The sequence below is a fragment of the Curtobacterium sp. MCLR17_042 genome (assembly GCF_003234695.1).
Taxonomy (GTDB): domain Bacteria; phylum Actinomycetota; class Actinomycetes; order Actinomycetales; family Microbacteriaceae; genus Curtobacterium; species Curtobacterium flaccumfaciens.
Genome location: NZ_QKTD01000003.1, coordinates 222,456 through 267,739, shown reverse-complemented (window position 1 = coordinate 267,739; position 45,284 = coordinate 222,456). Strand labels below are relative to the sequence as shown.

At 70.1% G+C, this 45,284-nt stretch carries 43 protein-coding genes (1 of these 43 only partly in view); 14 read left to right on the top strand and 29 right to left on the bottom strand.

Annotated features, from left to right (window positions below):
* The 7 genes from DEJ02_RS05690 to DEJ02_RS05655 form a co-directional block, all read left to right on the top strand.
* Positions 1 to 695 (top strand): hypothetical protein (locus tag DEJ02_RS05690; RefSeq protein WP_111032282.1); only part of this gene is annotated, 695 nt, incomplete at its 5' end.
* Positions 696 to 705: 10 nt separating this feature from the next.
* Positions 706 to 1,221 carry a hypothetical protein gene (locus DEJ02_RS05685; protein WP_146249226.1) on the top strand — a complete coding sequence of 172 codons (516 nt, stop codon included), beginning with the start codon at positions 706 to 708 and terminating at the stop codon, positions 1,219 to 1,221.
* The gene (locus DEJ02_RS05680) at positions 1,214 to 1,681 is read left to right on the top strand and encodes a hypothetical protein (RefSeq protein WP_111032280.1); all 468 of its coding nucleotides are present in this window, start codon (positions 1,214 to 1,216) and stop codon (positions 1,679 to 1,681) included. Before DEJ02_RS05685 ends, DEJ02_RS05680 begins: the two co-directional genes overlap by 8 nt.
* Before the next feature lie 301 nt (positions 1,682 to 1,982).
* A complete protein-coding gene (locus DEJ02_RS18275; RefSeq protein ID WP_146249225.1) occupies positions 1,983 to 2,645 on the top strand; it encodes a hypothetical protein in 663 nt (220 codons plus the stop codon).
* 51 nt (positions 2,646 to 2,696) lie between these two features.
* A complete protein-coding gene (locus DEJ02_RS05670; RefSeq protein ID WP_146249224.1) occupies positions 2,697 to 3,281 on the top strand; it encodes a hypothetical protein in 585 nt (194 codons plus the stop codon).
* A 228-nt stretch (positions 3,282 to 3,509) separates the two neighbouring features.
* Complete coding sequence (locus DEJ02_RS05660; protein ID WP_146249223.1) at positions 3,510 to 4,253, top strand: hypothetical protein; 744 nt, start codon at positions 3,510 to 3,512, stop codon at positions 4,251 to 4,253.
* A 161-nt stretch (positions 4,254 to 4,414) separates the two neighbouring features.
* Positions 4,415 to 5,053 carry a pyridoxal 5'-phosphate synthase gene (locus DEJ02_RS05655; RefSeq protein WP_111032275.1) on the top strand — a complete coding sequence of 213 codons (639 nt, stop codon included), beginning with the start codon at positions 4,415 to 4,417 and terminating at the stop codon, positions 5,051 to 5,053.
* A 16-nt stretch (positions 5,054 to 5,069) separates the two neighbouring features.
* Here the strand turns inward: DEJ02_RS05655 and DEJ02_RS05650 are convergent, their stop codons facing one another.
* The 6 genes from DEJ02_RS05650 to DEJ02_RS05625 all read right to left on the bottom strand — a co-directional run bounded on the left by DEJ02_RS05650 (position 5,070) and on the right by DEJ02_RS05625 (position 15,563).
* A complete protein-coding gene (locus DEJ02_RS05650) occupies positions 5,070 to 5,660 on the bottom strand; it encodes a hypothetical protein (protein WP_146249222.1) in 591 nt (196 codons plus the stop codon).
* A gap of 11 nt (positions 5,661 to 5,671) precedes the next feature.
* Positions 5,672 to 8,065, bottom strand: a complete 2,394-nt coding sequence (locus DEJ02_RS05645; RefSeq protein ID WP_111032273.1) for a GNAT family N-acetyltransferase — start codon at positions 8,063 to 8,065, stop codon at positions 5,672 to 5,674.
* Positions 8,062 to 9,474, bottom strand: coding sequence for a lysine N(6)-hydroxylase/L-ornithine N(5)-oxygenase family protein (locus DEJ02_RS05640; protein WP_111032272.1), 1,413 nt, complete (start codon positions 9,472 to 9,474; stop codon positions 8,062 to 8,064). The genes DEJ02_RS05645 and DEJ02_RS05640 overlap by 4 nt, the downstream gene beginning before the upstream one ends.
* Positions 9,471 to 10,895 (bottom strand): pyridoxal-dependent decarboxylase, encoded by a 1,425-nt coding sequence (locus DEJ02_RS05635; RefSeq protein ID WP_111032271.1) that lies wholly within the window; start codon positions 10,893 to 10,895, stop codon positions 9,471 to 9,473. The genes DEJ02_RS05640 and DEJ02_RS05635 overlap by 4 nt, the downstream gene beginning before the upstream one ends.
* Positions 10,896 to 11,036: 141 nt before the next feature.
* The gene (locus tag DEJ02_RS05630) at positions 11,037 to 13,016 is read right to left on the bottom strand and encodes a LamG-like jellyroll fold domain-containing protein (RefSeq protein WP_111032270.1); all 1,980 of its coding nucleotides are present in this window, start codon (positions 13,014 to 13,016) and stop codon (positions 11,037 to 11,039) included.
* Between the two features lie 99 nt (positions 13,017 to 13,115).
* Complete coding sequence (locus DEJ02_RS05625; RefSeq protein WP_111032269.1) at positions 13,116 to 15,563, bottom strand: ATP-dependent helicase; 2,448 nt, start codon at positions 15,561 to 15,563, stop codon at positions 13,116 to 13,118.
* A 57-nt stretch (positions 15,564 to 15,620) separates the two neighbouring features.
* On the opposite strand from DEJ02_RS05625, the gene DEJ02_RS05620 reads away from it, so the two are divergent.
* Positions 15,621 to 16,292 (top strand): hypothetical protein, encoded by a 672-nt coding sequence (locus tag DEJ02_RS05620; RefSeq protein WP_111032268.1) that lies wholly within the window; start codon positions 15,621 to 15,623, stop codon positions 16,290 to 16,292.
* Here the strand turns inward: DEJ02_RS05620 and DEJ02_RS05615 are convergent.
* The gene (locus tag DEJ02_RS05615) at positions 16,257 to 17,279 is read right to left on the bottom strand and encodes a glycerophosphodiester phosphodiesterase family protein (protein ID WP_111028994.1); all 1,023 of its coding nucleotides are present in this window, start codon (positions 17,277 to 17,279) and stop codon (positions 16,257 to 16,259) included. The genes DEJ02_RS05620 and DEJ02_RS05615 overlap by 36 nt on opposite strands.
* Before the next feature lie 106 nt (positions 17,280 to 17,385).
* On the opposite strand from DEJ02_RS05615, the gene DEJ02_RS05610 reads away from it, so the two are divergent.
* Together DEJ02_RS05610 and DEJ02_RS05605 are read left to right on the top strand one after the other, a co-directional pair.
* Positions 17,386 to 18,399 (top strand): DUF817 domain-containing protein, encoded by a 1,014-nt coding sequence (locus tag DEJ02_RS05610; protein WP_111032267.1) that lies wholly within the window; start codon positions 17,386 to 17,388, stop codon positions 18,397 to 18,399.
* Between the two features lie 31 nt (positions 18,400 to 18,430).
* On the top strand, positions 18,431 to 19,303 hold the full coding sequence (locus tag DEJ02_RS05605; protein WP_042539759.1) for a Bax inhibitor-1/YccA family protein: 873 nt from the start codon (positions 18,431 to 18,433) through the stop codon (positions 19,301 to 19,303).
* A gap of 415 nt (positions 19,304 to 19,718) precedes the next feature.
* On the opposite strand, the gene guaA is transcribed toward DEJ02_RS05605, so the two are convergent.
* From guaA to DEJ02_RS05580, 5 genes are read right to left on the bottom strand one after another with little or no spacing between them, the layout of a single operon-like run.
* The gene (guaA, locus tag DEJ02_RS05600; RefSeq protein WP_110863189.1) at positions 19,719 to 21,299 is read right to left on the bottom strand and encodes a glutamine-hydrolyzing GMP synthase; all 1,581 of its coding nucleotides are present in this window, start codon (positions 21,297 to 21,299) and stop codon (positions 19,719 to 19,721) included.
* Positions 21,296 to 21,742, bottom strand: a complete 447-nt coding sequence (locus DEJ02_RS05595) for a DUF3817 domain-containing protein (RefSeq protein WP_017885467.1) — start codon at positions 21,740 to 21,742, stop codon at positions 21,296 to 21,298. The genes guaA and DEJ02_RS05595 overlap by 4 nt, the downstream gene beginning before the upstream one ends.
* A 10-nt stretch (positions 21,743 to 21,752) precedes the next feature.
* Positions 21,753 to 22,487 carry an SURF1 family cytochrome oxidase biogenesis protein gene (locus DEJ02_RS05590; RefSeq protein ID WP_181242997.1) on the bottom strand — a complete coding sequence of 245 codons (735 nt, stop codon included), beginning with the start codon at positions 22,485 to 22,487 and terminating at the stop codon, positions 21,753 to 21,755.
* Positions 22,488 to 22,534: 47 nt separating this feature from the next.
* Positions 22,535 to 23,986, bottom strand: coding sequence for a cation:proton antiporter (locus tag DEJ02_RS05585; RefSeq protein WP_111032266.1), 1,452 nt, complete (start codon positions 23,984 to 23,986; stop codon positions 22,535 to 22,537).
* Between the two features lie 3 nt (positions 23,987 to 23,989).
* Positions 23,990 to 24,520: a cation:proton antiporter regulatory subunit gene (locus tag DEJ02_RS05580; RefSeq protein ID WP_017885470.1), complete on the bottom strand. Its 531-nt coding sequence runs from the start codon at positions 24,518 to 24,520 to the stop codon at positions 23,990 to 23,992.
* Between the two features lie 75 nt (positions 24,521 to 24,595).
* On the opposite strand from DEJ02_RS05580, the gene DEJ02_RS05575 reads away from it, so the two are divergent.
* Positions 24,596 to 25,099: a hypothetical protein gene (locus tag DEJ02_RS05575; RefSeq protein ID WP_146249221.1), complete on the top strand. Its 504-nt coding sequence runs from the start codon at positions 24,596 to 24,598 to the stop codon at positions 25,097 to 25,099.
* Between the two features lie 70 nt (positions 25,100 to 25,169).
* Here DEJ02_RS05575 and DEJ02_RS05570 read toward each other — a convergent pair whose 3' ends face one another.
* The 7 genes from DEJ02_RS05570 to DEJ02_RS05545 all read right to left on the bottom strand — a co-directional run bounded on the left by DEJ02_RS05570 (position 25,170) and on the right by DEJ02_RS05545 (position 32,959).
* The gene (locus DEJ02_RS05570) at positions 25,170 to 27,056 is read right to left on the bottom strand and encodes a glycerol-3-phosphate dehydrogenase/oxidase (RefSeq protein WP_071404640.1); all 1,887 of its coding nucleotides are present in this window, start codon (positions 27,054 to 27,056) and stop codon (positions 25,170 to 25,172) included.
* 62 nt (positions 27,057 to 27,118) lie between these two features.
* The gene (locus DEJ02_RS05565) at positions 27,119 to 28,237 is read right to left on the bottom strand and encodes a GuaB3 family IMP dehydrogenase-related protein (protein ID WP_027466694.1); all 1,119 of its coding nucleotides are present in this window, start codon (positions 28,235 to 28,237) and stop codon (positions 27,119 to 27,121) included.
* Positions 28,238 to 28,415: 178 nt separating this feature from the next.
* Complete coding sequence (locus tag DEJ02_RS18270; RefSeq protein WP_146249220.1) at positions 28,416 to 28,607, bottom strand: hypothetical protein; 192 nt, start codon at positions 28,605 to 28,607, stop codon at positions 28,416 to 28,418.
* A 356-nt stretch (positions 28,608 to 28,963) separates the two neighbouring features.
* Positions 28,964 to 29,770 carry an ABC transporter ATP-binding protein gene (locus DEJ02_RS05560; protein WP_258378667.1) on the bottom strand — a complete coding sequence of 269 codons (807 nt, stop codon included), beginning with the start codon at positions 29,768 to 29,770 and terminating at the stop codon, positions 28,964 to 28,966.
* On the bottom strand, positions 29,767 to 30,657 hold the full coding sequence (locus DEJ02_RS05555) for an ABC transporter ATP-binding protein (protein WP_027466697.1): 891 nt from the start codon (positions 30,655 to 30,657) through the stop codon (positions 29,767 to 29,769). The genes DEJ02_RS05560 and DEJ02_RS05555 overlap by 4 nt, the downstream gene beginning before the upstream one ends.
* Entirely contained in the window at positions 30,650 to 31,636 is a 987-nt protein-coding gene (locus DEJ02_RS05550; RefSeq protein WP_027466698.1) for a branched-chain amino acid ABC transporter permease, read from the bottom strand. Before DEJ02_RS05550 ends, DEJ02_RS05555 begins: the two co-directional genes overlap by 8 nt.
* A 12-nt stretch (positions 31,637 to 31,648) precedes the next feature.
* The gene (locus DEJ02_RS05545) at positions 31,649 to 32,959 is read right to left on the bottom strand and encodes a branched-chain amino acid ABC transporter permease (protein WP_084740736.1); all 1,311 of its coding nucleotides are present in this window, start codon (positions 32,957 to 32,959) and stop codon (positions 31,649 to 31,651) included.
* Between the two features lie 326 nt (positions 32,960 to 33,285).
* Between DEJ02_RS05545 and guaB the strand changes: the two genes are divergently transcribed.
* Entirely contained in the window at positions 33,286 to 34,788 is a 1,503-nt protein-coding gene (guaB, locus tag DEJ02_RS05540) for an IMP dehydrogenase (protein WP_071404638.1), read from the top strand.
* A 69-nt stretch (positions 34,789 to 34,857) separates the two neighbouring features.
* Here the strand turns inward: guaB and DEJ02_RS05535 are convergent, their stop codons facing one another.
* Positions 34,858 to 35,658, bottom strand: coding sequence for an SDR family oxidoreductase (locus DEJ02_RS05535; RefSeq protein ID WP_111032295.1), 801 nt, complete (start codon positions 35,656 to 35,658; stop codon positions 34,858 to 34,860).
* A 262-nt stretch (positions 35,659 to 35,920) separates the two neighbouring features.
* Here DEJ02_RS05535 and DEJ02_RS05530 point away from each other — a divergent pair, with 262 nt between their 5' ends.
* The gene (locus DEJ02_RS05530) at positions 35,921 to 37,249 is read left to right on the top strand and encodes an ABC transporter substrate-binding protein (RefSeq protein ID WP_071404636.1); all 1,329 of its coding nucleotides are present in this window, start codon (positions 35,921 to 35,923) and stop codon (positions 37,247 to 37,249) included.
* 99 nt (positions 37,250 to 37,348) lie between these two features.
* Here DEJ02_RS05530 and rarD read toward each other — a convergent pair whose 3' ends face one another.
* The gene (gene rarD, locus DEJ02_RS05525; protein ID WP_181440279.1) at positions 37,349 to 38,311 is read right to left on the bottom strand and encodes an EamA family transporter RarD; all 963 of its coding nucleotides are present in this window, start codon (positions 38,309 to 38,311) and stop codon (positions 37,349 to 37,351) included.
* Positions 38,312 to 38,475: 164 nt separating this feature from the next.
* Positions 38,476 to 38,772: a co-chaperone GroES gene (gene groES / locus DEJ02_RS05520; protein ID WP_017885484.1), complete on the bottom strand. Its 297-nt coding sequence runs from the start codon at positions 38,770 to 38,772 to the stop codon at positions 38,476 to 38,478.
* A gap of 160 nt (positions 38,773 to 38,932) precedes the next feature.
* On the opposite strand from groES, the gene DEJ02_RS05515 reads away from it, so the two are divergent.
* On the top strand, positions 38,933 to 40,135 hold the full coding sequence (locus tag DEJ02_RS05515; RefSeq protein WP_111032264.1) for a class I SAM-dependent methyltransferase: 1,203 nt from the start codon (positions 38,933 to 38,935) through the stop codon (positions 40,133 to 40,135).
* A gap of 51 nt (positions 40,136 to 40,186) precedes the next feature.
* Here the strand turns inward: DEJ02_RS05515 and DEJ02_RS18265 are convergent, their stop codons facing one another.
* The 7 genes from DEJ02_RS18265 to DEJ02_RS05475 all read right to left on the bottom strand — a co-directional run.
* Positions 40,187 to 40,972 carry a DUF4190 domain-containing protein gene (locus tag DEJ02_RS18265; protein ID WP_146249219.1) on the bottom strand — a complete coding sequence of 262 codons (786 nt, stop codon included), beginning with the start codon at positions 40,970 to 40,972 and terminating at the stop codon, positions 40,187 to 40,189.
* An 86-nt stretch (positions 40,973 to 41,058) separates the two neighbouring features.
* Positions 41,059 to 42,114, bottom strand: a complete 1,056-nt coding sequence (tsaD, locus tag DEJ02_RS05500; RefSeq protein WP_111023300.1) for a tRNA (adenosine(37)-N6)-threonylcarbamoyltransferase complex transferase subunit TsaD — start codon at positions 42,112 to 42,114, stop codon at positions 41,059 to 41,061.
* Entirely contained in the window at positions 42,101 to 42,646 is a 546-nt protein-coding gene (gene rimI, locus DEJ02_RS05495; RefSeq protein WP_111032262.1) for a ribosomal protein S18-alanine N-acetyltransferase, read from the bottom strand. Before rimI ends, tsaD begins: the two co-directional genes overlap by 14 nt.
* Positions 42,643 to 43,278: a tRNA (adenosine(37)-N6)-threonylcarbamoyltransferase complex dimerization subunit type 1 TsaB gene (gene tsaB / locus DEJ02_RS05490; RefSeq protein WP_111032261.1), complete on the bottom strand. Its 636-nt coding sequence runs from the start codon at positions 43,276 to 43,278 to the stop codon at positions 42,643 to 42,645. The genes rimI and tsaB overlap by 4 nt, the downstream gene beginning before the upstream one ends.
* A 31-nt stretch (positions 43,279 to 43,309) precedes the next feature.
* On the bottom strand, positions 43,310 to 44,476 hold the full coding sequence (locus DEJ02_RS05485) for a Fic family protein (RefSeq protein ID WP_111032260.1): 1,167 nt from the start codon (positions 44,474 to 44,476) through the stop codon (positions 43,310 to 43,312).
* A gap of 114 nt (positions 44,477 to 44,590) precedes the next feature.
* Positions 44,591 to 45,085: a hypothetical protein gene (locus DEJ02_RS05480; protein ID WP_128780465.1), complete on the bottom strand. Its 495-nt coding sequence runs from the start codon at positions 45,083 to 45,085 to the stop codon at positions 44,591 to 44,593.
* 37 nt (positions 45,086 to 45,122) lie between these two features.
* Positions 45,123 to 45,284, bottom strand: partial view of an NAD(P)H-dependent oxidoreductase gene (locus DEJ02_RS05475; protein ID WP_071406146.1) — the final stretch only. It continues 447 nt past the right edge of the window; only the last 162 of its 609 coding nucleotides appear in the window; the start codon falls outside the window, past its right edge; its stop codon occupies positions 45,123 to 45,125.

Sequence of the window (45,284 nt, the reverse complement as noted above, 5' to 3'; positions counted from 1 at the left end):
TGGTCATCGCGGCGATCGCGCTCGTGGTGTTGGCGGACACGTTGTACAAGATGAGCAAGGGCGAAGCCGACGGGTGGGACCTCGCGTTCTCCCTGCTCGACTGCGTCCCCGCAGGCGGCGCGGTCGCCCTGGCCCTCAAGGGCACTCGTCTCGCAGCAAAGACAGCATCCGTCGTGGGTAAGGTCAGCGCCTTCGCTCGCTCCGGCACCGCCGCGATCGTGCGCCAGGCCGGACATCTGAAGAACGCGGCCGCAGCCTCCACCCGCGTCGTGGTCCGCGCCGTCGACGGTGTGGCCACGAGACTGAAACCGCGCGCGCGGACCCTGTACCGCAACGACAACCGCGATCCAGCACTCATCTTCCAGGATGGATTCGGAGCGCATCGTCCCGGAACGCGCGACGTGAGCCTCTACGACTACGCGAAAAACAACACCCCGTCCTCGTTCGTGAGCACCACGAAGGACGCAGATCTCTACAAGCAGTGGCAGTCACGGTACCGTTACTCCATCGCGGATCCGGGCGGGGGGATCGACGTCAACCGCCGGCTCCTCTGGAGATCGCCGTTCCGGAACGAGCAGGAAGTCGCCTTCCGCGATCAGATACCGGCCGGGAACGTGCTCGGAGCGCATCCGATCCGGCCCGATGGCAGCCTGGGTTCGTTCATCCCGAACCCGACCTCTGTGAACGTCCCGTAGGAAGGTCGGCGTGAAAGCTGCAGAACCCACACAGTGGCGCTACGAGATCGACCCCGGTTTCGATCCCGAGGGGGAAGTCCCTCCCTTCGCAGTCCGAGGAGCCTGGCCGCTCAACGGCCGCGGCGAGACGGTGGGCGATTTCCTCCCGAACCCCGGGTACGTTGCCTCGCCAGTCGCGCTGATGCTCGCCGTCGACGAGGACGTCTTCACGATCGCGTGGGCAGAGCACGCCCGTTTCGCCTTGGATGACAGCGCCTTCGCAGACGTCATCCGGTCTGTTGCGTGGCGCGGCCAGACCAACGAGGCAGGCGATCTCCTGACGTTCGACGCGGGCGAAGGGCCTCAGGTGCGCGTCTACTCGTCGGATCGTCACCTTGAGGCTGCAGGCATGCCGTCAAGCGCCCGTGTACGAGGCTCGGTGCTGTTCGACCTCGCTGCGACGGGGATCTCCGTGGAGGCGAACGCCACAGCGACCCACACGTGCTTCCTGAGCGCGCACTTCCTGGCCGACATCGCCGATGCGTGATCCGGCCCCGGTCACCGTGCACTTCCGCCAGGACGACCAGACCCTGACGGGCACCCTTTCTGTGGACGAACGATCCGCCGAAGACGGGTCGCTGCACTTCGATGTCCGGGCGACCGTGCAAGAACAGGAATACCTCGGACACGGGACCGATCTTGCCGGTGCCCTCGATGATCTCCGAGCAGACCTCGAGGAGTCCGGGATCCTGATCCAGGTCGGCGGCGCTCTGCGTGACGCGGTTGTGAGCCGGATGAGCCGCCAGATGGGCGGAGGGCGCAAGGCATACCGCGTGCGACTCGGCCACTCAGCTCGAAGCGACAGCATGGTCGACGTCTTGCAACCCGTCTCGGAGGCCGTGAGCCTCGCCGAGCAGCGAGCCTTCACTCAGCGATGGGAGAAGAGCCTCGGCTTCGCCGGACGGATTGCATCGGTCTTCCGTCCGAGCGGCGGCTCCCGGCGGTGATCTTTGGGCACGGTTCCGACGGCGCCCGTTACGAGGCCCTTGCCGCGGCCGCGAACGGTGTGCTCCGTTCTCAGGCGAGTGCCGATCACGCGCACGGTCAGCAGTGCCTGGATCGACGAGCTTCCTGTCGAACACGCCACCTGCCAGGTCGATGAGGACGGGGCTCACGAGGGCGGGCAGGTCCCTGCTGCCGACATCGAGGTCTTGGCGGGCGCGGCCGGAGCCGGAACCCGATGGTCGTCTCCGCACGATGACGTCCCCGGACCCGCTCTGGCCGGAGTACGGTCGTCTGCTTACCTTCATGAACTGGCTTGAAGACCGCTCCTTCACGATCGCCGAGCATCGCGGGCCATTCCGTCAAAGAGGCAATGAACTCCTCGTCGACAGACGATTCACCGCCGTCGGAAGGCCGTGTTCGATCACTGACCTCGAGAAGGAGTGGTCCTTCGGCGAAGGGATTGAACTCGTTGAACGCCCGGGCGGTCCCGGGACGCCGATCGCTCGACTTCGAGACGGAGGACGAGCGGGTGACTACCGGTACTCGGTCGATCTGCGGATGGCGGTCAACGGAGACACGCTCGTGAACGACGACCGAGACACAGCCTTTCGCGCACTGATCCGTCTCGGTCCTGCGCTCGCTGCCACCCCCACGTGGAACGGTCGCGACGTCCCCGCTGAGCACCCCGCCGGGGCCGGATGGGGACGCCTGCCGTACATCGTTCGATCAATCCAACGGGAGGGCGGTCGGCTCTCGACTCGTGCTCCGAACCAGCGCTTCTCAAAGGCTGTGGAACACTCCGGGACCATCCTCATGCGGGGCCGCTCCACTCTGGAAGACCTCCGACTTCCCGACGGCATGGCGGCAGAACGTCTCGACGACGGAACGACACTGGTCCGGGACTTCCCCGGTGGGTTCGCGAGTGAGCGGGCGCGTTTTGCACTCGTCGTCCTGCCGGATGCCTGATGTCCTTGCGCTCCACCCCGGCGCCACGGACATGCTCGTAGGGTGGTGAGCGTGCGCCTCGCTGCTGTCCCCGTACCCGATGACTTGCACCTGGCGATCGACGACCGCGGCCGGCCCGCCACGGTGCCGTACGACCGTGGCGTCGTCGTCGAGTTCGCGTACTCCATCGCGGGGGATCGCCCGCCGGCTGTCGGCACCGGTTCACGGCCGGTGAGTCGTCGGTCGCTGATCGAGGACGAGCGCAGCGGTCGCGCGATCGTGTTCGTGGACGTGGCCGCCGATCATTGGGAGGGATTGCCGGTCGCTGAACGCCCCCGAGCGCGGCGGGGTCTCCTGCCGATCCAGTCGCGAGCAGCACACGCCAGGCGGATGTCAGCATCCAGCGGCATCTGGGCCGAAGTGGTCCTCGGAGTGTCCGTCCCGAGCACCGCATGGGAACTGTTCACCTTCAACGCCACCGGGCCGCGACTGCACCTGGTGATCGACCCGGATCCCGCCCGGCGTCGCACGGAGATCCTCCGGGCACTCGGAGACCGACCGCACCCGGAGATCACCATCGTCGATTCCGTTGACGCCGTTCCACGTGCCTGGCGGAATGCCGCCCGCGCACTCCTCCACGGACAGCACGATGGCTGAGGCTGAGGACGAGCTCGGCCACCTCCACGTCGGGTACGGGGCCGTACTCCGCGGGAAGCCGAGCCTGCAGCTACTCAGCGATCGAACCGCGTTGCCCGAGGAGGCCGGGGACCATCGCCCGCCCAGTCCGACCGCCCATCAATCGGACTCGGCGGGCACCCTCCTCGCGATCGGACCGGGCGTCACGGCGCCCATCGGACTCCCGTTCAACCGAGTGGTGATCAACAGATGACGATGCCGAGCGCGGATCCGACGGCGATCGAGCCGGGGTGTTCGGTCTGCACCTCTGCAGTGGCGCGGCACGGCAGGGTCGAGACGTCGATCGGCGTCAGCCACCAGCAGCGGACCTCGTACTTCCGGTGCGTCGCGTGCGACACGTACTGGGGACAGGACGAGCGCTCGCTCCGCGTCGTCGGGGAAGCCGACGTGCCGCTCGACCTGACGAGCGACTGGCGCGACGGCGACGGCAACCTCCGAGCAGCACCGCTTCCGCCGTACCGCCCGTTTGCGCGGCACGCCGATCTCCCGATGGAGATCACCACGACGGCCTTCGGTGATCAGGGGCACCCGCATGCCGTCATCGACATCCCGTTCGCCCACGAACTCCTCAACTCGGTCCCCGCTGGTCCCCTCGCCGAGCGCGTTGCCGTCTGCCGACAGCTCGCGCGGTTGGCGGAAGCCGTCTCGCCGTCTCCGGGCCCGGCGGGAGGAGCGTGGACCTTCCGCCGCGTCGAGTACACCGACTCGCTCGGGCATCGTCACGTCGGCTACGGCTTGGAGCTCGACCGGGTCGCGACCTTCGACGAGATCGTATCCCGCGTCAGGTTCCCCGGGTTCGGACCGGGCGTCTTCTCGGCGACTCCGCGGAACGCCACGGTGTCCGAGTCGGGAACCCTGATGACCATCGGTCCGGGAGGCGCGATCGCCCACCCGGGCGTCCCGTTCTTCAATGCGCTGCGGCTCGGTGAGTGACATGACGACCTCCGAACGAACCGCTCACCGGAACGGCACGAGCGCGCCAGCGACCGTGATCGTCGAGATGGACCTTCCGGCCGAGCGGGATGGCGTGACAGCAGGGTGGGCCGCCCGTGACTCCCTGAACGCCGAGCCCCCGCGCACGGTTGGGTGGGTACATGTCCTCTGCCCCACTCTCCGGTGACGACTCCCTGCACCTGCCCGAGTTCGACAACCCGCCAGCGTCTCCGCTCGACCTCGCTCGCGAGTGGCTGTCCGCGGCGAAGGACCGGGAGGTCTCCGAGCCACTCTCGATGACCCTCGCCACGGCCGGTTCCGACGGCCGCGTGTCCGCTCGCACCGTCGACGTGAAGCGGATTGCGACCAACGGACTGGTCTTCGGGACGTCAGAGGACAGCCCGAAGGGCCGGCAGCTCGCCGAGAACCCGCACGCAGCCCTGCAGGCGTACTGGCGCGAGACGATGCAGCAGCTCCGGTTCGAGGGCCACGTGGTCCGGCTGTCGGATGCCGAGTCCGACGCCCTGTTCGCGGACCGCTCCCCGAAGTCACGCGCCGCGACGGCCATCGCCGACCAGTCCGCCGTGCTCGAACCCCGCACCCTGCAGGACCTGATCGACGACGCGAACGACCTGCTCGACGACTCCGGCGACGACGTCCCCCGACCTGCACGATGGGTTGCCTGGCGTCTCGAGCCCGACATCGTGGAGTTCTGGCACGGCAGCCGTGACCGGATGCACCGACGACTGCAGTACGCACTCGCCGAGGGCGCCTGGACGGCCACACGCCTCCAGCCCTGAGGCCGACGGTCGGCGTTCAGTCCCTGGACCACCACGCCGGCTGAGCGGGTTCGACTCGGACCGTGAGCGTTCGAGCATCGTTCGATCGTTCCGCGATGACGAAGCGGCTCTCAGCGGGGTCGACGGTACCGATCCGCCACACCGGCCACGAGTGCGGCCCGAGTTTGGGATCGAACCACGGCGCGGGCCCGTTGTCGTCCTCGCGCAACGCGCGCCGGACGCTCTTCGGATCGAGCTCCGGAAATCCCCCGGCGCGCGCTGCCGCGATCATGCGCTCTGCTGCGGCATCGACGGCGGCGGACCGTTCCGCCCGTGGGTTCCGGGTGATCCAGTAGGCGGCGAGGTACCCGATCACCACGAGGCCGATCGCCGCAAGGGTCACGACCCACGGTCCAGCGTCGGGATCGACCGTGGGGATGCGATCGATGCCGGAGACCCCGACGATGAACCCCAGGACGCCGAGCACCCATCCGATGCCCGCGACGCGTTCGGCACGGTGCGACGCTCGAGCGAGGACGCAGCGTGCCTCGGCGACGTCCTCGATCGCAACCGAGATCGCCCCCACACCCGCGCCCCCACCGGTCTCCATCGGACCAGTCTCGCTCACGCCGCGTGCCCCTACCGCCCGGTCGGGTTCACCATCTCCCCCGCCCGGATGAGCGACGCGGACTGGTCCGCCAGGTCGACCATCGACAGGGTGTTCCGCAGCTGCAACCGGTTCAGGCACGAGTGCTCGAACGTCGGCACCCTCAGGTCCAGGGGACGACGGCGGTCCGGGTGCGCGGCGGCGTGGGCGTCGATGCACTCCCCCACGACCTGCCAGAAGCGGGACTCCGGCAGCACCCCGTCGTCGTCGAGGATCGCGGCGACGAACCGCAGCACCCCGTCGAACACGTCGGTGAACACCGCGAGCGCGGCCTCGTCGTCGGACACCGGGTGCACGATCCGGTCGATGTCGGCGGGGACCGGGCGGTCGTCGTGCCGACCGAGCACCGCGGCCTCCTCGCCGATGTCCTTCATCACGGCCCGGACCACGACGCCGTCGCGCACGACGAGCACCAGGTTCTCGCCGTGCGGCATGAACACCAGGTCGTGCACGGTCAGGCAGTGGACGACGGGCAGCAGGTAGGCGTCGAGCCAGCGTCGGACCCAGACGTCGGCGGGCAGACCGGAGGCCTCGATCAGCGCCGAGACCACGGCGTTCCCCGAGGCGTCGCGGTGCAGCAGCGCCGCCATCGTCAGCAGTCGCTCGCCGTCCGCCACCCGTGGCAGCGGGCTCTCCCGCCACAGCGCCGCGAGCATCTTGCGCTGCGGCGAGGACACGTCGACCCGGTGGTAGGCGTCGCCCGTGTAGCCGATGGCGGCGTGCTCCCGGAGCACCGAGAACCCGGCGGCGGCGAGCGTGGGGTCGGCGGAGACGATCGACTCGACCCAGTCGTTCACGGCCGGGGTGTTCCGCATGTACGCGGGCGACATCCCCCGCAGGAACCCCATGTTCTGCACGGCGAGCGCCGTCTTCACGTACGAGCGTGCCGGGTCGGTGCGGTTGAACGCGGTGCGGATGGACTGCTGCGGCTGGTACTCGTCGGGTCCCTCGCCCAGGTCGACCAGGTCCTGTCGGCCCAGGTCGGGTGCGAAGGTCACGGCGATCCGGTGCTGCCACTGCCACGGGTGCACGGGCAGCCACACGTAGTCGTCGGGGTCGAGCCCGCGACGCTCCAGCGTGGCACGGAACCCGGCCACGACCGCCGCCGACAGCTCCGACTCCCAGTGCGCCTGTTCGGTCCGGTCCGCGGCGAGCGCCAGGTGCGTGTGCTCGCGTCGGGCGGCGAGCCACCGGTACCGGAATCGGCCGCCGGACTCCGGTGCGAACGCCCGGTACTCGTCGAGCCCGAACCCGATCCGGCCGTTGGCGGCGACGAACGCCGGGTGCCCCTCGGTCATCGCCGCCTCGACGTCCTGGAACGACGCGACGACGTCCTCCACGGACTCGGCCGCCCCGGCGGACCCGGACGACCCGGCCCCGCCCCGCCCCCGCGCCAGCTGCCCGGCCGACGGCCCGCCCCGCCGGTGCTTCGCCGCGGCACTCGCCAGCGTCGACGCGATCTCCTCCAGGTACGTACCGAGCAACTCGTCGGGGATCCCGAGCACCTCGTGCAGTTCGAGCACGAGCTCCTGCGCGCTGAGCGGCGCCGACACCCCCGCACGGGTCCGCGTCAGCGAGGCCTCGTCCATCGACCAGTGCTCGAGCACGTGCTGCCGCGCCCGGAACCGGTAGGTCGACTCCCCCGCCTCGAGCCGCCAGCCGTCCCCGTCGGGCACGGGTGCGATCAGCCGTTCGTGGGTGAACTCCGCGATCGCCTTCGCGACGAGGTGCCGTTCGGCGGGCTCCAGGTGCTCGGGCCGCAGGTGCGCGGCCGGCCCGTCGTCGTCGGGGACGCCGATGCGATCGGTGTCGAGCACCGACAACAGGGCCCGCTTGCCGTCGACGTCCACCTGGCGCAGGGCGCGGAACCCGACCTCGGCGTTCTTCGCCTGCACGGCGGTGTTCCGCACGTCCGGTTCGACGACGACCCGGCGCGCGCCGAGGGTGTCCCGGCAGTGCTCGACGACGGCGCGCATCACCGCGCTGGTCAGGCCGTGGACACGACGGTCAGCGGGCACCGGCGCGACGAGCAGGTGCATGCCGACGTCGCCGGGTTCGGCCGCCCACACGTCGGTGAGCAGCACGGCGGAGGGGTCGTAGGTCTCCGCCAGGAAGCACGGTTCACCGTTCCGGCGGCCGAGCCACGCCGCCTGCGGGGGGTCCGCCTGGACGCCGACCAGGTAGGCGCGCACCCCTTCCACGTCGAGGTCGCCCATCTCCCACCACGACGACGCCGGGTGGGCGAGCCACGACTGCACGACGGCGGCGTCGCGTTCCGGGTCCACGGGTTCGACGGTCAGGAGGCCCGGCTCGGCTCCCCCAGGCGCGGTCGCGTCCGGCGCCGTGGTGGTCACGGTCGTGCTCATGCGGAGACCTCCGTGCGCTCGGTCGCGGGGCGGGCCGGCGCGCGCTCCCCGGCGCGGTCGTGCGCGGTGGACGGCGCTGCTGTTGACTGCCCCGAGGCGGGCAGGCCGAACTCCTGGAAGGCGATCCGGGCCTCCAGGCCGTACACGGGGCGACCCGTGACGGACCGGATGATCGACGCGTTCCGCCACGCACCCATGCCGAGGTCGGGCGCGGTCAGGCCGTGCGTGTGCTCCTCGGCGTTCTGCACCCAGATGCGTCCGCCCAGGGTGTCGACGTGGTGGTCGCGGGCGACGGCCAGGCGACCGCGGGAGTCGCGGGCGACGAGGTGCTCGACCGGGTCGAGGAACCGCGGGACCCGCGGGGTGTACCCGGTGGCCAGCACCAGCTGCTCGACCTCGTGCTCGTACGTCTGGTCGAGCTGCTCGTGGCGGAGCGTCAGCCGGTAGGTGCCGCGGTCGGCGAGCCAGGCGGCGTCGACGACGCTCGTCTCGGTCCGGAGCGTCGTCGGGACGGGGCCGCGCGCACTGATCCGGTAGAGCTGGTCGTACAGGTCGTCGACCAGGTCCGCGCTGATGCCCTTGTACAGGCCACGCTGTTCCCGCCCCAGGCGATCGCGGACGGCTTCGGGCAGCCCGTGGAAGTGGTCCGTGTACTCCGGGCTCGTCATCTCGAGGGTGAGCTTGGTGTCCTCCATCGGGAAGAACCGGGGCGAACGCGTGATCCAGTCGAGGCGGTAGCCGTCCTGCCGGATGTCCTCGAGCAGTTCGCGGTAGACCTCGGCGGCGGACTGCCCGCTGCCGACGACCGCGATCGACCCGGCGTCGCGCAGGGCGTCGCGGTTCGGCAGGAACTCGGCAGAGCGCACGGCCGGCCCGCCGATCCCACGCAGCGGGGCGGGGACGGACGGCTCGGTGCCGATGCCCACGACGACGTGGTGTGCGCGGTACGTCTCGGGACCCTGATCGGTCTCGGCGTGCACCGTGAACGTGTCGGTGACCGGGTCGTGCTCGACGGCGGTCACCCGGCGGCCCCACCGCAGGGTGTCGAGCCGGTCGGCGGCCCAGCGGCAGTAGGCGTCGTACTCGCTGCGCAGGGGGTGGAAGTCCTCGCGGATGTAGAACGGGTACAGGCGCCCGGTCTCCTTGAGCCAGGCGAGGAACGAGAACGGCGAGGTCGGGTCGGCCATCGTCACCAGGTCGGCGAGGAACGGCACCTGGATCGTGGCGTCGTCGAGCATCATGCCGTGGTGCCAGGCGAAGCCGTCGGCGGCGTCGAGGAACACCGCGTCGAGGTCGGCGATCGGGTCGGTCAGGCAGGCGAGGCCGAGGTTGAACGGGCCGATGCCGATGCCGACGACGTCGTGCACGGCGGGGTCGGCGGTGCGGTCGGCGGTGCGGTCGGCGGTCATCGGGTCGCTCCTTCCGGGGCGGTGGTGGTGGCGCGCACCCGGGCGGCCGTCGCGACGACGTGCTCGAGCGACGCGCGCATCTGGTCCGGCGTGGTCTCGGGGTTGAGCAGCGTGAGCTTGTTGCACGGCCGGCCGTCGATGACCGTCTTGGCGATGAGCACCCGGCCCTCGGCGAGCAGGGCCGAGCGGATCGGCGCGACCAGCGCGTCGGCGGCCTCGTCCGTCATGCCGGCGGGCTGCCAGCGGAACAGCACCGTGCTGAGCTGCGTCGGCGCGACGAGCACCAGGTCGGGGTGCTCCTCGACGATCCGGTGGGTGACCACGGCGAGGTCGATGACGGCGTCGAACGCCGCACCGATCGCATCGGCACCGGTCGCCCGCAGCGTGGCCCAGAGCTTCAGGGCGTCGAACCGACGGGTGGTCTGCAGCGACTTGTCGACCTGGTTCGGCTCGGCGGCGTCCTCCGGGTTCAGGTAGTCGGCGTACCACGCGGTGCGGCGCAGGTCCTCCGGGCGCTGCACGAGCAGGGCGCTCGACGACACCGGCTGGAAGAACGACTTGTGCAGGTCGGCGGTCACGCTCCGGGCCCGATCGACGCCGTCGAGCAGGTGCCGGCGGGTCGGGGACACGAGCAGACCGCAGCCGTACGCGGCGTCGACGTGCAGCCACACTCCCTCCAGATCACAGACGTCCGCGATCGGCTCGAGCGGGTCGATGACCCCGCGGTCGGTGGTGCCGGCGGTGGCGACGACGGCCATCGGCGCCTGCCCGGCTGCGCGGGCGGCGGCGATCGCCTCGGCGAGGGCAGCGGGCACCATCCGGCCGGCGTGGTCGGTGGCGACGGCGACCACGGCCTCCAGCCCGAGCAGCCGCGCCGACTTCGCGATGCTGAAGTGGGTCTCCGCGGTCGTGAACACGGTGCCGCTGCTGCCGAGGGCCTCGCGCGCCAGCAGCAGGGCCTGCAGGTTCGACTGCGAGCCGCCCGAGGTGAAGATGCCGTCCCCCGCGGCGAACCCGATCCGACCGGCGAGCCAGGCGACGACGTGCCGCTCGATCTCGGTGCCGATGCGGGACTGGTCCCAGGTGTCGACCGACGGGTTCACGGCGGCCAGGACCGACTCCGCGGCGACCGCGGGCAGCGCGACCGGGCAGTTCAGGTGCGCGAGGTACGCCGGGTCGTGGAACCAGACGGCCTCGCGGACGAACAGCTCGTCGAGTTCGGCGAGTGCGCGGTCCATCCCGAGGGGCTCGGCGTCGAGGTCGACGTCCTGCACCCGGGCCCGGAGGACCTCGGGAGCGGTGTCGGTCGTCGGACGGTCGGCGGCGGCGAAGCGGTCGGCCAGACGGTCCACCGTGGACGTCACGGCGGAGCGGTAGCGCTCGGCGGTGGCGGTGGTCAGGAGTTCGATGGGAGGTGTCACATTAGGTAAGGCTAACCTCACTAACCGTGATCGTGCCACCCGAACGAGGGGCGTCCTGGTCGGCCGGGCGTGTCAGACGCACGTCTACCGGGCAGCCCGAGCCCCCGCCGACCGCGCGGGTCAGGCGTCCGCCGCCGGACGTCAGGCGTTCATGAACTCGCTCGGCTGCAGTGCCCGGCCGACGATGCGCACGTCGCCGATCGACCCGACGAACACGTTGTCGAGCTTGTCGCCGTAGCGGTACCCACCGAGCAGCCACGGCTTCCCGATCGTGCTGAGACCGCGGTTCGGGGTGGACGGGTTCCGCACGACCGGGCACCCGTCGACGTACAGCACGGTGTGCGTCCCGTCGTTCACCACGGCCACGTGCCACCAGGCGCCGAGCGGCAACTCATGCCCCCAGTTCGTCAGCGATCCGTCCTGGCTCGTCGGGTACACGCACCACTGCAGTTCGCGGTCCCCCGACAGGCTCAGCGTCATCGCGGGTTCGTCCGGGTCACCGTCGGCTCCGGTCGCCTTCCCCACCTGGCCGGCGCTCGAGTACTGCGACAGCAGGGCGCTGAACCCGTTCGTGCTCGGGTCGAACGTGGTCGGCAGCACGAAGAACGCCTCGACCGTGTAGCCCCGGGGGAAGTGGGTCCGGTTGAGCGGTGCCGTGTCGACGGTCTGCAGGTGGTCGCCGCCGGTCTTGCCGCCCTGCAGCGCGAGGCTGCCGGCGCCCGGCTGGTCGGGGTGGTGCGCCGCCGTCCAGCGCAGCGCCCCTGCGACGGCACCAGTCCGCCGGGCGACCACCAGGTCGTTGCCCTTGCCGCTCTGGTCGCGCACCCGCGTCGTCGGCGCGAGCGCCGCCCCGTCCGGGTTGCCGTCGAACCGCCAGTACGCCAGCGTCCCCGGCACCAGCATGCGTGCCGCCGGCCGGGAGGCCCGTGGTGCGACCGGCGCGAACCCCGCGAAGCGCGCGTCGAAGTCCACCGCCATGGTGAAGCGGTCGACGTCGCCGCTGAGCGCGGTCTCCTGGGCTGCGAGTTCGTTCGCGTCGCCGAGACCGCCGGCGAGCAGGAAGGGCGACAGCGTCTCGACGTCGATGACGTTCCGCTCGAGGTCGACGTGGTACAGCCGGATCATGGCCGCTCCGCCGTAGTAGCGGTTCTGGTAGTTGGTCAGGTGCAGGGCGACGTCGTGCCCCACGGCGTTCTTCGCCGTGGTGCGTCCCGGCCCCCAGTAGTGCCCGTTGAGCGTCAGGAACACCTGGTCGTGCTTCGTGATGAAGGAGTCCCAGAGCTGCTGGCCGTAGGGGTCGAACGCCGCTCCACCGCTGGCGTCCGAGTCGACGAGGGCGTGCGTCGTGAGGATGACCGGGGCGTGCGGCCGGGCCGCGAGCACGGAGCTGGCCCAGGCGAGCCCGCTCGCGCTCGTCCGCCAGTCGAGTGCCAGGACGACCCACTCGCGGCCGGCCGCGGTGAACCGGTGGGCGGTGTTGTAGCCGTCGGGGCTCGAACCGACCCACCCCGGAGCCTTCCGGAACCGCTGCGGACCGAACACGTCGAGGTACGGGGTGCGGCCGCGCTGGTCGTCGGTCGACGAGTCGACGTCGTGGTTGCCGGCGAGCACGCTGTAGGGCGCCCCGGCTCGGTCGAGCACGTCGAAGACCGCACCGGATGCGCGCATCTCGGACGCCGCACCGTTCTGGGTCAGGTCGCCGAGGTGGACGAGGAACACCGTGTTGTGCCGGGCCTGCTCGCGGACGACGTACTCGAGCGAGGCCCGCATCGGCGCCGGGTCGACCGCGGCACCGTCGAACATGTACTGCGTGTCCGGCATCACCGCGACGGTGAAGCGTGGCGAGGTCGTGTCCGGGCGCCACCGTCCGGTGTGCCCGCGCGCCACCGCTGCCTGCGCGGCCGCGGCCGATCCGCCGAGCACTGCCGGGGCCACGGCGGGTGCCGCGGTCAGCGCTTCGGCGACGGCCGGGGCGCCGCCGAAGCCGTTCGACGCCACGAGACCGGCGGCACCGGCGAGTCCGGACCCGACCAGGAAGCCCCGGCGGGAGACCGGGATGCGCTTGCTGCGGTCTCCGGCGTGGTCGTGGGCGTCGTCGCGGTCGTCAGGGCTGTTCTGCACAGCACCGCACCGTAGGGATCGCGGGGGAACGCCCCGGGTCCGTTCCGTGAACTCCAGACCGGCCGCGGCTGCCGGTTCGGTGTGGACCGGTGAGGGCTCCTACAGCTTCTCGATCGGGGCGATCTTGATGAGGAGCTTCTTGCGGCCCGCGGAGTCGAACGCGATCTCGGCGATGCGCTTGGCACCCTGCCCCGTCACCGCGGACACCGTGCCCTCGCCGAAGTCGACGTGCTTGATGCGGTCGCCGGCGACGAGTTCCATGTCGCCGTTGTCGCGCACCTGCCCGGACACCCGGTTCGCCCACTCGGTCTTCGGGCGGGTCTTCGAGGCCGCCGCTGCGCGGTCGTAGGAGCCGCCGCCCCAGCCGCCACCACCGCGGTAGCCGCCGCCACCGCCACCGCCGCCGAAGCCGCCGTCGCGCTTGGCGTTCAGGGCGCGGGGCTGCGTGCCACCACGGCTGTTCGCCATGCCCGGGGACTGCTTCCACTCGATGAGCCCCTCGGGGATCTCCTGCAGGAAGCGCGAGGGCATCGCCACGTTGACGTCGCCGAACTGCGCACGGGTCATCGCGAGGGACAGGAACAGGACCTTCTTGGCGCGGGTGATGCCCACGTAGAACAGCCGGCGCTCTTCCGACGGACCGCCGGGCTCGTTGGCGGACATCCGGTGCGGGAGCAGGTCTTCCTCGACGCCGGTCAGGAACACCGCGTCGTACTCCAGGCCCTTCGCGGTGTGCAGCGTCATCAGCGACACCGTGCCCGACGAGTCGTCGAGCTCGTCCGCCGCGGCGACCAGCGAGACCTCGGTCAGGAAGTCCGACAGCGTGCCCTCGGGGTTGTTCTTCTGGAACTCACGCGTCACGGCCACGAGCTCGTCGATGTTGTCGGCGCGTGCGGCGTCCTGCGCGTCGGGCGACTTCCGCAGGTTGTCGAGCAGCCCGGAACCGTCGAGCAGCTGCGTCAGGGTGTCGACCACCGGCTGCGTCGGGGCCTTCTCGGACACGGCGTCGAGCAGTGCCGCGAACTCCGTGATGGCGTTGCGCACCTTCGGCCCGAACCCGAGCTCGCCCGCGTGCCGCAGGGCGTCGCGCATGGTGGTCTCGTGCTCGTCGGCGTAGCGCTGCAGCGTGGTCTCGGTGACCGAGCCGATGCCGCGCTTGGGCACGTTGAGGATGCGGCGCAGGGCCATCGGGTCGGCCGGGTTGGCGACCGTGATCAGGTACGCCATGGCGTCCTTGATCTCGGCACGCTCGTAGAACTTCGTGCCGCCGAGCACCCGGTACGGGATCGCCGCACGGATGAAGATCTCCTCCAGCGCACGGGTCTGCGAGTTGGTCCGGTAGAACACCGCCATGTCGCGGTAGTCCATGCCGTCTTCACGCAGGCGCTGGATCTCGTCGGCGACGAACTGCGCCTCGTCGTGGCCGGTGTACCCGGTGAAGCCGACGATCTTCTCGCCGGCACCGACGTCGGTGAACAGGCTCTTCGCCTGGCGATCGAAGTTGTTCGAGATGACGGCGTTCGCCGCGTCGAGGATGTTCTGCGTCGAGCGGTAGTTCTGCTCGAGCAGGATCGTCTTGGAGTTCGGGAAGTCCCGCTCGAACTCGACGATGTTGCGGATGTCCGCCCCGCGGAAGGCGTAGATGGACTGGTCGGAGTCGCCGACCACCGTCAGGGACGCGGGAGCGATCGAGCCGTCGGTCTCGCGCATCCGGGCGACGTGCTGCCCGGAGTCCTCGAGCTTGTCGACCTGTTCGACCGGAACCGGGCGGGTGAGCTCACGGATCAGGGCGTACTGGGCGTGGTTCGTGTCCTGGTACTCGTCGACCAGGATGTACCGGAAGCGGCGCTGGTACAGGGCGGCAACGTCCGGGAATGCCCGGAACAGGAACACCGTCTGGCCGATGAGGTCGTCGAAGTCGAACGCGTTCGCCCGGCGGAGTTCGTTCGTGTAGCGCCGGAACACCTCGGTGAACATGACCTCTTGCGGGTCGTTCACGTTGATGTTGCGCGCGTAGGTGTCGATGTCCTGCAGCTCGTTCTTGAGCTTCGAGATCTTCGACGCCGCGGCGCCGACGGTCAGCCCGAGGGAGTCGGCCTCGAGCTCCTTGATGATCCGCTTCAGCAGCGCCTTGGAGTCGGCGGAGTCGTAGATCGTGAACGACTGCGGGAACCCGAACCGCTCGGCTTCGCGCCGCAGGATGCGCACGCACGCCGAGTGGAACGTGGAGATCCACATCCCCTCGGCCTCGCCACCGACCAGGGCCCGGACGCGCTCGCGCATCTCGGCGGCGGCCTTGTTCGTGAACGTGATCGCCAGGATCTGCGACGGCCACGCTTCGCGGTTGGCGAGCAGCAGCGCGATGCGGCGGGTGAGCACGCTCGTCTTGCCGGAACCGGCGCCGGCAACGATCAGCAGGGACTCGCCGCGGTACTCGACGGCTTCCTTCTGCTGGGGGTTCAGACCCGCGGTGAACGGGTCTTCGTACGCGCGGGCACCGGCGCCCGGCTCGGGCGTCGATTCGAAGGGGTCGAGCACGATCGTCATGTTCGGGACATTCTAGGCGAGACCCCCGACAGCGACCTCGTGCGGCAGGATGGCGCCGTGGCGATCACACCGGACCGACCTGACGTCTTCGTGCTCCCTGCGATGTCGGCCGCGATCCCCACCACCCAGGACGTCCTCTGCATCCTGCCCCCGGACGGGCGCGACGACCCCGCCGCGATCATCGAGAGCCACCGTCGGGCCCGTGCTCAGCGGTCTCGGCAGGACACGGCGGGGTGCCTGGTCCCGCTGTCGGTCGGTCTGGTCGCCGCAGGGCTGTGCCTGGCCGCACTCGGGGCTCTCGCTGCGTCGACGTCCCCGAGGAGTGCCCGGCTCCTCGTCGCCGTCGTGGTGTTCCTCGTCGTCTCGTCAGCCGTCGCGGTCCTCGTCGATCGGCGGCGACGGCGACGGCCACCGGTGCAGCCCCTCCCGGTGACACCGATCGACCCTCGGGTCGCCCGTCTCGCGCCCGGGGACCTGCCCGCGGCCGAGGTCATCCGCGCCTCGGTAGTCCTGCAGTCGCTCGACCGTGCTCGTGCCGACCTCCGGAAGGGCGAACACGACGCCGACCTGACGGACGCGCAACGGACGGTCTCGCCCGGCGACCGGAGCTCGTGGTTCTACCGGCCCGAGGACCTGGCCGGGCTCCGCGCCGCTGCCACGTCCGCACGCGATGAGGCCGCCGAGGTCCTCCGGTCAACCGGCATCCCGCTCGAGGCGCTCGAGGACTGACCGGGCACGCACCGCCAGGTCGGGGTGATCGGCGAACACCCCGTCGAGTCCGGTGCGGATCACGGACGTGAACCACCGCTCCCAGTCGCCGAACGCCGCGACGTCGCCACCACGACGCAACGGCGACGGCAGGAACCGGTTCTCCGGCCGGAGGGTCCACGTGTACACCGCGAGCCCCACGGCGTGGGCCCGGTCGACGATCGCGCTGCGCACCGGCGTCGGATCGTCGAGCGCGACGCTGTCGACGCCGGCCATCAGGGTGCCGAGGTCGACGCTGATGCCGTGGAACTCGGTCGCGAACGACGCGAGCGCGTCCTCGGAACGCTCGGCGGCGTAGGTGGGGGCGAGCGATCCGTGGGACGCGACCTCGTCCGCGGCGCTGCCACGGGCCTCCTGGAGGTACACGAGCCGACCACCGGTCCCCCGCTCGCGCAGGTCGCGCAGCACGCCCTTCTCGAAGCTCTCCACCGTGAGCCGCTCGTCCTGCCGCCACCCGGCCTCGCCGAGCGCGGCGTCGACGAGTGCACCCATCGGGAACCCGGCGCGGTCGAAGGACGCGGCGTGCTTCACCTCGGCGACGAGCCCGACCGGGCGGGGTGCTGCGTCGAGGATCGCGAGCAGGTCGACGAGCCGCAGGATCGGCTGCGCACCGTCGTGCTCGGCGGAACCCGGCCGCAGCACCGGCAGGCGCTCGCGGGTGCGGAGCGTCTGCAGCTCAGCCCACGTGAAGTCCTCGGTGAACCAACCGGTCAGGGTCTGGCCGTCGACGGTCTTCGTCGTGCGCAGGTGCCGGAACTCGGGGTGGTCGGCGACGTCCGTGGTGCCCGAGACCTCGTTCTCGTGCCGGAGCACCAGCACACCGTCCTTCGTGGGCACCAGGTCCGGTTCGATCGCGTCGGCGCCGAGTTCGATCGCGAGCTCGTACGCGCTCCGCGAGTGCTCGGGACGGTAGCCGGACGCACCGCGGTGGGCGATCACGAGGGTCATGGCGCGACCCTACTTGCCGTGGGTGACCAGCGGGGCACCTGTGTCGCGGGACACACGCGTCGCTCCCGCGACCATCGTTCCCAGCGACGACGCCGAGCATCACCGCATGACCGTCCGTTCGCTCTCCACCGCCGTCGAGGCCCGGATCGACCGCGCCGCACGCCGCGTGCTCGACGCCGGGCACCAACCGCACCGACCCGTCCGGGTGTTCGCCACCGAGTTCCTGGTGTTCGGCGCGAAGCAGGCCTGGGCGTGCGCGTTCGGGGCGCTGCTGCTCGCGACCATGGCCGTGGTGCACCTGACCGTGCCGGCGGCGATGCGGAACGACCTCCTGACGATCGCGGCCGTGCTGCTGCAGGTCGGGATGCTCGTGTTCGGGCTCGAGACCGTGCGGGAGCTCCGGGTCGTCCTGCTGTTCCACGTCGTCGGGACCGCGATGGAGATGTTCAAGACCCACATGGGCTCGTGGACCTACGAGCCGGGTGGGCTGTTCGTCGTCGCCGGAGTGCCGCTGTTCTCGGGGTTCATGTACGGCGCCGTCGGGTCGTACATGGTGCGGGTCTACCGGCTGTTCGACCTGCGGTTCGACCGGTACCCGCGGCAGTGGCTGCTGGCGGTCGTGGCGGGCGGGATCTACCTGAACTTCTTCGGCCACCACTTCGTCGCCGACGCCCGGTACGTGCTGCTCGCGCTCGTGCTGCTGCTCTTCGCCCGCACGACCATGCACGTGCGGATCCACCGGGCGACGCTGCGGATGCCCGTCCTCGTGGCGATGGCCCTCGTCGCGGTGTTCATCTGGGCGGCGGAGAACGTCGCGACCTGGGCCGGGGCGTGGAGCTACCCGGCGCAGCTCGCGGTGTGGCAGCCGGTGGCGCCGACGAAGATCGTGGCGTGGTTCCTGCTCATGACGATCTCGGTCGCGCTCGTCACGTGGCTCTACCCGGCGCTGCCGTCGGGACGGGCGCGCTCGACGGGCTCGACGGGCTCGACGGCGGACTCTCGACGTCCTCGGGGCGCGCGTGCAGCGGGCGACCCTAGGCTTCCCTCGACGGAGCCCGCTGGGCCCGCGTCCGCTCGCCGCGAATCCTCAGCCTTCCGCGACCGAGCGCCCCTAGGCTGAGAGGACTCGAATCTCCTAGGAAGAGGACACCATGGCCTTCAAGCCCGGTTTCGACCAGTCCCCCGCCTTCAACGCACAGGGGGCAAACACCTGGGGCGGGCGCGGTGCTGGTCAACAGCAGGCCGGCTGGGGACAGACCCCGCAGCAGGCCCAGGGCGGCATGACCCCCGAGCAGCTGCAGTACATGTACGACCGTCCGACTGCGTCTCCGGTGGACACCGACCGCATGTCGTACGAAGACACCATCGTCAAGACGCTGCTCGCCTTCGGCGTGCTCGTCGTCGGCGCGGTGGCCGGTTGGAACCTGCCCCCGGCCGTCTGGGTCGTCGGCGCGCTCGTCGGGTTCGTCCTGGCGCTCGTCAACACCTTCAAGAAGAAGCCGTCGCCGGGTCTGATCCTGACGTACGCGTTCTTCGAGGGGCTGTTCGTCGGCGGTATCTCGAACTACTTCCAGACCGCGTTCCCCCAGGCCGACGGCATCGTCGCGCAGGCCGTGTTCGGCACGCTCGGTGTGTTCTTCGTCACCCTGCTCCTGTTCCGTTCGGGCAAGGTCCGCGCGACTCCGAAGGCCACGCGCTTCTTCCTGATCGCGATGGTCGGGTACATGGCGTTCTCCCTGGTGAACCTGGTCCTGATGTGGACCGGCGTGACGCAGAGCGCGTTCGGCCTGATGGGCGTGACGCTCTTCGGCATCCCGCTCGGTGTGCTGATCGGCATCTTCGTGGTCGTCATGGCGGCGTACTCGCTGATCCTCGACTTCGATCAGATCAAGACCGGTGTCGAGCGTGGCGCACCCCGCATCTACGCCTGGACCGCGGCGTTCGGCCTGATCGTGACGCTCGTCTGGCTGTACCTCGAGATCCTGCGCATCCTCGCCATCATCGCGAGCAGCTCGCGCAACTAGTACCACCGCACACGCGAAGGGCCCCGGCGCTGCCGGGGCCCTTCGTCGTCCCCGGGCCGGTGGAAGCGAGAGCGGCAGCGGTCCCAGTGGTCACAACACCCCGCCGGTCACCCGCCGAGTGGTCACGAAGTGTCGCCCGGGCCGGGGCCAGCCGACAGTTCGTGACCCCTCGGCACCGGGCCCGCGGGGTGTCGTGACCACTCGACGGCCCCGGTAGCACCCACGCCCACAACTCCAGCCGCCCGAGGTCGCACAACACGCCGCATGTGCAGCGCCCGGGTCGCGCCGACTGCCGTCACACGTCCCGGCCGACGGCAGTTCGTGCGACTCCGGCACCGACCCCGGCGCCGCCCACGGACGCACGAAGGCCCGGCACGCGTGACGCGTACCGGGCCTTCCGTTGCTCAGGGGAGCCCTACTCCCACTCGATCGTCCCCGGCGGCTTCGACGTGACGTCGAGCACGACCCGGTTGACGTCGGGCACCTCGTTCGTGATGCGGTTCGAGATCTTCGCGAGGGTGTCGTACGGCAGACGCGTCCAGTCGGCGGTCATGGCGTCCTCGGACGAGACCGGACGGAGCACGATCGGGTGCCCGTAGGTCCGGCCGTCGCCCTGCACGCCCACGGAGCGGACGTCGGCGAGCAGCACGACCGGGCACTGCCAGATCTCCTGGTCGAGGCCGGCCGCGGTGAGCTCTTCGCGGGCGATCTTGTCGGCCGCGCGGAGCAGTTCGAGCCGCTCCTTCGTGACCTCGCCGACGATGCGGATGCCCAGGCCCGGACCGGGGAACGGCTGACGACCGACGATGACCTCGGGCAGCCCGAGCTCGCGGCCGACCGCGCGGACCTCGTCCTTGAACAGGGTGCGCAGCGGCTCGACGAGCTCGAACGTCATGTCCTCGGGCAGGCCGCCGACGTTGTGGTGCGACTTGATGTTCGCGGTACCCGCTCCGCCGCCGGACTCGACGACGTCGGGGTAGAGCGTGCCCTGCACGAGGAACTTGACCTCAGCATCGGAGTCGGAAGCCTGGGCCTCGAGCACGAGTGCCTCGGCCGCGCCCTCGAACGTGCGGATGAACTCGCGCCCGATGATCTTGCGCTTCTGCTCGGGGTCACTCACGCCGGCGAGGGCGTCGAGGAACTGCTGCTCGGCGTCGATCGTGATGAGCCGGACACCGGTGGAGGCGACGTAGTCCTCTTCCACCTGCTTGCGCTCGTCGGCACGCAGGAGCCCGTGGTCGACGAAGACGCAGGTCAGCTGGTCGCCGACGGCCTTGTGCACCAGGGCTGCGGCGACGGCGGAGTCGACACCACCGGAGAGCCCGGCGATGACCCGCGCGGAACCGACCTGCTCGCGGATGCGGGCGACCTGCTCCTCGATGACGTTGCTGGAGTTCCAGTCGCCGGGCAGGCCCGCGGCACGGTGCAGGAAGTTCTCGAGCACAGCCTGGCCGTACACGGAGTGCTTCACCTCGGGGTGCCACTGCACGCCGTAGAGCTTGCGCTCGTCGGACGCGAACGCCGCGACGGGCGTCGATGCGCTCGAGGCGAGCACCTCGAACCCTGCCGGTGCCTTGGCCACGGAGTCGCCGTGCGACATCCACGTCACCTGGTCCGCCGGCTGGTCGCCGAGCAGGGTGCTGGTGCCGGGGGCGAGCGTCACGTCGGTGGCGCCGTACTCGCGCAGCCCGGTGTTCGCGACCTCGCCACCGAGGGCGGTCGCCATGGCCTGGAAGCCGTAGCAGATGCCGAGCACGGGGACGCCGAGGTCGAGGATGTCACCGTCGAGGGACGGCGCGCCTTCTTCGTACACGGACGACGGACCACCGGACAGCACGATGGCCGCCGGGTCCTTGGCGCGGACCTCGTCCGCGGTGATGGAGTGCGGCACGATCTCGCTGTAGACGTTCGCTTCACGGACCCGACGCGCGATGAGCTGCGCGTACTGGGCCCCGAAGTCGACGACGAGGACGGGACGCTGTTCGGTCTCGCTCACCGAGCGGCCTCCTTCTCACGCTGCTGGGCAGCGATCAGCTCGTGGTAGGTGTCCATGGCCCGCTGCTGCATGCGGTGTTCGACCACGAAGGACATGAACGGGATGATGCCCCCGAGGGCGATGAGCAGGAAGCGCGACGGCCTCCAGCGCATGATGCTCCACAGACGGAAGTCCGTGAAGAGGTAGAGCACGTACAGCCAGCCGTGTGCGATGAGGATCGCGATCGACAGGTTGAACGTGCCCGGGGTCTCGCCCGCCGTGCCGTTGGGCACGAAGAACGGGCCGTTGCCGAGCTGCATCTCGAGCTGCAGCGGCGTGTACTTGATGATGACCTCGACCACCAGGGCGAGCAGCAGCACACCGGTGATGTACGCCGAGACGCGGTACCACTTCACCGCCCCCGGGATCTTGGGGATGTCACGGGTTCGGACGGTCAGGGCCATGCCGGCAATCCTACCGTCGGAGCGCGTCGGCTTCGGTGGCGAGGGCTGCCTCGCGCTCCTCTTCCTGCTCGCGCTCCCAGGCGTCCTTCACGAACCGGTACCAGAGGAACACGGCGAAGCCGGCGAAGACGACCCACTCGATCGCGTAGAAGAGGTTGAGCCAGTCGAACTGGACCTCGCGCGACGGTGCACGGTCGGCGATGGTGCCGAGGTCGGCGGCCTTCGCGGTGGTGCCGTCGGCGACCACGTACCCGAGGTACATGCGGTCGTCGAAGGCCTGCCAGGTGTTCACGAACCGGGCGGGGGCGACGGCGGAGTACTCGCCCTTCTTGTAGGCGTCCTGGTCGGGCGACTCCGCTGGGTAGTACCGGCCCTGGATCGTGAGCGTCTGGCCGTCCGCCAGGCGCTCGCCTCCGGCGACGGCGGCCGACCGCTGGTCGGACCACCCGATGACGACCGGGAGGCTCGCCCCACCGTCCGAGTCCACCAGGTGTCCGACGGTCTGGTACTTCCCACCCCCGGTGCGGCCGGTCAGGACGGTGGTGTCGTCGGCGACGAAGGTCCCGGTGACGGTGACCTTCTGCCCGGCGAGACTCTCGCTGACGGGGCGCTCGGGGGTGGTGACCGCCTCGAGCGTGCGGCGGGTCTCGGTGGTCGCCGGCAGGGGCTTGCCGTTGGCGATCGACCGCTCCAGCTGCCACTTGCCCAGCCCGGCGAACACCGCCGCCAGCACGAGCGCCAGCAACAGCAGCGCGATCCACCTCGGTCGTCGGGCAACGGCCCACATCTGTATCAGTACTCCGGATCGCGCTGTCGGACCGGGCGCTCGGGGCGCTCGGCGGGGATCTCGACCGGCGACGTCACGGGGGCGGACGTCGGGTCGGACCCCTCATTGTCTCGCTCGTCCCTGCCAGCCGCCTCGACGAGCGCGAACTCCTCGGCGAACTGGCGGTCCCGCTCGGCCTTCCGCGCCGCGGCGGTGGCGTCCGCCTCGGCCTCGGCCGCTTCGGCGCTCTCGGCAGCGGCTGCGGCGGCGACGGCACGTCGGCCGCCCAGGCGTCCGCGCAGGCGGATGAGCCGGCCCGGACGCACCACGAGGCGGCCGATCCGGTCCGAGTTCACCGCGAGCAGCGGCCCGAGGACGGCCATGCAGAGGACGTAGAGGCCCGCGAAGGCGGTGATCCGCGCCTCCAGCCCGGCGGCAGCCGACAGCGTCGCGAGGATCAGCGCGAACTCGCCACGGTTCACCAGGATGACGGCGGTGTTGATGCCCTGCTGGACGTTGAAGCCGTTCATCCGCGCGACGATCTGGCCGGCGACCGCGTTGAGCACGACCGTCATGCCGATCGCGCCGAGGACGGGCCAGAGCACCTCGCCGAAGGTGGACAGGTCGAGGCCGAGGCCGAAGTTCACGAAGAAGAACGCGGCGAAGACGTCGCGCATCGGCAGGGCGAGCTGTTCGATGCGGTCGCGGTACCGGGTCGCTCCGCAGAGCAGGCCGATGACGAAGGCACCGATGGCGTCCGTCACGCCGAGCAGGTCGCCGATGCCACCGAACATGACCGCGAGTCCGAAGAACAGCACCGTGAACAGCTCGTCGTCACGGGTGGCGAAGATCTTCGAGACCCACTTGCCCGCGAAGCGCGCGAGCGTGAACATCACGATGAGGAACCCGAACGCGAGTGCCAGCTTGCCGACGACGGCCCAGACGTTGGTGTCGCCGGACAGCACGACGGAGACGATCGCCAGGTAGACGGCGATGAAGACGTCCTCGATCACGGTGACGCCCAGGATCATCGGGGTCTCGTCGTTCGCCAGGCGCCGGAGCTCGATGAGGAGCTTCGTCACGATGGCGCTCGAGGACGTCGCCGTCATGCCCGCGATGATCAGGGCTTCTCGGGTGCCCCAGCCGAGCGAGAACCCGAAGGCGAACCCCACGCCCATGTTGATGACGACGTAGGTGCCGCCGGACACCAGGAGCTTGCCGGCGTTGCCGTAGAACTCCTCTTGGTCGAACTCGAGCCCGAGGTTGAACAGCAGCAGGATGAGCCCGAACGTCGCGATGAGCTCGATCGTGTGGGACTCGACGCTCAGCCCGAACCACGGCGTGTTCGGACTCGCGACGAGTCCGACCACCATGTAGATCGGGATGGCCGGCAGACCGATGGTCTTGCCGAGCCGGCCCAGGACGTAGGCGATGACGAAGAGCACACCGATGGTGAGCAGCTCACCACCCGGGTGCATGCGCTAGCTCTTCCGCGGGGCCTCGGCCGAGGCGGCCGCAAGCTCTCCGCTGCGGTAGAAGGAGAACGCCTTGGCGACCTTCTCGGGGGATCCGGCGACGACGATGGTGTCTCCGGGGAAGACGACGAAGTCCGACGAGGGCGCCGGGTTGGCGCTGTCGCCACGGACCACGGCGACGACGGTCAGGCCGATGAAGCCGGAGTCGTGCAGGTCGCCGAGGGGCTTGCCCGCGATGGCGTCGTCGTAGTCGACGGAGAACCAGTCGATGGACAGCCCCGGGATCTCGTCGAGCTTGTCGAGGCCCTCGGTGATCCGGGTGCCGCCGAGCAGTTCGGCGAGCGTGTGCGCTTCGTCTTCGCTGAGACGCAGCGAGACCTTCTCGGACTTGTCCGCGCCGTCGGAGACGTCGGCGAACGAGATGAGGTCGGAGTGCCCCGACCGGTGCGTGATGACACCGCACTTGCCACCGTCGTCAGTGTAGAAGCTGTGCAGCACGCCGACTCCGGGGAGTTTGACGCGATGGACGTCGACCATGATGGCTCCCTCTTCGAGTACCCCCATGCTAACCACCCGGTGGTCCCGCGCATTCCTCCCGCTACTGTTCTGTGGATGGGGAGAACACGGATCGTCGTGGCCGTCGTCGGGGTGCTGGTCGTCGCGCTGTACGCAGCACTGCTGGCGGTGAACGCACTGGTGCTGGACCCGCTCGCCGCGGTCCCCGGTGCGACCCTGGCGGAGATCCACGCCGAGCTCTCGGAGCAGGGCTTCGCGGTCGGAGCGGACATCGCGACCGTCATCGGGATCGCCGTCGTCGGTGTCCTGTTCGCCGCGGGGCTGTCGGTGCTGCTGCTCATCACCCGGGCGAGGGCGCACGTCATCGCGGCAGTGCTGCTCGCCGTCGTCGTGATGGGGACGCCGATGTCGTTCGTGGCGGCGATCGCCCTCGGCATGGACGTCGCGGACGCCTACGGGGTCGGCGGCGGTGACCACACGATCTGGTCGGGCGTGCTGTACGTGACGAGCCTCGTCGCGCTGATCGGGATCCCGGTGGTGCTCGTGGTCGGCCAGGCGGTGCACGTGCGCCGCGCGGCCCTGCGGGCGCGCGCCGCCTGACGGACGTACCACGGGCCTCCAGTCCGGTCTGCTGGCCTGGAGGCCCGTGGTGCGTGCGCGACGCTGCTCGCTACTCCGGCTCGCTCGTCTTCTCCCCCACCACCTGCTCGTCGGACGCCTTCGCGCCCTCGGCGCCGTCCGAACGGCCGCCGCCCACGACCACGTCGTCCTCGTCGAAGCCGAACGCGATGTCCGGGGCCTCGAGCCGCACGCGGTCCGCGCTCTCGTCGTCGGGCTGCAGCTGCGACTCCCGTTCGGCGGCGACGCGCTTCAGGTAGTTCGCGACCTCGTGCTCGGTCGTCTCCTGGTCCCACCCGAGCACGTCCGCCATGAGCTTCGCGGCGACGGGCGCTGCTGACTCGCCGCGGTCCCAGGCCTCGATGGAGATGCGGGTACGACGGGCGAGGACGTCCTCCAGGTGCAGGGCACCCTCGTGCGAGGCGGCGTAGACGACCTCGGCGCCGATGTAGTCGTCGGCCCCCGGCAGCGGCTCGGCGAGTGCCGGGTCCTGCTCGACGAGCTGCAGCACCTCGGTCGCGAGGGTGCCGTACCGGTTGAGCAGGTGCTCGATGCGGACCTTGTGCACGTTGAAGCTCCGCGCGGTGCGGGCGCGTCGGTTCCACGCGGCGGGGTAGCCCTCGGCGCCGAGGAGCGGGATGTCCTCGGTCGTCGACTCCGGGATCCTGCCGTCCATGGCCGCGACGGCCTCGTCGATGGCGTCCTTGCCCATCACGCGGTACGTCGTCCACTTGCCGCCAGCGACCACGACGAGCCCGGGCACGGTGTGCGCGACGACGTGCTCGCGGCTGAGCTGCGAGGTCTGGTCGGACTCCCCCGCCAGCAGCGGGCGGAGGCCTGCGTAGACGCCCTCGACGTCCTCGCGGGTCAGCGGGACGGCGAGCACCTTGTTGACGTGCTCGAGGATGTAGTCGATGTCCGCCGCGGTCGCCGCCGGGTGCGCCTTGTCGAGGTACCAGTCGGTGTCGGTCGTGCCGACGAGCCAGTGCCGGCCCCACGGGATGACGAAGAGCACGCTCTTCTCGGTGCGCAGGATCATGCCCGTGTTCGACTGGAAACGGTCGCGCGGGATGACGAGGTGGACGCCCTTCGACGCCCGCACCTTGAACTGCCCGCGGGTGCCGATCATCGCCTGGGTGTCGTCGGTCCAGACACCGGTGGCGTTGACGACCTGCTTCGCGCGGATCTCGAACCGTTCACCGGTCTGGATGTCGTGGGCCTGCGCGCCGACCACGCGCTCCCCGACCTTGATGAACCCCTCGATGCGGACGCGACTCGCTGCCTCGGCACCGTACGAGGCCGCGGTGCGCACGAGCGACGCGACGTAGCGCGCGTCGTCGACCTGGGCGTCGTAGTACGTCATGCCGCCGACGAAGGCGTCCTTCTTGAGGCCGGGCATGTTCCTGAGCACCTGCTTCCGGCTGAGGTGCCGGTGGTGCGGGACGCCGGGCGGACGACCGCCGGACCAGCTGAACACGTCGTACATCGCCATGCCGATACCGATGTAGAAGCGCTCCCAGACCCGGTGGTTGAGCGGGTAGAGGAAGCGCACGGGTTTCACCAGGTGCGGGGCGATGCGCTGGAGCAGCAGGCCGCGTTCGATGAGGGCCTCGCGGACGAGTGCGAAGTTGAGCTGCTCGAGGTAGCGGATGCCGCCGTGCACGAGCTTGGACGAGCGGCTCGACGTCCCCGAGCCCCAGTCGCGGGCCTCGACGATGCCGACGCTCAGGCCGCGGGTCACGGCGTCGAGCGCACTGCCCGCACCGACGATCCCGCCGCCGACGACCAGGACGTCGAGCTCCTTGGTCTTCAGCGTCTCGATCGCGGCCGCACGTTCGTCCGGCCCGAGCTTCGCCGCGGGGTCGAACCCCACGCCGGGCGTGACGTCACGCGGACGTCCGGCCGTACTGGTCTGCTTCGTCGTGCTGGACTTGGCCATCGTCGCCTCCGGGTCACGGTCGGCGCCGTGGCGTCACCCGGGTTCGTGCCCGGGTGCCACCGTCACTGGTGGTACGGCGCCACGACCACTTCTACTCGCTGGAACTCCTTGGCGTCGGAGTATCCGGTCGTCGCCATCGAGCGGCGCAGGGCACCGACCAGGTTGGCGCGGCCGTCGTGGGTCGGCGTCGGACCGTTCAGGACGTTCTCGAGCGGGGCGATCGTGCCCACCTCGACGCGGCGGCCGCGGGGCAGCTCGGGGTGGTGCGCCTCGGCACCCCAGTGGTAGCCGCCACCCGGGGCCTCGGTCGCACGGGCGAGCGCGGTGCCGAGCATGACGGCGTCGGCACCAACGGCGATGGCCTTGACGATGTCGCCCGCGGTGTCGAGCCCGCCGTCGGCGATGACGTGCACGTACCGGCCGCCCGACTCGTCGAGGTAGTCGCGACGGGCACCGGCGACGTCCGCGACGGCGGTCGCCATCGGGGCGTGGATGCCGAGCGCGGCGCGGGTGGTCGACGCTGCGCCGCCACCGAAGCCGACGAGCACACCGGCGGCACCGGTGCGCATGAGGTGCAGCGCCGACGTGTAGGTCGAGGCACCGCCCACTATCACCGGGACGTCGAGCTCGTAGATGAACTTCTTGAGGTTGAGGGGTTCCTCGGTCTGGGAGACGTGCTCGGCCGAGACCGTGGTGCCGCGGATGACGAACAGGTCGACACCGGCGTCGACGACCGTCTTCGAGAACTCCTGGGTGCGCTGCGGGCTGAGCGAACCGGCGACCGGCACCCCGGCTGCGCGGATCTCGGCAAGGCGTGCGGTGATCAGCTCGGCCTTGATCGGCTCGGAGTAGATCTCCTGCATGCGCTTCGTGACGTTGCCGTCGGTGAGCGACTTGATCTCGTCGTAGTACGGGGTCGGGTCCTCGTAGCGGGTCCACAGGCCTTCGAGGTCGAGCACACCGAGGATGCCGAGCTTGCCCATCTGGATGACCGTCGCCGGCGAGGACACGGAGTCCATCGGCGCCGACAGGATCGGCGACGCGAACGTGAACGCGTCGATCGACCACTGCACGCTGACGTCGCGCGGGTCACGCGTCCGCCTGGAGGGGACCACCGCGATGTCGTCGAACGCGTACGCCCGACGTCCGCGCTTGCCTGCACCGATCTCGACTTCGCTCACTCGGACAGCCTACCGGGCGGGCTCTGCGGCGTGCACGGGCCGGACGGTGCGGGCGCCGGGCGCCCTCGCACCGTGCGAGGCATGCCGCGTACGGTGCGAGGTTCCGTGTTCGGTGCGAGGTCGCGAGGGTCGCACCGAACACGGAACCTCGCACCACGCAGCCGTCACCGCGCAGCCGTCAGCGCGGACGCCGCCGCGCCCGGCGGCGCTTCCGGAGCGCCCGCAGCACGAAGCCGAGCAGGAGCGCGAGCACCACGAGGACGACGAGCAGCGCGGCCGCGACCTTGACGAGCAACGCCGCCCCGACGAAGAGCGCGATGAACACGAGCCAGACGAGGGCGTCGAGCACGAGGGGTCCAGAGGTGCGCACCCGCGGAACGATACCGACCCGCGCGGGGCGAGCCGCGCCTCCTGGCCGGGTGCGACGGAAGACGCCGTCGTCAGCGCAAGACGCCGTCGTCAACGGAAGACGCCGTCGTCAGCGCAGGACACCGCCACGCCGACGAGACGCCGCCGAATTCCGAGGCGTCTCGACGGGACCGCGGCGTCAACGGAACACGACGGCGTCATGCGACCACAGTCATGCGACCACAGCCATGCGACTAGGGGCGAGTCGTGCCTCCTGGCCGGGTACAGGAGCGGGGCCGTGCGGCGCGAAGCGACCACGCACGGCCCCACCCGTCACGGATACCACCCCCACAGCGGTACCCGTAGCCGACGACAGCGCTAGCGCTGTGCGTCGACGTCCTTGGCGAGCGTCCCCAGGTAGAGCTCGATGACCTTGGGGTCGTCAGCGAGTTCCTTCCCGGTGCCCGAGTACGCGTTCTTCCCCTGGTCGAGCACGTACCCACGATCGCAGATCTGCAGACAGCGTCGCGCGTTCTGCTCCACCATGATGATCGACACACCGGCCTTGTTGATCCGGCGGGTCCGCAGGAACGTCTCGTCCTGGCGCACGGGGGACAGTCCGGCGCTCGGCTCGTCGAGCAGCAGCACCTTCGGGTCCATCATCAGCGCACGGGCCATCGCGACGGACTGCCGCTCACCACCCGAGAGCGACCCGGCCCGCTGGTTCCGCCGCTGCGCGAGGACCGGGAACAGGTCGTAGATGACCTCGAGCCGCTCGGCGAACTTCCGGGGCCGCAGGTACAGCCCCATCTGCAGGTTCTCCTCGATGGACAGCGAGGGGAACACGTTGTTCGTCTGCGGCACGAAGCCGACACCGGCCTGCACGAGCTTGTTCGCCTTGAGGTTCGTGATGTCGTCACCCTGCAGGGTCACCGAGCCCTCGCGGATGGCCACGAGCCCGAACAGCGCCTTGAGGAGCGTCGACTTGCCCGCACCGTTCGGCCCGATGATGCCGATGAGCTCGCCCGGGTAGCAGTCCAGGTCGCAGCCGTTCAGGATGTTCACGCCCGGCAGGTAGCCGGCGACGAGGTTCTTCGCGCTGAGCACCGGCTCGCGTTCCAGCGTGGCCGCCGGGGACGGACTGGAGGCACTGCTCGCGTTCGTGGGGTCCGTTGCGTCCGTCATCGGGTCGTCTCCTCTGCTGCGTCCTCTTCGGCGACTTCCTCCGCCAGTTCCTCGAAGGTCTCCTCGGTGAGGAGCGAGTCGTCACCCAGGTCGGTGTCGTGGTGCGCACCGAGGTAGGCGTCGATCACGGCCTGGTCGTCCATCACCGTGTCCGCGGGGCCCTCGGCGACGACCTTGCCCTCGGCCATCACGACCACCCAGTCCGAGATGTGCCGGACCATGTGCATGTCGTGCTCGACGAACAGCACGGTCATGCCGTCGTCGCGCAGGGACTGGATGTGCCCGAGGAGCGACTGGGTGAGCGCGGGGTTCACGCCGGCCATCGGCTCGTCGAGCATGATCATCGTCGGGTCGGACATCAGCGCCCGGGCCATCTCGAGCAGCTTCCGCTGCCCGCCGGACAACGAACCGGCGTAGTCGTCGGCCTTGGTGTCGAGCTTGAACCGGGCGAGCAGGTCCTCGGCCTTGGCCGTGATCTCGCGCTCGCGCTTCGCCCACACCGGCTTGACCAGGGCGGCGAAGAAGTTCTCGCCGGGCTGGTCGCGGGCACCGAGGAGCATGTTCTGCATCACGGTGAGCCGGGACAACGCCTTGGTCAGCTGGAAGGTGCGGACCATGCCCTTGTTCGCGATGTGCGTCGCGCTCGTCTTCTGCAGCGTCGCGCCGTTGAACTGCGTCTTCGCTCCGGGGCTCGGCTTGTCGAACCCGGTGAGCAGGTTGAAGAACGTGGTCTTGCCGGCGCCGTTCGGGCCGATGAGGGCCGTGATGGAGCCGCGCTGGACCTCGAGGTGGTCGACGTCCACGGCGGTCATGCCCCCGAAGCGGCGGGTGACGTCGTCGACGGTGAGGATCGGGTCGGCCTTGGGGTGGCCGTAGGTCTCAGACACTGAACGTCAGCTCCTTCTTGTTGCCGAGCAACCCCTGTGGACGGAACACGATGAGCAGCATGAGCGCGACGCCGACGAGCACGTACGAGAACTGCTCGGCCTGCTGCGCGTTCATGATCGAGTCGGGGATGAAGTCGCCGGCCAGCGTGCGGATGAAGAGCCGGACGACGAAGAAGAGCACGGCTCCGAGCACCGGTCCGAACACCGTCGCCGCACCACCGAGGATGAGCGCCGTCCAGATGAAGAACGTCATCGAGCGGCCCATGGCGTCCGGTTGCACCGAACTCGGCAGTACGTAGATGATGCCCGCGATCGCACCGAGCGCCCCACCGAACACGAGCGCCTGCATCTTGTACGAGTAGACGTTCTTGCCGAGCGAGCGGACGGCGTCCTCGTCCTCGCGGATGGCCTTCACCACGCGACCCCACGGGCTGCGCATGAGCAGGAAGAGCACCAGGGTGAACAGGGCGACCATGGCCCACGCCGCGATGCGGATCCACCAGCCGTTGACGCCGTTGTTCGCGTACGTGAACCACAGGATCGTGGTGGTGCCGTCGGGCAGCGGGCTGAGGGCGGTGAACGGGTCGCGGTAGCTCGACCCGGTGATGCCGTTCGAGCCACCCGTGGTCGAGGTGAGCAGGCTCGAGCGGCCCACCATGCGGATGATCTCGGCGCCGGAGATCGTGACGATCGCCAGGTAGTCGCCGCGCAACCGCAGGGTCGGGATGCCGAGGATGATCGCGAACACGATAGCAACGAGCAGGGCGATGAGGACCGCCATCACGAACGGCAGTCCGTTCGTGATCGAGATCGCGAAGCCGTAGGCACCGAGCAGCAGGAACGCCGCCTGGCCCATGTTCACGAGGCCGGTGAGCCCGAAGTGCACGTTCAGGCCGATCGCGGCCAGCGCGAACGCGGCCGTCGTCGGGGCGAGTGCCTCCTGGGTGAGCGAGGACAGCAGGTTGAGGATGTAGTCCATGCGCGTGCTCCCTTAGCCGATCCGCTCGGCGCGGCCGAAGATGCCCTGCGGCCGGAACAGCAGGATGAGGATGAGGATGACGAGGGCGGTGGCGTACTTGAAGTCACCGGGGAGCACCAGGTTCGTGAGCTCCACGACGACGCCGATGATCATCGAGCCGACCAGGGCGCCGTACGCGGTGCCGAGGCCACCGAGCGTGACCGAGGCGAACATGAGCAGGAGCAGCTGGAGCCCGGTCTGCCAGTTCACGCCGTTCAGGACGAGTCCGAGCATCACACCGGAGAGCCCCGCGAGGCCGGCGGCGAGCGTCCACACGAAGCGGATCACCCGGTCGACGTCGATGCCGGAAGCCGCGGCGAGCGCCGGGTTGTCGGACACGGCGCGGGTCGCCCGGCCGAAGCGCGTCTTCGCCAGGAAGAGCCCGGTCGCGACGAGGACCACGAGCGCGATGCCCATGGCGACGTACGACTGCACCGTCAGGGTGACGCCGGCGAACCGCACGGTCTCCGGGTTGCCCTGCTGGATGCGGACCGTCGAGGCACCGAAGAAGTACTGGAACGCGTACTGGGCGGCGATCGACAGACCGATCGTCACGATCATGAGCTGCGTGAGGCTGATGCGCCGTCGCCGGAGTGGGCGCCAGATCGCGGCGTCCTGCAGGTACCCGGTCGCGGCGCACAACAGCGTGACGACGATCCCGGTGACCCAGATGTTCCAGCCGAGCTGGTTGGCGAACACGTACGCCAGCAGACCGCCGAGGGTGACCTGCTCACCGTGCGAGAAGCTCGACAGCCCGGTCGTGCCGTAGATGAGCGAGAGCCCGATCGACGCCAGTGCGATGAGCAGCCCGAGCCGGAGACCCGAGGCGAACTGCTGCCAGGCCCGCTGGATGCTCACGCCCGACGAGTCCGTCGAGGTCGTGGCGCCCTTCTGGTCGGACAGCTGGAAGATCTGCCCGACGTTGGCGTTCAGGGTGGCCTGCACCTTGCGGTCGGCGTCGGCGGCGTTCGTCAGGTACTGGCCCTTCGGCAGGGTGCCCTGGTCGACGCTCACCGTGTACTCGCCGGCCGTGTCGACGCTGACGGACCAGCGGCCGTCGCCGTTGGTCGTGGCCGTCTGGTCGAAGCCGCTCGGGCCGGTCACGTCGACGTCGACGCCCTCGGCCGGTTCACGCTCGGAGTCGGTGATCGTGCCCTGGATGCACCCGTTGTCGGGGCTGACGGTGCACGCCTGGCTGGTGGCCGGTGCCGAGGTGGCACTGAAGGCCGGCAGGGTGACCGCCCAGTCGATCAGGAAGGTCGCCAGGAACGCGGCGACGAGCACGGCCGCCAGGACCGGTCGTCGTCGTGCGTGGCGGAGGCGGAACAGGCGCGGCTGCGCCCGTCCCGGAGGAGTGATGGATCCCACGGAAGAGCCTCTCGTTCGGATGACGAGGAACCTATGGGGATTTTGTGACACCCGTGTTTCCAACACGTTCCCTGTGTGATTCGTACCCGAACTGTGACGTTGTGGAGGAATGCTCCGAGGCGGGCGCGATCCGTGCCTCCAGGCGGAATGCGGCGACAGCCGCTCGCGTTACCATGTCCTATCCGGAACCCGTCGTCGTGTTCCCGGTGTCTCGACACTTCACTCGCCCACGAAGGGGACCCATGGACCAGCCGGATCCGTTCGGATTCATCGGACTCACGTACGACGACGTCATGCTGCTGCCCGGGCACACCGACGTCATCCCGAGCGAGGCGTCCACGGCGTCCCGGCTCACCAAGCGGATCTCCGTCAACGTCCCGCTGCTCTCCGCCGCGATGGACACCGTCACCGAAGCCCGCATGGCCATCGCCATGGCGCGCCAGGGCGGCATCGGGATCCTGCACCGCAACCTGTCCATCGAGGACCAGGCTGCCTACGTCGACAAGGTCAAGCGCTCCGAGTCGGGCATGATCACCAACCCGGTGACCACCACCCCGGACGCCACCGTGGCCGAGGTGGACGCGCTCTGCGGCCAGTTCCGCGTCTCCGGCCTGCCGGTCGTCGAGCAGGACGGCACCCTCGTCGGCATCATCACGAACCGCGACATGCGCTTCGTGGCCACGTTCGAGCAGGCCACCACGTACGTGCGCGACGTGATGACGAAGGCCCCGCTGATCACCGCGATGGAGGGCATCGACCCCGAAGAGGCGATCGCCATCTTCGCGCAGCACAAGATCGAGAAGCTGCCGCTGGTCGACGCCGACGGCAAGCTCCGCGGCCTCATCACCGTCAAGGACTTCGACAAGAGCGAGCAGTACCCGGACGCCACGAAGGACGACGAGGGCCGACTCCGCGTCGGTGCCGCGATCGGCTTCTTCGGCGATGCCTGGCAGCGTGCCGAGGCCCTGCGTGACGCCGGCGTCGACGTGCTCGTCGTCGACACCGCCAACGGCGAGAGCGAAGGCGTGCTCGACATGGTCCGCCGTCTCAAGGCCGACCCGACGTTCGACGCGATCGACGTCATCGGCGGCAACGTCGCCACCCGCGCTGGTGCCCAGGCGCTCATCGACGCGGGTGTGGACGCCGTCAAGGTCGGCGTCGGCCCGGGCTCCATCTGCACCACGCGCGTCGTCGCCGGTGTCGGTGTGCCGCAGGTGACCGCCGTGTACGAGGCCTCCCTCGCCGCACGCGAAGCCGGGGTCCCGATCATCGCCGACGGTGGCCTGCAGTACTCGGGCGACATCGCGAAGGCCCTGGTGGCCGGCGCCGACACCGTCATGCTCGGCTCGCTGCTCGCCGGCACCGACGAGTCCCCCGGTGACCTGGTGTTCGTGGGCGGCAAGCAGTTCAAGGCCTACCGCGGCATGGGGTCCCTCGGGGCCCTGCAGACCCGTGGCAAGAAGACCTCGTACTCGAAGGACCGCTACTTCCAGGCGGACGTGCCGAACGACGACAAGCTCATCCCCGAGGGCATCGAGGGCCAGGTGCCCTACCGCGGTTCGGTCGGCAACGTCGTCTACCAGCTCACCGGTGGGCTGCGGCAGTCGATGTTCTACGTCGGCGGTCGCACGATCCCTGAGCTGAAGGCCCGTGGCAAGTTCGTCCGCATCACGGCGGCGGGGCTCAAGGAGTCCCACCCGCACGACGTCCAGATGGTCGTCGAGGCGCCGAACTACCGCAGCTAGCAGCACTGCTCGACCAGACGCCCCCGCTCCGGACGGAGCGGGGGCGTCTGGCGTTCGTACGCGGACGCGTCAGGCCGAACGCCAGTCGTTCGACGTGATGTGCGAGCCACCGTGCGGGCCCATCTGCAGCATCCCGCCGTCCACCGGCAGGGACACCCCGGTGATGTAGGACGACGCACGCGAGGCCAGGAACGCCACGGCTGCCGCGATCTCCCACGCGTTGCCCGGACGGCCGAGCGGGACACCGGGGCGGTCGATGGTGTGCGGGTCCTCGTCCTCGGCGCCGGTCATCCTGGTGGCGATCTCGCCGGGAGCGACGGCGTTCACGGTGATGCCGTGCTCGGCGAGCTCGATCGCCATGGTCTTCAGCAGGCCGCCGAGCCCGTGCTTCGCGGCGTCGTAGGCGCTCGAGCCGTAGCGGGGCTGGTGTTCGTGCACGCTCGTGATGCCGATGATCCGACCGCCGGTGCCGGCCTGCACCATGTGCTTCGCGGCGGCCTGCATCGTGACGAAGGCGCCGTCGAGGTCCGTCGACACGGTGTGGCGCCACTGGTCGAGGGTCATCTCGAGGAACGGGGCGTCGTCGCCGGTGCCGGCGTCGGCCACGAAGACGTCGACGCCACCCAGCTGCGAGACGAGGCGGTCGACGACGGCGGCCGCCCCGGCGAGGTCGGAGACGTCGATCTGCTCGACGAAGGCCCGACGGCCGGTCTTCCGGACCTCCTCCGCGGTCTCCTCGGCACGGTCGGGTTCGGACAGGTAGGTGATGCCGACGTCCATGCCGGCTTCGGCGAGCGCGACGGCGGTCGCACGGCCGATCCCGGATTCGGAACCGGTGACGATGGCTGTGGTGGGCTGGAAGTCGCTCATGCGGCGGACCGTACGCCGGGCCTCCCGGGCGCCCTGCCGGACCATCCGCCTGGCGCAGGTCGGGTCGCCACGCCGGCACCGTCACTCCTGCGCCGATCCCTGTCCCTGCGCACAGGAACGTCACGGCTCGGTAACGAAACACCTTTGCGTACCGCCCCGTCACACGGGCGAAACACATGGACCCTACGTTTCTCGACATCCAGTGGAGGCGTCGCATTCACCCGAAGCGGCACAGCCTCCGCGCAGAGAAAGGGCTCCACGGATGATCAGAACCACCCGTGCCACCGCGGCACTGGCGTTGGCGGGCGCAGCAGCCGTCCTCCTCGCCGCGTGTTCCACCACCGGCAGTGCTTCCCCCTCGAGCTCGGCGTCGAGCGATGCGAAGAAGGATCCCGCCGCCAGCTGCAAGGCCCCGGACACCCCCGGTACGGACGCGCTGAAGATCGGCACGATCCTGCCCCTGACCGGTTCGCTGGCCTACCTCAACCCGCCGGCGGAGTCCGGTGTCGGCCTGGCAGTCAAGGACATCAACGCCGCGGGCGGCGTCCTCGACAAGGACGTCACGATCGACCCGGCGACCGACTCCGGTGACAGCAACGACATGACCGTGTCGAGCTCCGCCGCGACGAAGCTCGTCAACGCGAAGGTGCCGGTCGCGATCGGTGCCGAGTCCTCGTCGGTCACGCTGAACGTCATCGACCAGCTGACGAGCAACTGCATCGTCGAGATCTCGCCCGCGAACACCGCGACCGACCTCTCCGGCTACTCGTCGTACTACTACCGGACCGCACCGCCGGACTCGGTGCAGGGTTCCGCGCTCGGCCAGCTCGTGACCGGTGACGGCAACGCGAAGGTCGCCTTCCTGGTCTTCAACGACACGTACGGCACCGGCCTCCGCAACTCGGTGCAGGCTGCGGTCGAGGCGTCGGGTGGCCAGGTCGTCTACGGCGGCAAGGGTGAGGGCCAGGAGTTCCCGCCCGGCCAGACCACGTTCTCGTCCGAGGTGACCGCGGCCCTGGCCGCGAAGCCCGACGCGATCGTCGTCCTGGCCTTCGACGAGACGAAGTCGATCATCCCGGAGCTCGTGTCGCAGGGCAACGAGGCGAAGATCTACATGTCCGACGGCAACACGGCGGACTACTCGAAGGACTTCGACAAGGGCACCCTGACCGGCGCCCAGGGCACCATCCCCGGTGCCTCGCCGAAGGACGACTTCAAGAAGCAGCTCGCTGCGTTCTACAAGGACTCGTCGGGCAAGACGCTCGCCGACTACTCGTACGCGGCGGAGTCCTACGACGCCACCGTCCTCGCCGCCCTCGCCGCGGTGAAGGGCAAGGGCACCGACTCCGGCACCATCCAGGCCAACATGGCTGCGGTGTCGGGTGCCGACGGCGGCACCGAGTGCGCGACGTTCAAGGAGTGCAAGACGCTCCTGGACGACGGCAAGGACATCCACTACACCGGCCCGTCCGGCATCGGTCCGTTCGACGAGAACAACGACCCGTCGGCCGCCTACATCGGCATCTACAAGTTCGACGGCGACAACAAGCCCGTCTACCAGAGCGCCATCCAGGGTGCGGTGAAGAAGTAGGGCGCAGCCCAGCACCGCTCGCGAAAGCGACAGGCCCCCACGGAACTTCCGTGGGGGCCTGTCGCTTTCGCGTCGGCCTGGAGGCCCGTGTGGCGTCCGTCAGACCGGCTCGGCCTGGGTGGGTGCGAGCGCCCGGCGACGGGACGCCCGCGCGGCGGCGAACGAATCCGCCGTCAGCACCACGAGCGCGAGCCACACGATGCCGAAGCCGAACCAGCGTCCGGCCGACATCTCCTCGTGCTGCACGATCACCCCGACGAGCAGCTGCATCACGGGCGCCAGGTACTGGGTCAGCCCGAGCGTCGACAGGCTCACCCGGCGTGCCGACGACGCGAAGAGCAGCAGCGGCACCGCGGTCGCCGGCCCGGTCAGCACGGTGATGACCGCGTGTCCCCAGCCCTCGCTCGTGAACGTCACGCCGCCACCGAGCCCGGTCACACCGAGCACCACCAGCGCCACGACCGCGATCGGCAGCAGCCACACGGTCTCGATCGTCAGACCGCTCAGGGCGTCCACGGTGCCGCCGACCCGCTTCTTCACCAGGCCGTACAGTCCGAACGAGAACGCCAGGGCCAGCGAGATCCACGGCATCTGCCCGTAGCCGATCGCGATGACGACGACCGCCACGACGCTCAGCCCGACGGCTGCCCACTGCGCCGGACGCAGACGTTCGCGCAGGACCACGACGCCGAGCGCGATGGTGACGAGCGGGTTGATGAAGTAGCCGAGCGCGGCCTCGACGGTGTGGCCGGTGGTCGTCGCGAGGACGTAGACGGTCCAGTTGACCAGGATCAGGACGGCGGCGAGCCCCATCACGAGCATCACGCGGCGCTGGGCCATCAGGGTGCGGGTGCGGAGCCACGACCGGGTCACGGCGATCGCCACCGCGCAGAACACCAGGCCGAAGACGATCCGCCACGACACGATCTCGAACGCCGCCGCGGGGGCCATGGCCGCGAAGAGCAGGGGCATCAGCCCCCAGAGCCCGTAGGCCACGATGGCCTGCACCACGCCGACGGATGCCTCGCTGCGGACGGGTCGCGCCGGACTCGGTTCACTCACGGAACCATCCTAGGAACGACCGCCGACCCGTGGGACCCGCACCGGGCCTCCAGGCGGGGTGAGCGGGCTGATCAGGACCGGCACACCCGGGTTGACCGGCCCCGGACGCACGAACGCCCCGTCGGCCCGAAGGCCGGACGGGGCGTCCGTGGTGAGTACTCGACTCAGTGAACGATGACCGCGAGGACATCGCGGGCCGACAGGACCAGCAGGTCCTCGCCCGAGTACTTGACCTCGGTTCCGCCGTACTTGGAGTAGATGACCTTGTCACCCACTGCGACGTCGAGCGGGACGCGGTTGCCGTTGTCGTCGATGCGACCCGGACCCACGGCGACGACCTCGCCCTCCTGGGGCTTCTCCTTCGCGGTGTCGGGGATGACCAGACCGGAAGCGGTGGTCTGCTCCGCCTCGACCTGGCGGATGACGATGCGATCCTCGAGCGGCTTGATGCTGACGGCCACGGTGACCTCTTCTTTCTCGGTACGGACTCGGTACAGATGAAAACCGGGTTGGCACTTCGCACAGGAGAGTGCCAACGCCAACTCTAGGGGGCCTCTGGCACTCGGTCAATCCGAGTGCCAGCACATCCGGAGAACACGCAGCACCTGCGAGGATCGACGCATGGACGCCGCCGAACTCACCGCACTGCTGACCCCCGACGGGATGGCCCTGCTCGACCGTACCCCGGGCGTCTCCGACGGTGGCGAGATCGTCCGCGTGGTGTCCCGGCTGCGCGCCGAGGGGCACGATCCCCGGCTCGTCGCCGCGGTGCTGACCCAGGCGAAGCTGCGGCTGAAGGCCCGCGGCAAGTTCGGCGACTTCGCCTCCCGCATGCTCTTCACCGAGGCCGGGCTCGAGCAGGCCACCCGGCTGCAGGTCGCGGCCCAGCACGCCGGACGCTTCGCGGCGGCCGGGCTGACCCGTGTCGCCGACCTCGGCTGCGGCATCGGCGGGGACGCCATGGCGATGGCGGCGCTCGACCTCGACGTCACCGCCGTCGACCGCGACGAGGTGACGGCGGCCGTCGCGACCCACAACCTCGCGGTGTGGCCGAACGCGCGGGTGGAGCTCGGGGATGCCGCGTCCTTCGACCTGTCCTCGGTGGACGGCGTGTGGATGGACCCCGCACGACGCACCTCCGGGCACTCGGACACCCGCCGCCTCGCCGACCCGGACGACTGGTCGCCCTCGCTCGACACCGTGTTCGCCGCGGCGACGACGACGCCGACCGGTGTGAAGCTCGGACCGGGCATCGACCGCGACCTGATCCCGGACACCGCCGAGGCGCAGTGGACCTCCGTCGACCGCGAGGTCGTCGAGCTCGCCCTGTGGTTCGGGCCCCTCGCCCGCCCCGGGATCCGCCGCGCTGCCACCGTCATCGGCGCGCACGGCATCGCCGAGATGACCGGAGCGGCCGACGCCGACGACGCCGAGGTCGGACCGCTCGGTGCCTACCTGTACGAGCCCGACGGCGCCGTGATCCGCGCACGGCTGATCGGCGACCTGGCACGGGGCCTCGACGGGCACATGCTGTCCGAGGGCATCGCCTACGTCACGTCCGACCGCGCCGCCACGACCCCCTTCGCGCAGGGCTTCCGGGTGCTCGACACGATGCCGCTCGACGTCAAGCGCCTGGCCGCACGGCTCGCCGCCGACGGCATCGGCACCGTCGAGATCAAGAAGCGCGGCGTCGACGTCGACCCGGCACAGTTCCGCAAGCGGCTGCGGTTGCGCGGATCGGGTCGCGTCACGCTCGTGCTCACCCGCCTGGAGGGACGCCACACGGCGATCCTGTGCGAGCGGCTCACCGACACGGTCGGCTGACGGCCGGGGGCCGCGTGCGGTGCTGCGTGCGCGTCAGCGTCGGCGTCAGCGTCAGTTGACGAAGGCGCCGGAGTTCGAGCTGTAGTCGGAGTAGTCCGAGTAGTCCGACGCGTTCGCGATCGAGATCCACACCAGGGCGACGATCAGGATGAACAGGCCCGTCAGGATCCAGCCGCCGATGATGCCGGCGAGCGCCAGGCCGCGGCCACCCTCCCCGGTCTGCTTGATCTTGCCGAGGGCGATGTGGCCCATGATCGCGCCGGCCGGGCTCGTCAGGATGATGATCGGCCAGATGATGATGCCGCCGAACGCGAAGACGATCGACAGGATCGACAGGACGTTCGTCTTCGGGCGCTGCGCGTAGGGCTGGTACGTGTACGGGTTCGACGCGTAGGGCTGCTGCTGCGCGTACGGGTTCTGCTGCTGGCCGTACGGGTTCTGCGGGGCGCCGTACGCGTTCTGCTGCTGCTGGGGAGCCGCGTACGGGTTCTGCTGCTGCTGCTGACCGTACGGGTTCGACGAGGCCTGCGGTGCCGCGTAGGGGTTCTGCTGCTGCCCGTACGGGTTCTGCTGCTGCCCGTACGGGTTCGACTGCTGCTGCTGCTGACCGTACGGGTTCTGCGGCTGCTGCGGAGCGCCGTACGGGTTCTGCTGCTGCGGGGCCGCGTACGGGTCCTGCTGCTGGCCGTACGGGTTCTGGGGCGCTTCCGGGGCCGACGGCGCCTGCGGTGCGTCAGGAGCCTGCGGGGCGTCCGGGGCGGGCGTGCCGTCGGGCTGTCCGTTCGTCGGGCCGTTCGGCGTCTCGCCCGGCTTCGGCCACTCGTTCTGATCGGACACCGTCCACCCCTCTCGGGCGTCCGGTCTCTCCGACGCCCGTGTGAATCCTCCCACAGGCTCCCGAAGAAGGACCGGGGCCGAACTGGTCAGACCTGGACGGTCGTCACCGGCAGGGTCGAGTCCGCCGCGATGCCGAGGTCGCTCGGCGCGTGCCCCTCGGCCACGAGTCGGGCGCCGACGGCGGCGATCATCGCGCCGTTGTCCGTGCACAGGTCGAACGGTGGGATCCGGAGCCGCACACCCGCGGCCGCGCAGCGCTCCTCGGCGACCTGTCGCAGTCGGGCGTTCGCGACGACCCCGCCACCGAGCAGCAGCCGGTCGACGCCGGTGTCGCGGCACGCGTTCAGGGCCTTGGTCAGCAGGACGTCGACGACGGCCTCGCGGAAGCTCGCGGCGACGTCGGCCACCGGCACCTCGCGGCCCTCGTCGCGGCAGCGCTCGACCCACCGTGCGACGGCGGTCTTGAGCCCCGAGAACGAGAAGTCGTACCGGTGCGCGGCCATGTCCTTCGGCAGCGTCAGTCCCCGGGGGAACCGGATCGCCGTCGGGTCGCCCTCGGCCGCAGCACGGTCGATCTGCGGGCCGCCGGGGTAGGGCAGTCCGAGCAGCCGCGCGACCTTGTCGAACGCCTCGCCCGCCGCGTCGTCGATCGTCTCGCCGAGCAGTTCGACGTCGCCGACCAGGTCCCGCACCAGCAGCAGTGACGTGTGGCCACCGGACACCAGCAGCGCGATCGTCGGCAGCTCGATCTCGCTGCCGTCCTCGCGCAGCACGTCGGCGCCGACGTGCCCGACCAGGTGGTTCACGCCGTACAGGGGCTTGCCGGTGGCCACGGCGAGCGCCTTCGCAGCGCCCACCCCGACCATGAGCGCCCCCGCCAGGCCCGGCCCGGCGGTCACCGCGACGGCGTCGAGTTCGTCGAGGGTGACGCCGGCACGCTCGAGCGCCTCGTGCAGCGTCGGGGTCATCGCCTCCAGGTGCGCCCGCGCGGCGACCTCGGGCACGACCCCGCCGTAGCGCGCGTGCTCGTCCATGCTCGAGGCGATCACGTTCGCCAGCAGGGTGCTCCCCCGCACGATGCCGACGCCCGTCTCGTCGCAGCTCGTCTCGATGCCGAGCACCAGTGGTTCAGTCGCGCTCACCGAGGGCCTCCTGTCCGATGGGTCCGACGACGGACGACCGCTCGGCGTCCGGGCCGGGCGGTTCCGCCCGCATCACCCACGCGTCGACGCCGTCCGGTTGGTAGTAGCGCGGCCGGGTCGCGATGTGCTCGAACCCGAACGCGATGTACATCGCCTGCGCCACGGGGTTGTCCGCTCGCACCTCGAGGAACACCTCGCGCACACCGCGGCGCCGCGCCTCGTCGAGCAGCTCCGTGAACAGGACCCTCCCGAGCCCCTTGCCGCGCTGGTCCGCGGCGACGGCGATGGTCTGTACGTCGGCCACCGGGTTGCCCGCGAGCGACGAGAGCCCGGCGTACCCGACGACCAGCGGCGCGGACGTGTCGTCGGCCGTCTCGATCACGACGTAGTACCCGTGCGGTGAGTACAGCTCGCCGGACATCTGCGACGCCGACCAGGCGTCCGTCGGGAACGAGACGTACTCGAGCCACATGATGTCGTCGAGGTCCTGCGGGTGTGCTCGCCGCAGGCGGAGCCCGTCCGGCAGGGTCACTGCTTCACCCGCTTGGGCGCACCCGGCACCGTGACGTCGGGGTCGCGCAGGTACAGGGGCGTGTCCTGGTCGAACGCCGCACCGGACGCGAGCCGGTCCGCGGCGAGCGAGCCGAGCCTCCAGGCCGGGATGGACGCGACCGTCACGCGGTCCCAGCCCACCGCTGCGGGCCGGGAGGCGCGGATCGCGTCGTCGAGATCGGCGGGCTTGGCGAGTCCGGGGCCGGCCACGCGGACGCCGTCGGCGTCGTAGGCGCTCCAGTAGACCTCGCGGCGGCGGGCGTCCGTGAGGACGACGAACGGACCGGCGATCCCCGAGTGGCGCTGGTCGAGGGCCACGGCGTCGTGGCTGACGAGGGGCAGGACGGGGAGGCCGCGTGCTGCGGCGAAGGTGCGGGCGGCGGCGATGCCGACGCGCAGGCCGGTGAAGGGGCCCGGGCCCATGCCGGCGACGACGCCGGTGACGTCGGCGCCGGTGATGCCGGCCTCGGCGAGGGTCTCGGCGAGGAACGGGCCGATCACCTCGGCGTGCCGGCGGCTGTCCTCGGTGTCGCGGGTCGCGAGGGCCTGGCCGGTGGCCGGGTCGACGACGGCGACGGAGGTCCCGGCGGAGGTGTCGATCGCGAGCAGCACCCGTCCATCGTAGGCGGGGCGGGGCAAGGCGTCAGTCCTCGTCGAGACTGCCAGCGACCGCGTTCCAGATCTCGTCGGCACGCCAGCGCTCGCGACCGCCTCTGCCCGCTCGCCCGAGTGACCGGAGCCAGCCGTACTCCTCGGCTCGACGGAGCAACGCGGATGCCGTCGGCTGTGACACGCCGAGCGCCCTCCGGACCGACGCCACCGTGAGGACGGGGTTCTTGAAGATCACGTCGACAAGCCCGGGGAGCGCCGAACGCTCCGTCCGCGCAGCGAGGCGGTATCGCTCGCGGATCTCCACGAGCTTCCGGATCCGCTCGGCGCTGTCATTCGCTCGGACGGTCACCGCCTCGGCGAAGAACTGGATCCACTCGTTGACCTCTCCGCGCTCCCGAACGGCCTGCAACCGCTCGTAGTACTCGGTTCGGTGTTGTTCGAAGTACCCCGAGATGTGCAAGATCGGCGCGGGCAGGATGCCGTCTGCGATCAGCGAGAACCCGATCAGGAGGCGCCCGATCCGACCATTGCCGTCGAGGAACGGGTGGATCGTCTCGAACTGGTAGTGCATCAGGGCGCACTTCACCGTGACCGACATCGAGTCCAGTGGTGCGTTGACGAAACGCTCCCAGTCGTCAAGGGTCTCGGGAAGGTGGTCCTGGTGCGGCGGGATGAACCGGGCAGTCTCCGGTCGAGCGTTCGGAGATCCGATCCACACTGGTGAGCGACGAAGCTCACCGGGCGACTTCTCGTCCCCACGGACGTCCCGCATCAGGGTCTCGTGGAGCGAACAGATGAACCGTTGGGTGATGGGGAGATCTGCGAGGAGCGCCACTCCTTCGCGGGCGGCCCGGAGGTAGTTGTCCACCTCGCGGAGATCCTCGTCGAGGATCTCGTCGTCGTTCTCGACGCTGAGCACATCGCTCAGTGACGCCTGGGTTCCCTCGATGCGCGAACTCGCCAGCGCCTCCTGCGCCATGGACGGGCCGAGCAGGAGTTCTGGTTCCTGGATGAGCTGCCCGAGCCCGGCGAGCCGACCGATCGCGATGTCCGCGCGTGACACCGCAGCGTTCGTCACGGGCTCGAGGACGAGTTCGCGTGGGAGGGGCGCGGGGAGGAAGTAGGCGTGCGGCCACTCCGACAACGGACGCGTGGCGAGTGTGCCGAAGCGTTCTGATCGGAAGTCTTCTCGACGCATCTCCTCATCATAAGCAAAGTGCCCTCTGCCCTATAACTTCAGATCGAACTTCCAAGCACCTGCACGTCGGGACGCGGGGACGTTCGATCCGTCATGCAAGTCAGGGGGCCGCGGCTAGTCGAAACGGACCGTGCTGGTGGGCGACGTCGCGCCCGTACCCGTCGCGGCCTCGTCCGCTGCTCCTCGAAGGTGCCGCAGCCGGGACCGCACACCGCCGTCCTGGCGACGCAGGACGATCGCAACGTCCGCCACGGACATCCCCGCGGCCGTCATTGCCTCGAGCCCGGTGTCCTCCTGCTGCGTCCACGGCGCGTAGGCGGCGGGCCGGTCGAGCCGAGCAGCGTCGACCTGCGGGTTGCCGGTCGGTGCAGCCCGGACCACCAGCGGGGACGACGGGTCGTCCGCTCCGGACGTCGTGGCGACGGCCGGCACCGGCGCCGACGCTGACCGCGGGCCGGTCGCCCGGACGTCCAGGCAGACGACGGCGGTCACCGGATGGCGTGCCACGACCGCTCCTGCGGGCGACCGGAACACCAACTCGGTGTCGTCACGGTCCACCGTGCCGACCTCCACGTCGCTGAAGCCGCCGGTGTCGAGGACGATGCGCATGGTTCCCCCGTTCGCGCTGACCAGATCTGCTGCGAGGCTACCGGTCGCCGGCCGGGGCACGGTCGACGACCGCCCGACGGACACCCTCCACCGCCGCGGCGACCGCGCGCTCGCGGGCCTCGGCGTCCTCGGTCTCGGAGTCGTGCACGAAAACGGTGGCGCCCCGCCGGGCACCGCAGAAGTCGACAATGCCGTGCTC

Bases quoted from the DNA above. Each gene is read 5' to 3' on its own strand.
- DEJ02_RS05680 (WP_111032280.1), top strand. From the start codon at position 1,214: ATGCGTGATCCGGCCCCGGTCACCGTGCACTTCCGCCAGGACGACCAG.
- DEJ02_RS18275 (WP_146249225.1), top strand. From the start codon at position 1,983: ATGAACTGGCTTGAAGACCGCTCCTTCACGATCGCCGAGCATCGCGGG.
- DEJ02_RS05660 (WP_146249223.1), top strand. From the start codon at position 3,510: ATGACGATGCCGAGCGCGGATCCGACGGCGATCGAGCCGGGGTGTTCG.
- DEJ02_RS05655 (WP_111032275.1), top strand. From the start codon at position 4,415: ATGTCCTCTGCCCCACTCTCCGGTGACGACTCCCTGCACCTGCCCGAG.
- DEJ02_RS05645 (WP_111032273.1), bottom strand. From the start codon at position 8,065: ATGAGCACGACCGTGACCACCACGGCGCCGGACGCGACCGCGCCTGGG.
- DEJ02_RS05640 (WP_111032272.1), bottom strand. From the start codon at position 9,474: ATGACCGCCGACCGCACCGCCGACCGCACCGCCGACCCCGCCGTGCAC.
- DEJ02_RS05625 (WP_111032269.1), bottom strand. From the start codon at position 15,563: ATGACGATCGTGCTCGACCCCTTCGAATCGACGCCCGAGCCGGGCGCC.
- DEJ02_RS05615 (WP_111028994.1), bottom strand. From the start codon at position 17,279: ATGACCCTCGTGATCGCCCACCGCGGTGCGTCCGGCTACCGTCCCGAG.
- DEJ02_RS05610 (WP_111032267.1), top strand. From the start codon at position 17,386: ATGACCGTCCGTTCGCTCTCCACCGCCGTCGAGGCCCGGATCGACCGC.
- DEJ02_RS05605 (WP_042539759.1), top strand. From the start codon at position 18,431: ATGGCCTTCAAGCCCGGTTTCGACCAGTCCCCCGCCTTCAACGCACAG.
- DEJ02_RS05595 (WP_017885467.1), bottom strand. From the start codon at position 21,742: ATGGCCCTGACCGTCCGAACCCGTGACATCCCCAAGATCCCGGGGGCG.
- DEJ02_RS05585 (WP_111032266.1), bottom strand. From the start codon at position 23,986: ATGCACCCGGGTGGTGAGCTGCTCACCATCGGTGTGCTCTTCGTCATC.
- DEJ02_RS05580 (WP_017885470.1), bottom strand. From the start codon at position 24,520: ATGGTCGACGTCCATCGCGTCAAACTCCCCGGAGTCGGCGTGCTGCAC.
- DEJ02_RS05575 (WP_146249221.1), top strand. From the start codon at position 24,596: ATGGGGAGAACACGGATCGTCGTGGCCGTCGTCGGGGTGCTGGTCGTC.
- DEJ02_RS05570 (WP_071404640.1), bottom strand. From the start codon at position 27,056: ATGGCCAAGTCCAGCACGACGAAGCAGACCAGTACGGCCGGACGTCCG.
- DEJ02_RS05560 (WP_258378667.1), bottom strand. From the start codon at position 29,770: ATGACGGACGCAACGGACCCCACGAACGCGAGCAGTGCCTCCAGTCCG.
- DEJ02_RS05550 (WP_027466698.1), bottom strand. From the start codon at position 31,636: ATGGACTACATCCTCAACCTGCTGTCCTCGCTCACCCAGGAGGCACTC.
- guaB (WP_071404638.1), top strand. From the start codon at position 33,286: ATGGACCAGCCGGATCCGTTCGGATTCATCGGACTCACGTACGACGAC.
- DEJ02_RS05535 (WP_111032295.1), bottom strand. From the start codon at position 35,658: ATGAGCGACTTCCAGCCCACCACAGCCATCGTCACCGGTTCCGAATCC.
- DEJ02_RS05530 (WP_071404636.1), top strand. From the start codon at position 35,921: ATGATCAGAACCACCCGTGCCACCGCGGCACTGGCGTTGGCGGGCGCA.
- DEJ02_RS05515 (WP_111032264.1), top strand. From the start codon at position 38,933: ATGGACGCCGCCGAACTCACCGCACTGCTGACCCCCGACGGGATGGCC.
- DEJ02_RS05485 (WP_111032260.1), bottom strand. From the start codon at position 44,476: ATGCGTCGAGAAGACTTCCGATCAGAACGCTTCGGCACACTCGCCACG.
- DEJ02_RS05480 (WP_128780465.1), bottom strand. From the start codon at position 45,085: ATGCGCATCGTCCTCGACACCGGCGGCTTCAGCGACGTGGAGGTCGGC.